This window comes from Mesorhizobium sp. SARCC-RB16n (assembly GCF_008520305.1).
Classification (GTDB): domain Bacteria; phylum Pseudomonadota; class Alphaproteobacteria; order Rhizobiales; family Rhizobiaceae; genus Mesorhizobium.
The window spans coordinates 1-57,008 of sequence record NZ_ML703301.1; the positions used below are offsets into that span (position 1 = coordinate 1).

The following is a 57,008-nucleotide window of genomic DNA, read 5'->3' on the forward strand; positions in this document are numbered from 1 at the left end:
CTCCGCCCGCTTCTAAAAGCTGACTAGACCTGCGCGGGTTCAAGATCTCTCGCGAAAATCCAGCAGCTTCGCATGACGTAGCTTTTCTTCGCCCTTCAGGAACTTCACACGCCCGACAAGCCCGGGCTTTAGCCATTCGGCCCTGTCGCTCTTAATCCCTTTCGGCACCGGCCCTCCTACCTTACCTTGAACCCGATCCCACAGGCGCTGGCGCTTGTCGGCCTTAAAAGTGACGAAGGCGCCGCCGGCGTATCGGCCCTTGTCGGCCATCAGCACCATGGCCGGCTTTCCGGCCTCGCGCTGGACGCCAATGATGTCCATCTCCTTTTCGGCGTAGCATTTGATTTTGCGCCAGTTCATTGTTGGCCCGCTGCGATAGGTGCTGGTGCGACGCTTGGCGATCATGCCTTCCAGCCCTGCCCGGTCGACAAGGTGAAAAACGGCATCCCCGGTGCCGGGTAGAGCCTCGCTGAACTGTATGCGCCCGCCGTCGGGAATCAGTTCGTGTAGGATCTCACGACGATCCTCCGCCGGCATGTCTCGCAAGTCGTGGTCGTTGAGGTGCAGAAGGTCAAAGGCGACCAGATACAGATCACCGGAGGGCGGTCGGCTGGTCACCGCCGACTGCAAAGCATGGAAGTCTAAAAGGCCCGCCTGGTCGATCGTGATGGTCTCGCCATCAATGACAAAGTTTGCTGCGTCGATCGCCGCCGCCTCGCCGGCAAGTTGGATATAGCGACCCGTCCAGTCGTGGCCGTTCTTGGTTAGCAGCCGGACGCCATCCTCATCCTTGATGACCTGGGTCCGGTAGCCATCAAACTTGATCTCGAAAATCCACTCGTCGCCTTGCGGTGGCGTATCCACCAGTGCGGGCTCCATAGGCCGGATGAATTTCAGACGCATGCATAGGACTCGCAGACTGCGAGTCAATTAGCTTTATCTAAAATTGTTCCGAACCTGCATGCGCCGAACAACAAAGCTGGGCGCACCACCTTGCCACCCGTCGGACGAAGCGACGATGACGAAGTACCAGGTGGAAGAGATCCAAGGCGACACGGTGGTGTCATCCGGCGTCGTCGTGGAGGACAATCCCATAAAGGCCGCCGAAGTGACGGCTGGTCAAAGTGTCTCGCCGAGCACACTACAGGATCATTGGTTCCGCGTGGTCGATGAAGAGCAAGCCGCTGTATACAAGTACAGCTTGGTCGGACCTGACGAGCGTCCAGACCTCTCGGAACTGACGAACTTGTCCAACTTCGGTCCGCCGATGCCTGGCAAGGTGCACGGACCTGAACCCGCAAAAGAGCAGGAGCATTTCTACAATTGTCCCGAATGCTTCAACCGGTGGACCAACGAGATTTTCGTCAAGTCTTCTGGCATGAAGTGCCTGGGCATAAGCCACTGGCGACAGCCCGCAGCGACCCGAATTCACTCGACAAAAATAGCGAAGCCCGCTGATCGGTCTGCCGATGACGTGTCCACGGCTGCGGGCCGAGCCGGACGAGCCAATCAGTTCCGTGCTACCCGCCGCAGAGACCCTCACACCAACACTGATTCGCGCGATCAACACGAAGCCTTCCTCAAACGGTGCATCATCATGAACGTCATCGCAGTCAGTCTCGTATCGCTCGTTCTGGCAATCGCCTGCGTTCTCGTCCACTACGAGGCTTTCAAAATGGTCGCGAGTTCTGCCCGCTCCGCCGAGGTCGGCGGGTTTCCGAGCCGCGGACGATTGCTGATCGTAATCTTCGGAGCGCTTGCCGCTCACACTGTCGAGATTACGTTTTACGGTTTCGTCTTCTGGTGCCTCCATAGCTACGGCCTGTTAGGCGAAATCGTCGGAAAAATCTCCGATGGCTGGATCGACTTCCTGTATTTCTCCATCACCAATTATACGACGCTCGGAGTCGGTGACATCAGGGCAGAGGGTCCAATGCGACTGATTGCCTCTTCTGAGGCGCTCACCGGCCTGGTGCTGTTAAGCTGGACGGCCTCGTTCACCTACCTTTCTATGGAAAATTTCTGGAAGAGGAGGTAGAGCAGGCTGCGCCCGCCTGACATAGCCAACTCTTTCGTTCCGTCGGCGAGGAGCGGCTTTGTGCCCTTTAGCGAACAACGGATCGATCTCGGCGATGGGCAGGCAAGATGGAAAGGCTCGAGGAGTTTTGCGGCCACTACCGAAGCGCCGTCGCTTGAGATAACCAGAGGCGTTGAATGCTGCCTCGCCATGCGTCATTCCTCCTGTTTAGGGTGCGGCTGAACCGCATTTGCCAAGCGACCCGATTGCCTCCCTAGGCAACAATTTCTTCTCCAAGCACCGCTTAGCCGCGCGGATTGAGTAGTTCTGTCGCGACCGCGCCGATCTCTTTCCCAATGTTCGCGCGCGCCTTGGCCCAAAGCCTTCTCAAAAGCGGCTTAGGGACCATACCGTCGAACCTCGCTGTCTCGAGGTTCTCGACGAACTCCGAAATGGACTCGATATCCGGTGGGCGTTCGGCTACCTGGCGAAGGACCGCCTCCGCTTCTTCAGGCGTAGTCTCCAAAACCGTCACGCCGACGTCGTGCACCGCGCATTCAAGGCCTGCCGAAACCAATGTGAAAGCGAGAACGGCATTGGCTTCGGTGCCTCTCCAGGTTAGGACGTGCGTATCCTTCCCCGCCGGCAGGAATCTGGTCTGCCGCAGTCCGAGCTCCAGATAGGCCTCCCTCCCCTGGCGCAGGAAGTCGGCGGCGGTCGCATCGAGATAAGCGGGAATGTCGTAGCCTTCCAAGACCGCTCGCATCTCGGCCGAAAGCCTGTCGTGGACAGGTTCGCTCATCACGTTGTCGAACTGAGGGATCTTTCCGGACCGATGCCGCTCGACCTCGAGCACCTTGCTGCGGTCGTCCACCGATGCGATACGCCAGCGCTGTCCGGCGAACGCGATCACCACTCCAACGGCGACCGGGTTCGAGATCGGGATGGCGCCAAGCGTCCGCCCGCCGCAGACGATCCGCCACTCCTCGTCCGTCGAAAACACGGCATAGAAGTCACGGCCAGCCGTAAGCCGCTCACCGATTTCACCGAGCATGACGGTACCATCAGGCGCCTGCTCCAGCAGCCCATTATCCGCCGAAGCCATGCCGCGCAGCAACTCGACATAGTCGCCCTTTCCCAAAACGGAAAGCGGACCAGCGGAGCAAATCGTCTCGAAAAGGCGATCGGCGCGCAGCCCGCCCTCCTGTGCGATCACGGAGAGCGTCTGGTGAAGCGCGACGGTCGCGACGGCATCGACGATGGAAGGCGGTTCGACGAACTTCGCGACGAGCAGGCGCACGGCGGCAACTGCACGCACCGTCTCCAGCCTCAGGTGAGCGAGTGGGTCGGAATCCTGTCCGAGATTTCGTTCTCTCACATACATGCGAAGGATTGCCGGAACGCCGCGCCGCCGGCCACTGCGTCCCAGACGTTGGCGAAGCGAGGCGAGCGACCGCGGCGCGCCGACCTGGGCCACCGACTTGATAGATCCGATATCGATGCCTAGCTCCAAAGTGGTCGTCGCGACCGCCGTCGTGGGCAGGTTGGCCTGTTTCAACCTTTCTTCGAGTTCCTCCCGCAATTCCTTGGAGAGGCTGCCATGATGGGGAAAGAACTCGTTCGGGACACCGCCATTCTCGGATCGCGTCCGCAGCCTGTCCGCCAGGGCTTCCACCCGCCGACGCGACCCGGAGAATACAAGGTTGTTCGCTCCGCGAAGCGTGGCGAACATATGGTCGGCGATGAAGTCCAGCGCTACTGGCTTCTCGTCCGCCTCCAGTCCGTCGATTTCTTCGGCGTCCTCGCCATCCGCGTACGCCCGCAGCTGGAGCCTTAGCTCGGGCGAGTCGGCCGAGGACTCCACGATCGAAACGGACGAAGGCGAAGCTGCATTCAGCCAGCCGGCGGCAACGGATAGGTCGCCTATCGTAGCGGAAAGCCCGATCCGCCTTGCCGGTTCCACGGACAAGGCATCCAGCCGCCGAAGCAAGGTAGCCAGATGGAGGCCGCGCGGCCCGCTCAGAAAGGCATGCAGTTCGTCGATGACGATGAACTCCAGCGCGCCGAGCATCCTCCTCGCATCACCCGGGCGACGGAGGAGCATCGCCTCGATGGATTCCGGAGTTATCAGGACGACGCCGCGCGGATCGCGTCTAGTCCGCTGCTTGGCGGCTTGAGGCGCATCCCCATGCCATCGGACGACGTCGATCTCCATCCGCTCGCAGAGGTCGTCCAGGCGGCGGAACTGGTCGTTGATTAGGGCCTTGAGCGGACCCACATAGAGGACCGACACGCCCGGCTCCGCCCGCGCCGCCACTTTCGTCAGGATTGGCAAGAAGGCGGCTTCCGTTTTTCCGGCCGCGGTGGCGGCCGCAATCAGGACGTCGTTCCGGCCGCCCAGGATCGCGGCGACCGCCTTGTCCTGGACATCGCGGAGTTCCTCCCACTTACGCTCCCAGATCCAGCGCCGGATCGTTTCATGAAGCCTGTCGAATCCGGGGGGCGCCTCAGAGCCTGCCCGTACCGCGCTCTCAACGACGATCTGGTGTCGAACTCAATCCGCCAGCTCTTCGCCCTGCCTGCGGGTATTCACCCGTTTGTCACTCCGGCCGTCACGCTCAAGCGCACGGATGTTCGGGACGACATTGGCAGGCGTCTGGCCGCTGGGGAGCATGTTTTCATTTACTTCGACAAGAAGACCAGCGGCGAGCTTTCAATCCCACCAACCGAACGCTCGCCGGAGTTCTCGTTCGATGTGACGGTCGTCGAAGTCACGAACAAGGATGGCGTTCCCCATATCGGGCGCCTTGGTATCCTTGAAATCCAGACGATGGATTTCCACGGTTCCTACCGCGATGCCGTACGCAACCTGCGCGAGGGCCTGCGAATGCATCCGACGCACTTCGGTCTGACCGTGCAGGATAATCAGTGGTGGCTGTCCGAGGGCGTGGAAGGCCCCAACATCGCCAACGTATTCAAGCGCACCTTCTACCAGATGATGTTCAAGTTCCAGCTAGGCCAACATGACCGCTGCGCCGGGTGCGTTCTCGCGATTCCGCAATCCGTCTGGGATAGTTGGCAGCGTCATCTCGGCGCTCCCGATTTGAAAGCGGAGACGGACGGAACGTTCAGCCTGCTCGCGCCCGGACGCGAGCGTCTTGACCCCTGCCCGGCCTGGATTTACGTATTCGACCCCGATGCGCGGACCGATGTCACGCCGTCTCCCATCGTGGTCAGAAAAATGATCGGCACGGATGCCCCTTCTATCTCGCACTGGGCGCTTGAGGTCGCTCCCGCTGCCGCCCTCTCGAACATCGATGCGGAAGTCGGATTACTTTCGGCCCTCTCGGGACGGCTCAAGCTGTTCTGGCCGGAACTCGCCAAGACCGTCGTCGCCGACGTGCCCGTCGAGGACATGAGGGCAGCCCCCGGCGCCAGACCACGCAAGCCGCGCCGCAAGGATGTTCCAATCGAGAGCCTGGAAAGCCGGTCCGACTATTCAGGTCCTGGACCGGAAGCCGTGCACGGCGAGGAGCCGGACGAAGGCTGATCGCGCAATTCCGGGACCAGCCGACCCAGCGCCGCCTGATCTTTTGTCTGGCATTCCCAGATCACAAACACACGCCACCCGAGGCCTTTCAGCTCCGCACGCACGCGGGTATCACGCGCCTTGTTGCGCTCCAGCTTCGGCGTCCAGTAGCCGGCGTTGGATTTCACCGTGCGGCGGCCCGTGCGGCAATGTGGACATCCGTGCCAGAAACAGCCGTGAACGAACACCACCGTATAACGCGATCGGAAAACCAGATCAGGCTTTCCGGGCAGCCCGCCTGCATGAAGGCGGTAACGGAGGCCCTGCGCATAGAGAAAACGGCGCACCCGCAGTTCCGGGACCGTGTCCTTGCCGCGGATTGCGGCCATGTTTCGGCTGCGCACACTATCAGTCATGGATACGTCGCCCTTCCGATGGCATACTTTGGCGGTCTTCGGTCGCATCGTTTGAGCGTGGGAAGTCGGGCGGGCAACCCCCTTCTTCCCACTAATGAAGACGCAGCATCAACATCTGCGGCATAATCAGGTCTACAGAGTCTCAATGAACCTCGCTGGTTCACCGGCGGTCTCGTGAAGCCATAGCTCGACGAGTTGCAAAACTAGCATGAGAATGCGATCTCCTGCACCTCAATGGGCAAGCCGCCGGAAAACAGATAGATGGCGCGATCGGACTCCACGCGTCTGCGGAATATGCTAAGATTAGTGAGGTCTTTCAGAATGTCGTCGGGATGCGCCCCGGCGTGTTTGATTTCAATGATGGCGTGATTGCCGTTCCAGTCTTCAGGATATGTACCAATAGGTCCGGAACGGTGCTCGAAGCCTGCAAATTGCGCAGCGCCTCGTGACCTCGCTTGTCGACATCGCCATTAAGGGTGAACGGCGATGTACCTGTCCATCGGGTGCGCAACTGGTGATATAGCTCGTAGCAATAAACTCTCTCCCGATAGATTGGTGTTCCACCATGATCGACAGCTTCATAAAACGCGATTCAATTGCGGCTGTCGCGCGCTCCAGGAACGTCGTCAATTCCTGGATGCGAACCTCCATGCAATGCTGATCAAGGTTTATTGGATGGGCGGCAGCATGCGAACGCATTCATCAATGACGTACTCGGGGATGCTCTCGAACTTATGCGGGTTGAGCTGCATCACGTACTCATTTTCGATGTGGTACGATTCATTGATAAATTTCCGGATCACGTCATCGTCGTGTTCGATGTTGAAAATCCGGAACAGCTGGATTTTCTCATAGCCGACGTCCGTGGCCGCGAATTTGGCGCGGATGGCGTTCACGTCGTTCACCTCAGCGACCAGCGCATCGTAGTTGAACCCTGGCAGGTGTTCTTTTCGAATGCTTTCCTCTGCTGCCTGCTTCTCCTCCGGGGTCATGTTCCGGTTTTCAGTCGCCGTCTGCAGCGTAGGAACGGCGCGGCCTTTGAACAGGCTTGCCAGCAGATTGTACTCCACGCCGACTTCATCTCGTAGCTCGTAGTCGCGCCGCAGATAAATGGCCTGCAGGATCGGGTCCTGCAGCGCGGTGATATTCGCCCTGCAGACTCTGGCAAAGGTCTGGATGTCTTCCCTCACGATCGGCACTTCTTTCACAATACCCCCGCGCGAAGAAAGGAAAGACGCCGATGGTTTTGCCCCCTGAAACACCTCCTTGGTACTTTTGATAACATCGATGGCGGGCTCGATGTCATGGGTCAGCAAAAGGGTGGTCCGCCCTCTCAGGCTGGCCTTGCCCTGGAACAGCTCGTGCAGAATGGCAAACTTCTTGTTCTTGTCGAACGACGAAATGGGGTCGTCCAGCACTACCAAGTCCGGGCTTTCGCTCAGCACCTGGTGCATGAAAAGAACCAGGGCAAAGGCGTTCTTTTCGCCGTAGCTCAGGTGCTTGGACGCAGCTTCCAAGTGACCGGCCAGATCCCGGTGCACCAGCTTCATTTTGTAGGATTGTTCCTCCGGAACGATCTCGACAACGTACTTGTAGCCGGCGGACCTTAGGAACGTGTTGATGCTGACCTGGTTGGCCTCTATCGCCTTTTTAATCTTGGCCTTGTGCTTGTTGACCCTTCCGGTCAGGTCGCCAACCTTTGTAAGCAGGTCTTCAAGCTGCGCGTTGACAGGATCTGTGATGCTCCGGGTCTCCGGGGAATCGAGCTTGTCCATGAGCGCCAGGTCGATCTTCAGCGGGGTGATCTTCTCACTGATCTGGTCCACATCGCGCAGGGAGAAAAAGGAGATAGCCCGGAGACCTTCCAACTGGGTGATCATGCCGTCGATCTCAGCCTTGAGGCTCGTAAGGAAACTTACCTCGGCGGCGGTTAGGTCAATCTTGGTTTTCGTTACCTTCCGCAGGTTCTCGCGGCACTTCTCGCTGAAATATTTGCCAAGCCTTTCGATCACCGCTTTGAGTGTGTTGAGGTGACCCACCGCCGTGGCGTCGAATTCCTTCTCGACGGCGAGGGCGGTGTCTTTCTGCCCCTCACCAACGAGCGGAGTGGCGCAATAGGGACAATTGTCGCCCAGCTTCAGATACTCGTTGCCTTTGATCTGCCAGCCGATCCACTTGGACGGTTCCTGGCTCTTAATGAAAGTCTCGAAGGGCTTCAGCGCCTCGGGAATATTCTCGGTCTTATTGCCGGTGCCGAAAGCCTTATGAATCTTGCTGTTCTTCGGAATGTTGCCGGGCTTCGATTTGCCGAACGCATCGCGCATTTCCTTGAAGTCGGAAATAGTCTGTTCGATTTCCGCACTGTTGGTGAGCGTCTGCTTCACACCAGATAGCAGGATGTCGATGGAGTCCATCGCTGCGACATAGTCCGGCGTTTTGATGAAGATGTCGAAGCTGTTCTTAAGGACTTCGTCTTTCTGGAAAACGAACTGCTGGACGTAGTCATCATCGAAGACAAGCGCGGACGCCATACCGTCTATCCCGTGCACAGACGGCAGCGGTGCATCCGCCTTGCCTCGGCTCTTGAATGGCATGAGGTCACCGAGAGTGCCATCTCCGCGAATTTGGCTGACAACAGCTTTTGCCAAAGTACTTTTGCCAAGGCCGTTGGGCCCATATTTGATATTCAGCGTGCCTTTCAGCACGCTGATTTCGGCACGATCCACACTGTTACAGTTGCTGATGACAACAGTTAGTTGGGGCACACCAACGTCCTCCGCTTCCAAGACGGAGAGACTATGAACCTAAAGCTCCGATTTGCGCGCGGTAGGTAAGCTCAATCCCCAAGAAAACTCAAAGTTATCAGCGGAGTTGGCGGGTCCGGGACGCTTTCGCGGCTTGGGCGGCTGCTCAGCAATTAATTGCTGGGTGTCCGCTTCGGGATGCAGCTAGGGCCAGGGGTCAAAATCGACCCATCGACCGTAAGCGATTCGAACGTTTCTTAACGCCAAACGCCGCCATTTCTACGCTTTTTCACCGATGGGCTATCTCCCGTTCTTCGCACGGCGTGGTTTCGGCGGCTAAAGCGTACTGTGGAGGGCAATCGGCGGTTTTGGCGCACCGAGCGTGACTCGAACTTCATTCCTTATATCCCCGATTTCAGTTCATGCCTCTATCTCGAAAGTGGCATCGTCGACCTCTCCGTCTGCCAGTCCCACCGGAATATCACCGGCCAGCAGCTTTTCCTTCGACAGCAGCCCGGCGTCCTCGAGAGCTTCGAAATCCGGCAGCTGGCGCAGCGTGTCGAGCCCGAACTGCGACAGGAAATTTTTTGTCGTCACATAGGTATAGGGCGCGCCCGGCTGCGGACTGCGCGGCCCCGAGGCGATGAGGTTCTGCCCCCGCAGCACACCGATCAGGTCGCGTGACACCTCCTTGCCGAAGAAGGAAGACAGCTCGCCACGCGTGATCGGCTGGAAATAGGCAATGCACATCAAGACGAGCGCCTCGGATTGCGACAGCTCTTTTGTCCCTTGCCCCGAGGGCATGCCGAAGGCCGCCTGGATGGCGTCGCCAAAGACTTTCTTCGTCCGGTGCTGCCAGCCGCCGGCGACCGACACGAGCTCGTAAGGGCGGCCGACGAGTTCGGCGCGGATGTCGTCGATGATCAGCTCGAGATTGCAATTCTTCCCCACCACCCGCGCGAGGACACTACGTGTCACCGGTTCGCTGGCGGCAAAGATCACCGCTTCGACGCGGCCCATCCATTCCCGCCAGCGCAGTTCTGGCGGCAGGTGCTCGAGCTCGGTGTCGACCAGCACAGGCTGTTCGTTCGGCTTGCGGCGGGCGGACGATTCGCTCATCGCTACAACCCAAACAGCCGAAAGGTGGTGCGGCCCGACAGCTCACGCACCGCATCGAGCTGTTGCAGCCGCTCGAATAGGCGCCGTGCCGCAAACCGCGACAGGTTCTTTGTCACGAGCGAGCCGGAAACGGCATCTTCATTCAGGAGCAAAAAAATCACGTCGCCGGCGCCTTTCGCGCGCAGTTTCGGCGCCACCGCTAGCAGTCTTTCGGCGCGGCGCGACAACTCGCCGCCCAGCCGGCAGGCTTCCGCCGCCGCTTGAACCAGCGCAACGCAGACCGCCCGCTCAAAATTCTTTTCGCCCGGCCGGATTCTTTTGCCTCCACTTTCGGAGCGGAAGGTCGGCGAAAAAACCTGGGTCACCAAGAACGGCAGCGGCCGCGGCCAGCGCAGGCTTTGCGCCAGCACCAGGTCGGCGAGCCACCAGGCCAAAAGCTCGGAGTCGGGCCGCGTCGCGACGATATGAGCGGCAATCGCCGCGGCGGCGAATGGTGCCGAGCGACGCGACGTAGCCAGATGTTCGATTTGCGTGCAGAGGTCGGCGAGCGCCGCGCCGTCCCAGTGGAGACCAAGCTGGTCGACGATCTTTTCGAGCCTGTCGGCGTGGGCGATGGGCGGATGGGCGGCCAACTGCCGCCAGGCGCCCAAAATGGCGCCGGCGGGGCCGGGATCGGCGCCGGCCGGGCGCAGCAGCCAGGCATCGCGCAGGGCGGCTTCGTCCTCTGAGCGGCCCACGAGACGCATGCTGGCGGCAGCACTCTTCAGCGCCTGGCGCTGGCGCCAGGCGCCGGCCCAGCTGGCTTGTGTGCGGGTAAGCGTGTCCAGCGTCGCCAGCGCGGCGCCGGCCTGGAAGGCGGCGTCAGCGTCGCTCGACGCGCCGCCGGCCGCAAGCGCCCAGGCCGGCACGGTGGGCGGCGCGGCGGGGTTGGCGGTCGCGGGATCGAGGCGAATCATGCTTTCGAGGGTAAATCGCGCGTGCGCTTTTCGCCATCATTTTCGCGTTAAAACGCACAGCCTGTCGCACGTCTAAAACGAATGATAATGTTGCATTATCGTTCGTTTTGTTCTCTATAGGAGAAATGGCCGTTTTTATCGAGCAAAAGCCTGAATTTCACCCCCAGCGACCGTCCGGACCATCCCACAGCACAGGATCGGAAGCCGCGGTGTCGGCCGATCGGGTGCGCTCGTCACAGGTGCCCGCTTGCCCTAAGGGTTGCGGCAAAGGTCGCCAGCGGAGAGACGAGGGTCAGCGGACGATCCTCCAGCGGCTCTGCTCCATAACCGCCATACCATCGGGCGGCCCGCTCGTTCTTGGCGTCGATGATGATCAGCACGCCGCCAACCGCGTCCGCGACCCGGATGCAGCGCAGCGCGGCCGCGAGCAGAAGCTGGCCACCAAGCCCCCTGCCCGCGACGGATTTGTCCACGGCCAGACGCGCCAGCAGAAAACTCGGCACATTGTGACGCGCCAGGCCCTTGATCATCGCGGCAGGAACGGCGGCGTGGTCGACCGAAGCCGGCGCCAGGCTGTAGAAGCCCAGGACCCTGTTCGGCGCATCGTCGGCAACCGCGCAGAACGTCTTGACGGCGTTCTGCTCATGCCCCTGGCGCGCATAGCGCTGTACGAAGGTATTCATCTGCGCATCGCCGCAGTCGAATGCCTTGCGATCATGAGCCTTGGCGATCGGCTCTTCGTGCCAGGACGGCAGCGTCACAGGTTCTTGGGCAGCCCTGCCGCAGCCCTGCGCAATTTCTCATTCGGCTTGGGCGGGTTGTCGAGGAGTGCGAGAATGCGGCTGAAATCACGCTCCGAAACCTTGATGGTGTCGGCTTCGGCGAGCACGGATTCCGCCTCGCGCAAGGCCGATTGGGTCACGAAGCTGGTGAGATCGGTATGGCGAAGGGCAGCTGCCCGCAGCAGGCGTGCTTTCACCTCCGGCTTAACCCGGATGTTCATCCGATCGGTATCGTCAAGGGCAGCGCGGGGCATGGGCTCGGTCTCGATTCTGTGTCCGAGCTCTAGATACAGCTGACGGTCCAGATTTTCAATACAATGCGCATTGAATGCGTACAGGAATGGCAACAGTATGGAAGCCGACGAAGACGATCTTCCCGACATCATCGATGTGGTGATGGAGATGGGCCGCGTGTCGCAGGAGCGGTCAACCGAAGCCCCCTCCCCTCTCCCGGCCGTGGCCAATCCGAGGCTGCCGGCGCATCTCGACGCGTTGGCCGGCCGTGCCCGCGACTATGTCGAGGCGGCAAGCTCGGCCAATACCCGTCGCGCCTACGCTTCCGACTGGAAGCAGTTTGCCAGCTGGTGCCGACGCCAGGGTTTTTCGCTCTTGCCGCCCGATCCACAAACCGTGGGGCTATACATCACGGCGCTCGCCTCCGGCAGTGCCTTAGGCACGGCCTCAGGGGACAAAAAATCCGTATCGACGATCGAGCGTCGGCTTTCCTCGCTGACCTGGAATTATGCGCAACGCGGCCAGCCGCTCGACAGGAAGGACCGCCACATCGCCACCGTCATGGCCGGCATCCGCAACAAGCACGCAGCCCCGCCCCGGCAGAAGGAGGCGGTGTTGCCCGAGGATCTGATCGCCATGCTGGAAACGCTCGACCGCGGCACCCTGCGCGGCCTGCGGGACCGGGCAATGCTGCTCATTGGTTTTGCCGGCGGCCTGCGCCGCTCGGAGGTCGTCGGCCTCGATGTTTCGCGCGACCAGACCGAGGATTCTTCCGGCTGGATCGAAATCCTCGACAAGGGCATGCTGGTGCGGCTGCGCGGCAAGACCGGCTGGCGCGAGGTCGAAGTTGGGCGCGGCTCGTCCGATGCGAGCTGCCCGGTCGTGGCGCTGCAGACCTGGCTCAAGCTTGCCCGTATCGCCCACGGTCCGCTTTTTCGTCGGGTGACAGGGCAAGGCAAAAAAGTCGGAGCCGACCGGCTCAACGACCAGGAGGTCGCCCGCCTGGTCAAACGCACCGCGCTGGCGGCCGGCGTGCGTGGAGATCTGCCGGAGGGCGAACGCGGCATGATGTTTGCCGGCCACTCGTTGCGCGCCGGCTTGGCGTCCTCGGCCGAGGTCGACGAACGCTATGTCCAGAAGCAGCTTGGTCATGCCTCGGCCGAAATGACCCGCAAATACCAGCGCCGCCGCGATCGCTTCCGTGTCAATCTCACCAAGGCGAGCGGACTGTAGGGACAATTGGCTCCCTCCCCTCCCCTGCCCGACCACAAGACCGTACGTCCGGACCGTTCGCTCAGCGGTTCGGGGTGATCAGTTTCAATGATGGAAAATAGGTGCGATAGCGGCCGATGTCGCGGGTCAACAGCGGCAGCCCGTCGACGGCGGCATGGGCGCCAATGAAGAAGTCGGGTAGCACGCCGGTGCGCGATCCGCCCGACTTGCGATATTGCGTGAATACCTTTCCAGCAAGAAACAGGGCAGCGCGCGGCATCGGAGCGAGTTCGAGACCCGCCTCATCGATAACCGCGTCGAGATCCTCAATGCGCTCATATCGAACGGCAAGCTCGGCATAGACTGCGTCGTTGATCAGTAGAGGCCCGTCGAGGCTCGCCGCCTCAAGCTGACCGATCGACCAATCCGCCCACTTCGGATCATCGGTGACAAGGTCGAGCAGAACGTTGGTGTCGACCAGCGTCACGCTTCGCCACGCGTCAATGCCATGATCGCGTTTGTGTCGAGCCCCTTGCCGGCATGACCCCGCAATTTCGCGAAGCGGCTCGCCGGCTGCTTTTTGTCAGAGCGCGCAAGCACCACACTGCCATCGGCCGCACGGCGGAAATCAACCTTGCTGCCGGGAATAATACCGAGAAGATCGCGGACGGGCTTCGGGATGGTCACCTGGCCCTTGGCTGTGACTGTCGTAGCCATGTTTCACCTTTGTAATACCGGACATACAGTAGGTATTACTCCAGGCGTTAAATTTCAATCCCAAGCTAATCGAAATCACCAAAGAGCGCAGCGGCCTATACGCGCGGGACTCGCCGCCGCTGGCGAACTGACGAAAGGCGAATGACGCGCGAAGACCAGGGCCGGCACGATCGTTCCGCGTCAGTTTCATCAAGGCGAACGGATTGTAGAAGAAAAGGCTCCTCCCCCTTATTCAGTCAGGCCGGCACCAAATTGGCATGGGCGCCGAAGTCCAACAGCTGTTCGCCACCGAGCCCTACCGCCAGGACAACTGGTCTTTCGGCAATCGTCCACTCGGGTCGAACACCGTCACCTTATGCGGCGGTGACGGACCCCAGTCCCAAAGCACGAGGTTGCGATCGTCTGTCTCGGCGCCTGGTGCAAAGCTCGGCACCAGAATGCCCGCAATACCCTGGGATCGCAGCCGGTCGTAGACGGACCAGGACGCCGGGCGCTCTCCGTCGCTGAGCGCCGTCGCCCAGGCGCAGGCCATGTCCTCGAGCGCGATAGAAAATTCTCCCCTCGCCTCGTCTGTTGTCAGATCCACGATGTCATCGCAGTCGATCTCATAGGAACACAGCACGCAAGGATCGATCCGGTGCGCGAACCCCTGGTTGGCTTCCTTGACCGCTGTCATGATGGTCAGCGCCAGATAGAGCGCCGGCACGCCTTTGGGATTAAATCGCGCACCTCTGATCGCCGCCCCTTCGCCGGAAGTCGGCTTGAATGCCCAACGTGGATCGTGTGCCCGGTAGCAGGTCCCAACGAACCTCAAGCGAAACCACCAACGGCCATGTGATCGAGATAGTCACGGACCGCAGCGGCCTTGCCGTCCTTCACCAGCGCTTCAGCAGTGCGTCCGCCAAATGCTGGAAGCGGCTGAGCTCGATACCAAGCCATCGCCTGCTCCTTGCCGCCCGCCCAATCCGTCACACGACTGATGATCTCAAGCATTTCCCGCAGACGCCCCTGTGTCTTCACCGTAGCGCTGCGCTCTGAGCGATAGAGGGTCTCGCGAGCAAGACCGGCGGTCTGGGCCAACTGGCCCTTGGACATGCCAAAACCGTCCGCAACCTGCTCGATCGCAATCTTCCCGTTCCGGTCCATATAGGACAAGATGAGAGGTCCATTCTGCTCGGGGACCTTGAGTGCATGGGCCACAGAATTCATCCTACCATACTGAGAGTCATATTTCTTGTGCAAAAGATATGGCAGTTCTCGACACCTTTCAAGTCCAGGACCGAGCTATTCAAGCTGCTGCCACCGCCCCAGCCCGCACGAGGATCAAGCCGACCGTGCGCGCGCTTATGTCGAAGCAGCGCGTTCCGCAAACACCCGTCGCGCCATGCCGCCAACTGCAAGCATTTTTTGAGCCCGTGCCGGCGTCAGCCGTTTGGTTCGCAGCCGCCAGACCCGCAGATCGTCGGCCTCTACATCAACGCATAGGCTTCGAGCAGTGGAAGGGACACAAAGGCGGTGGCGACGACAGAGCGCCGCCTGTCATCCCTAACCTGGAACTACACGCAGCGCGGCCCATCGCTTGACCGGAAGGACCGTCATATCGCCACCGTGCTCGCCCCGTCAGAAGGAAGCTGTGCTGCGCGACGATCTTGTTGCCATGCAGAAGACGCTCGACCGCAGCACGCTGCGCGGCCTGCGTGACCGCGCCATGCTGCTTTGGGCTTCGCAGGCGGCCTGTGCCGCTCCGAAATCGTCGGCCTCGATCTTGGCCGCGATCAAACTGAAAATGGCCGCGGGTGGGTCGAGATGCTTGACAAATTGTTCTTGTGACGCTGCGCGGCAAGGCCGGCTGGCGCGAGGTCGAGATCGGCCGCGGTTCGTCCGCGCCACCTGCCCAGTTGTCGCGCTCGAGATTGGCTGAGGTTTGCCCGCATCGTCGCATGGCCCCTCGTTCCGCCGTGTTACTGGCCAGGGTAAACGGTCGGCGTCGATCGGCTCAACGATCAGGAGGTGGCCCGGTTGGTCAAGCGCACGGCCTTGGCCGCCGGAGTGCGCGGCGATCACTTCGCGAGCGAGCGGGGCCAGAAGTTTTCGGCCATTCGCTGCGCAAGCCTCGCTTCCTCCGCGGAGGTTAATCAACCTATGTGCAGAAGCAGCTTGGCCACGTCTCGGCGGGGATGACACGCAAGTATCAGCGACGGCGCGACCGCTTCCGGGTCAATCTCACCAAGGCGTCCGGGCTCTGAAACCCCTCTCTTTTGCTTGGTTGGGGTGGCTGTGCGACGGGTAGCTTTGCGTATCGGAAGCAGGAAGTAGAAGCGACAGCGGCTTCGCTAGCTGCGAGCGAGCCTCTTCGTCGAGGTGGTCTCACCGAGACGCGGCTTGGCATCGGTTCGGGAACCATCTTCACGACTCTAGGCAACGAGTGCTGTTCACATTTTCGTCTGGTGAGCGAACTCGATACCATTACTCCATCCGCGCACTTGGCGTTTATCGCGAGGCAACTGGCTGATGAGCGCTGCCCCCTCTCCTCCGACGAGCTATCACCTCCTTCGCTTCGCGTCTTCAAGGGAGGTGAAAGACAACATGGCCGCTTTACAATGTCGGGCCAACACGCGGTCGAGTTTGATCTGCAGATACACGTCACAAGCTCAATGTCGTGATCCCTTGCCAGGCACCGGTGCGGAGCGCCTAAGGAAGTCGAAGAACTGGGCATGACGCTTGGGTAAGCAGGATTTGTGCTTGGATGGTAGGCTTGTCCGCTGACAAAATCGCCGAATTGTGCAGCATATTCAGATGCATGAAACATATTATTGAGCTATGTTCTGCGACCCTTAAGCTTTTGTTAACTTTAAATTTCTTGCCCGGGCGAACGAATCGGACATAATGACGGTTGCTTGGCGCTTTTACGTCAAAAATCGTTTTTAGAGAGTCCCGATCGAATGAACGTGAACTCGCCCGTTCCTACAAAAATCCCGCTGCTGTTCGAGAAAAGCATCCTCGATCAGGGCGACCAGATATCGAAGAAGTTGCACCTGCTTTCGATGCAGCGCTTCCCTCCCCACGCGAAGAAAAATCTTCGTTCGTTCTCTCTGGCGGAGGTTGCCACGTATCTGGGGGTTTCCCAGAGCCATTTGAAGAAACTGCATCTTGAAGGAAAGGGACCGGTGCCTGAAACCTCGACGTCGGGCAGACGCTCGTACACTGCTGAGCAGATGCTTGAGCTGCGGCAGTATCTGGACCAGTACGGTCGATCTGACGCCCGCATGTATGTTCCCCATCGGCGGCCGAGCGAGAAGCTTCAGATTTTAGCTGTGGTTAATTTCAAGGGGGGCAGCGGGAAGACCACTACCGCTGCCCACCTCGCCCAATACCTTGCGCTTACCGGGCACCGTGTCCTAGCGGTCGATCTCGATCCGCAGGCGTCGCTTTCTTCATTGCATGGGTTCCAGCCTGAACTCGACCAGACGAAATCGCTTTACGACGCGATTCGTTATGACGACGAGAGGGTGCCTCTCTCCGAGATCATCAAGCCGACGAATTTCCCGGGCTTAGAGATCGTCCCAGCGAACCTAGAGCTGCAGGAATTCGAATACGACACGCCTCTGGCAATGACAGACAAGTCTTCCAATGTGGGCAGGGCGTTTTTCACGCGCATCTCGAAGGCATTAATGGAGGTCGACGATCGCTACGATGTCATAGTTATCGATTGTCCGCCGCAGCTTGGCTACCTGACGATCACCGCACTGACCGCGGCGACTTCAGTGTTGATCACGATCCATCCGCAGATGCTCGATGTGATGAGCATGGGCCAGTTTCTGCTGATGCTCGGGAACATCCTGGAGCCGATCAGAGCGGCCGGTGCCGAGGTGAATCTGGAGTGGTATCGCTACCTAGTTACTCGATTCGAACCTACGGATCAGCCGCAAGCGCAGATGGTCGCATTCCTGCATACGCTTTTCGGCGAATTCATCCTCAAGAACCAGATGCTGAAATCAACGGCGATTTCCGATGCGGGGATTACCAAGCAGACACTCTACGAAGTCGAAAAGAATGCGATGACCCGGTCCACATACGAGCGGGCAATGGAAGCCTTGGACGTCGTTAATGGCGAAATCGTAGCTTTGATTCATGAAGCATGGGGGCGCTGACTTGTCTGCTGACAAAAGTGCACCTTTTCCAAATGTATTCAACGGCCTACGATCCCTGGAGGTAGGATATGGCACGTAAGAATCTTCTTGCAGGCCTCATAGAAGCGGAAACCGGCGAGCGGGAGTCATCTGCCGCAGCTGCGGCATATCCGATTCGCGGAGCGTCAAAATCCATGATCCGCTCGGTCAACGAGTTGGCAAAGCAAGCGGATGCTTATCTTGAGGGCGAGCATGTCGTGGAACTCGACCCAAGCGCAGTCGACGGCTCGTTCGTTTCCGACCGCATGGGCGACGACCAGGAGCAGTACCAAGAGCTGCTGGAAGCGATTCGGGATAGGGGGCAGGATTCTCCCATACTTGTCCGTCCGCATCCGAACTCCGACGGCCGCTACATGATTGTCTTCGGCCATCGCAGGGTTCGGGTTGCTCGTGAGCTGGGACGCAAGGTGAGGGCGGTCGTCAAGGAGATCGACGACAGGACCCATGTAATTGCCCAAGGTCAGGAGAATTCCGCTCGGGCAAACCTTAGCTTCATCGAGAAGGCGATGTTCGCAAAGCGCCTTGAGGATTTGGGATACGACAGAGATGTTATCTCGTCAGCATTGGCCTCGAACGCCGCAGCGGTCTCGAAGATGGTGTCAGTTGTCACAAGAATTCCGGCATTTGTGATTGGCAAGATTGGATCAGCTACGTCTGTAGGCCGCGAGCGGTGGGTTGAGCTGTCTCTGCTCGCCGGCAAGAAAGCCGATATGGTTAATGCGATCTTGTCCGAACCAGAATTTGGTGCGTTGGAGAGCAACGAGCGCTTCGCAAGGTTGCTGGCAGCCCTGAATGCGAAGGGGAAGCCGGTTCGCAAGGCGGCTGCGAAGTCCCAAGCACAATCTTGGATCCCTGAGGACAAAGCAGTTTGCGTCAGCGTCAAGAAGGCAGGCAAAGCCATTACGATCGCCGTAAAGGAGACGGACGGCAGTCGCTTTGGGACGTGGATTTCCGATAATCTGGGCAACCTTTATGAGGCGTTCAGAAAGTCAGAGAAGACAACAACAGGAGACTGAAACCGCAAAAGAAAAAGGCCCCCGAACGTCACCGTCGCGGAAGCCCTTCTCGTCTGTCGCAAGCTGAGAATCGCATTTCCCCGAATCACTGTCAAGAGTCGTGGCGCCGTTTTGGCGAGCAGATTTCTTTTGCCTAATCGAGGGTGAAAGAAAATGGAGACGGGTATTGCAACGACGCCCTTTGGGCGGCGGCCGATGTCGCTTGCCATGTTGGCAGCGCAAACCGAGTCACGTGAGATTCCCAAGGGCAGGGTCATCGACAAGTGGCAGATCTACCGCAACCTCTGCGAAGGCAAGAGCATCGTCGGCATCGGCGATCGTGCTCTGGCCGTCCTGAATGCGTTGCTATCGTTCTATCCTGATAGTGAGTTGTGTCAGGAAAACGACCTCGTCGTCTTTCCCTCGAACGCTCAGCTGTCCCTCAGGGCACACGGAATGCCTGATGCCACGCTCAGGCGGCACCTGGCGGCTCTTGTGGACTGCGGGCTGATCATTCGTCGGGATAGCCCGAACGGCAAGCGTTACGCCCGCAAAGGCAGAGGAGGGGAGATCGAGGAAGCATTTGGCTTCTCCCTGGCACCGCTGCTGGCCCGGACTTACGAGTTCGACGCGGCCGCCGAACGCGTGCGCGCCGACACCAGGGCGCTAAGGCTTATGCGCGAGCGGATCACGTTGCACCGCCGTGACATCCACAAGCTGATAGAGGCGGCCCTTGACGAAGATGTCCCAGGCGACTGGGGAGGCCTTTGGAAACGCTTCCGCGACATTGTGGAGGCAATTCCGCGCCGCGCCTGCATTGCCGAGCTTGAGCCAATCGTCGCGGATCTAGCGGGGCTCCACGACGAAGTGGATAAGCTGCTGGGGATGCATATGAAATCCACAAAACCGAGCGGCAATGACCTTCAAAACGAGCGGCAGCAATCTGAATCAAATACCGACTCTATTTTTGAATTTGAACCTGCTTTAGAGAAAAGCGGGGCGACGGCCGAGCCCAGGACGAGGACCGCAGAGGCGCCGAAAACATACCCGCTGGGGATGGTGCTGAAGGCCTGCCCCGAAATTGCGGATTATGCCGTCGACGGGATCGGCAATTGGCGCGATCTCATGATAACGGCCGCCCAGGTGCGGGGATATCTGGGCGTTTCGCCGTCAGCGTATGAGGAGGCTTGCCATGTGATGGGCCAGGAGATCGCGGCGATCGTGATTGCCTGCATCCTGCAAAGGGCGCAGCACATCAACTCGGCCGGCGGCTATTTGCGGGTACTGACCGAAAAGGCGACGGCAGGGCAGTTCTCTGTGGGGCCGATGCTCATGGCGGCGCTCAAGGCGAACGGGGCGACGGTGAGGATGACGGGATGACGATCGCCAATCCCGCAGCTTGTCGCTTTGCGACTAGCTCAAAGCCAATGCGGCCTTATGGATCTTTGGTTTCGCCGACCGGCAGGAGTCTCGGTGGCTATCCGTCTGACCGACGAGACACAAGGGTAGGGGGTTCCGTGAGTCCTGTTCCCGATCATGCGATGCTGGCACTGGTCAGTTATCGAGGTGGCGTCGGCGGTCAGCGCGCCGCCGCTTGGTGCCAACGGCCCTTAAACAGGCTAAAGACTTGCCATGAAGGCCATTGGCTGCATCTATCTGAAACAGCTGCGGTCAGCCAAGCGGACACGTAGACACCTATGAGGAAACACCTGTATGGCAACTGGAAGGTAAAGTGGTTCAACGCGACCAAGGGCTTTGGCTTCATTCAGCCTGACGGGGTTGGCCAAGACGTTTTTGTCCATATTTCCGCTGTGGAACGCGCCGGCCTATCGACGCTCGCGGACGGCCAGAAGATCAACTACGAACTAAAACAGGACCGGCGCACGGGTAAGTCGTCGGCTAGCAACCTTAACAAGGCTGGCTAAGGCCAAGTATTTTCAGCAAGTTGGGCAGGATAGCAAGGCTTCTGTACACCACGACAATCAAGTCTGGTGGCCTATTGGCTGTTGCTAAGTGTCATCTTTGTTGGCCTACATCAAGGCATGTAGGGAGAGTCTACTCCCATTTATCTGGGACGCGTTCCCGTACGAGGTTTTGACCTCTACGACTGGCCGGACACGAGTCCGGCCTTTATCGTAAGCTCGACGCTGTGAACGAGCCTCGGGGTCGGAAGATGCCCCCGCAGGTTGCCCACAATCAGTCGCTGTGCCGCAAGCGCTTACTTCCAGTGCCCTAAGAGATATGGCCTGACGTGCCCCTCCGGGCAAGGCTTGATGCCAGCTATCGGCTTCACCAGTCGAGGTGTCGCTGCGACGGCGTCAAGCTCAGTTCACGGTCACGTTGGAAGTCAGGTAGGATTCACGTGGAACTCAGTCGCTGCGCAAGATTTTCGCCTCTAAAGCCGCTGCTACGAAAGCCCGTCTGGCAACTGGTGGCCGAGCTTCACCACGCAGAACCTGAAGGCAGGCATCCATAGCCAGTTTTCGCTTCTTCGTCTGATCAGGGAAACTGCGCAGCAGGATCGTAGCCGCCTCGTTGACATCGAGTATGACGCGCTCACGGTCATGTCGGCCAACTTGCACCACCACAGGCCGGACGAACCTGCTTGACATACGATTACACTTTGAATCCCGCCTCGCTACGGTATTTGCGTATCATGACGTTGGGGTCAATTCATACATCGACTGAAAGCGGCCCGAACAGGCCTTGCACATTCGTCTCCCTTGGCCCCCACGCGAGAGGCCGAGCGTTCCCTCCTCGCTCCCGCCCTGATGGCGTTGCCGCAGCGCGTCTAGCGGGGCGCGGACACCAAGAGGTGAGGGCGGGCTTGCGTGGCGGGCGGAGGTCCGGGTCGCTAGGCGCGCTTCAGCTCTTCTGGCCGTTAGTGCAGGCCGAACTCGCGCAGCAGTCCCTCGCGATAGCGCACAAAGTGGCTCTCGCTGCGGTCGCGCGGACGCGGCAGGTCGATGCTGATCAGCCGCGCCGCGCCGCCTTTCTCTTTGGGCAGTATCAGGACCCTGTCGGCGAGATAGATCGCTTCCTCGAGGTCATGTGTGACCAAGACCATGGTGACGTTTTCCTCGCTCCAGATACGCGCCAGTTCCTCCTGCATGGAAATCTTGGTCATGGCGTCGAGAGCTCCGAGCGGCTCGTCGAGCAGCAGGATCCCGGGCTGCACGGTCAAGGCGCGAGCGATGCCGACGCGCTGCGCCATGCCGCCGGAAAGCTGGCGCGGCCAGGCATCGGCGAATTCGGCAAGGCCGACCAGGGCAATGTAGAAGCGCGCCCGCTCCTCGGCTTCCGGCTTGGGCACGCCACGGACTTCGAGGCCGAAGGCGACGTTGCCGAGCACGCTCAGCCAGGGCAACAGGCGCGGCTCCTGAAAAATCACCGCGCGCTCCGCGCCGACGCCCTCGACCTTTCTGCCGTCGATCGCCACGGTGCCGTTGTCGGCGGCCTCTAGCCCGGCCAGGATGCGCAGCAGCGTCGTTTTGCCGGAGCCGCTGGCCCCGACGATGACCAGGCATTCGCCGGAACGGATGTCGAGATCGAGCGAGCGCAGCACGGCAAGCTCACGCCCGGCAATCGGGAACGACTTCGACAGGTCGCGGATCGTGACCTCGCCGCCACGATTGATGCTTGTCACGCTCATCTCCGCCCTCAGCTCTTGGTTTGGCTAGGCCGGTATAGAATATCGGCGGCCCTGAGCCCGCCCTTTTTCAAACGGCCGTCGCGCTCCAAAATGCTCACCCAGAAGTCGACGTCGCGGTCAGTTACGGCAGCCCTTTCGCGCAGGCCGAAGCCCGTCCAGTAGCGCGCCAGATCGCCGTTCTCGCCACGCCTGTTGAGGATGCCGGCGAGCAGCTTGCGCGCCTCGTCGGGATTTTGCCTGGACCAGTCCGACGCGCGCGCCGATTGTTCGACGAAGTTGCGTGCGACATCTGGATTGGCGGCGATGAAGTCGCGCCGCAACACGACGAAGCCGCCGGCGATCTCGCCGAGCACCTCGGTGTCGTTGAACACGCCGCGCACGCCGCCATTGGCAACCAGCGCGCCGGCAAAGGTCGCCTGCCAGTAACCGAGCCCGGCGATGTCAACCTGGTTGGAGCGCAAGGTCTGCTCGAGCTGCGGTCCCGGCACCACGACCAGCTTTGCCGCATCCGGCGGCAGACCGACGCTGTGCAGCGCCTCGCGCACCGTATAGTCGAGATGGGCGCCCAGCGTGTTGACCGAGATCGTCTTGCTGGCGATGTCGGCGATCGATTTGATCGGGCTATCCTCAAGTACGTAGAAGACGCTTTTGACGTCCTTGTTGATACCATTGCTCGGATAGGCGGCGACGAAGTCGTTGCCACCGGTGATCGAGTTGATCACCGCGGGTGTCGCCGCCGAACCGAGGTCGACGCTGCCGGAGGCGAGCGCAAACAGCGACTCAGGCCCGCCGCCGACATAACCGACATTTTCGAGCTCGATGCCTAGGCCTTTGAAGTAACCAAGCTCATCGGCAAGCTCGTGCGGGGAGATGCCGCCACGGCTGGCGAGATAGCGGATTTTGATGGAAGCGGCTTGCGACCGCGCAATCGAAGGCAGTCCGGCAGCGATGATGCCGGCTGCGAGCGGGGCGCGAAGAAGAAGCGTACGGCGGGTGATGGTCATGATCCGGGCTTTCATTGTTGAGGAAATGAGGTAAACGGAAGGCTGTTTAGCTGACGGGATCATTCCAGCGGCAGAGCCGCCGCTGTAGGCTGACCAGCACCTGGTTGGCGATCAGGCCCAGCGCCGCCAGAATGACGATCGCCGCGAACATCAGCGGGATCTGGAAATTGTACTGCGCGTTCATCACCTGGAAGCCGATGCCCTTGTTGGCGCCGATCATCTCCGAAGCGATCAAGAGCAACAGCGCCGTGGTGGCCCCTAACCTTAGGCCGACGAAGATCGAAGGGACCGCGCCCGGCAGCACGACGCGGCGAAACACCGTCAGCCGGCGCGCGCCATAGACACGCGCCATCTCCAGCAGCTTCGGATCGACCTCCTTGACGCCGCTGATCGTGTTGAGCAGCAGCGGAAACAGCGTCGCCCAGAAGATGACGAATACTTTGGAGGCCTCGCCCAGCCCCAAAAGCAGGATGAACACCGGATAAAGCGCCAGCGCCGAGGTCTGGCGGAACAACTGCAGGATCGGGTCGAGCGCCGTTTCGACGGCGCGGACCTGACCCATCACTAGCCCCAGCGGAATGGCGATGATGACCGCCGCGGCGAAGGCGAGACCCGCGCGCTGCAGGCTTATGGCGATGTCGCCGAGCAAACTGCCGCCGGCGAGACCTTTCCAGAGTGCCGCGACGATCATGTCGACCGGCGGCAGCACGGCGGCATTCACCCAACCGCTGCTCGCCGCCGCCTGCCACAGCGCCAGGAAGCCAACAAGCACGCCATAGCGCGAGATGATGCGTACCGTGGTCCGGACAGTGAGCCGCTGGAAGTCCATGCCAAGCCCTCCCGCACCAATCCTCTCCGTGCCCTCATGCGTGCCGATGCCAACCGGCCGCTCCATGTGCTGCAAAGTCATGGCAATGCCTTTCGTTTCAAGGATCACTCGGCGGCGAGCACGGTCGCACGGGCGGCCCGGGCTGCGGTCCAGGGGTTCACCGGCCGCTTGAGCCCGAGGTTTTCGCGCAAGGTCCGGCCTTCGTAAACCGTGCGGAACAGGCCGCGCCGCTGCAGTTCGGGGATGACGAGATCGACGAAATCGTCGAGCCCGCCGGGCAGCCATGGCGGCAGGATGTTGAAGCCGTCTGCGGCCTCGTTGGCGAACCATTCCTCCAGCTTGTCGGCGACCTGAGTGGCGCTGCCGACGATTGTGTAGTGGCCGCGCGCCGTCGCCACCCATTGGTAGAGCTGGCGGATCGTAAAATTGTGCTCGTCCGCGATCTGCCGGATCAGCGCTTGGCGGCTTTTCATGCCTTCGGTTTCCTTGGCTACCGGCAGCGGGCCGTCGAGTGGATAGCGCCTGATGTCGAGCGTCTGGCCGGCGAGGCCGTTGAGCAGGGCGATACCGTCCTCGGGCAGGATGAGGTCGTTGAGCTGCTGGTATTTGGCGCGGGCTTCGTCCTCGGTGCGGCCGACGAAGGGCGCGACACCCGGCATGATTAGCACTTGCGCCGGGTCGCGGCCGACTTCCGCCACGCGCGCCTTGATGTCGCGGTAGAATTCCTGCGCCGTCTCGAGCTTCTGGTGGGCGGTGAAGATCACCTCGGCCGAGTGCGCGGCGAGCCCGCGCCCGTCCTCTGACTGGCCAGCCTGCACCACCACGGGGTGGCCCTGCACCGGGCGTGGCACATTCAGAGGACCTTTGACGCTGAAATGTTCGCCCTTGTGGTTGATGTCGTGCAATTTGTCCTTGTCGTAGAAGCGGCCCGACTGTTTGTCGCGAATGAAAGCGTCGTCTTCCCAGCTGTCCCACAGCGCCTTGACTGTCTCGACATGCTCATGCGCCCTTGCATAGCGGTCGGCGTGATCAGGCTGCGTGTCGCGGTTGAAATTCTGCGCGGTCTCGTCGCCGGCCGAAGTCACGACGTTCCAGCCGGCCCGGCCGTTGGACAAGAGGTCGAGCGAGGCGAACTTTCGGGCGAGGGTATAGGGCTCCTCATAGGTGGTGGACGCCGTGGCGATAAAGCCGAGATGCGTGGTCAATGGCGCCAGTGCCGCAAACAGCGTCACCGGCTCGAAGCCGGCGATCTTGGCGTTGCCGCCTTCGCGGGCACCGAGGCCGACGGTCAGATTGTCGGCAAGAAAATAGGCGTCGAACAGGCCGCGCTCGGCGGTCAACGCGAGTTGCTTGTGGAACTCGAAATTGGTCGCGCCGTCGGCCGGTGCGTTGGGATGGCGCCAGGCCGCTATATGCTGTCCTCCGCCAGGCAGGAATGCGCCAAGTCTGATCTTTCTGGACATCTCGTTCCTCTTATTGCTGACTCGAGGGATATGGCTGACCCGAGGGATCTGGCTGACTGGAGGGAAATGGGCTGGATTCAGGCGGCTTTCGCCGTCGCCGGTTTGGCTACCTTGGTGCGGGTGGCGCTACGACGCCCGTCAATGCCAACGGGCACGTCGCCATCCACGGTCGCGCGGCGGACGACCCGGTGGCCGTCGCCATAGTCATTGACAGCATAGTGCTGGGTGGCTCGGTTATCCCAGATCGCCACATCTCCGGCCCGCCAACGCCAGCGGACGGTGTTTTCCGGTGCGGTCACGTAGGATTGGAAAACCTCGTAAAGTTTTTGAGAATCGTTCGTCGAAAGGCCGACAAAGCGCTGCACGAAATTGCCGAGAAGCAGCGTGCGTTCGCCAGTTTCGGGATGAACCCGCACGACCGGGTGCTCGGTTTCGTAGATCGTCGAGGTGAACACCTCTTCGAAATACTTTTTCTCCACATCAGTCGCTCGCGGTCGGGCTGCGGCATAGTCGTATGCGTTGGAGTGCACCGCCCAAAGATTGTCGGCGAGAAGTTTTAACGCCGTCGGCAGGCTCTCATAGGCGGCAGTGGTGTTGGCCCAGATCGTGTCGCCACCCGCCGGCGGAATGACGACGCCGCGCAGAACCGAGAATTTTGGGTAGGCGTCAACGAACGTGACGTCTGTGTGCCACTGATCGGCTCGCCCGCCACCGCGGCTCGAATCGAGTTCGAGGATCGAGGCCGTCCCGGCGACCGGACCCTGAGTCGGATGTGGCACCAGGTCACCGAGCAGGCGCGCAAAGCGCTCCTGCTCGGCATCGTCGAGGTGGCCTTGGTCGCGGAAGAACACCACCTTGTGGCGCAGCAGTAGGTCGTTGATGCCGGCCACGACCGCGTGCGGCAGATCGCCGGAGAGGCGGACGTTGCGAATTTCCGCGCCAACACGCACGGTGAGCGGGGCGACGTCGGCTTGTGGGATGGAAGCGTCAACCAGAACTGGCTTGGTCATTATAGTCTCCGTCGTTAAGTGAACTGCTGGATGGGAGAGATTCGGGGTTCTCCAATGTCCGAAGGGGCGTCAACCATCCCTCACTCCAACCTGGCGAGAGGAACTCGGCGCAAGGAGCGCGCATGCGCTGGGCTCGCCGCACCGTTCGCTCGGAGCACTTTGGCTTGCGTGGACAACTCGCTTTGAAATTCGCGGTTCGAGATAGGGCGCGAACTGTCCAATGGCGCGGTCGAGTCGCTCTGCCAGGGCAGGGGAGATGGATATCGGATCGGCAAAATCCCGTTCCGAGGCATAGATTCCGGTCGCAAGCGTTCGCGCCTCGAAGAAGCCGAAGAGCGGCCGCAACTGATGCTCGATCACCAGCGCGTGGCGATCGCCGCCGCCCGTCGCGGCGAGAAGAACTGGCATGCCACTGAACGCAGTGGGCTCGAGCAGATCGATCAGGTGTTTGAAGAGCCCGGTGTAGCTGCCTTTGTAGACCGGACTGGCGATAACCAATGCCTCGGCTTCAAGGAGGCGGTCAACGAGCCTCCTTGCCGTCTGATTGAGATCGGAAAGACGGACTGCGGCACCCAGATGGGGAATGAACTGGCCAACATCGAGGATCTCGGAGGTCTTGTCATATCGGCGTGCCGCTCGCCCGACGATCTCTTCGATCAGAATGCGGGTGCGGGAGGGAGAGTTATAGCTGCCGGAAAATCCGACGATTGCGGGAGTGGTCATGGTCCGGCCCTTCTCCTTTGGAACGCAGACTGCATTCGCGAAGACAGGGAACAGGCTAGGTAATTATACAAATTCTATAGAGAAAGAAGATTGCTTGTTTGCAGCAGTTCGTAAATTCGTTTTCTCGGTTTCGACGCTGTGTGAGCCGGGGCTTTCGATGAGCCGTGACGGACGTCTTGCCAATCACCGCGCTAGGCTGCTTCGAGCGGCCTCGAGCTCAACGCTGATAGGAGCGCGAGCGACGGCCCCAATTCGCCCAATGGAAACGATCCGCGCGGCCCCACCTCGCCGTCAATCTATCGAGCCAATCTCGCCAGCCTATTGTGTCGTTTCAGGACGCCGCCCTGGCACCCATCTTGCAGGACCTCTTCATCTTGGGAGAAGATGGAATGGGTTTATTTAATCGCCTGCTCGACAAGGATCTGACCCTGCAGTGTCCGAGCTGCAGAGCCAAGCTGGTTAGGAAGGGCTCCTGGGTCAAGTCCGTCGCGATATTCACATGCGAACGGTGCGGTGAGAAGGTACGGCTTTCTTACAGCGAGAAGCTTGAGATTTTTAGGCGGGGCGCCTCCAACTGACTGGGCCTAATATGCGCCAGCGGCTTGGTAGACATGAGCACGCGCGGCGCCAATTTTCGAGACAGGTGGCTAACCAGCAACCTGTCTGGCCTTGCCAGTTCCGACGTAATTCTGCACCGGATTCCCAATCCCGCCGTGCAATCGCAGCTTCACGCGACCTTCTAAAGCGATTACGCCAGCGCAAGGCGGACGAGGCGCACAGGGAGGCTGAGAAGCACCGAGTGTCCGCGTTCTATGCAGACATCGTCCGGTCTGTATTTCGAAATTTGGCCTCGGAAACTGACGTGCCCGAGTTGTGAATTGCGAAACCTGGCCAGGAGCCTCATCTTCGAGCTTACCGGGTGCGAGCGCGTTCTGGATCATCAGGAGGTAACGGACGGAACAATCGCCACGCCGCCTTGTTCGGGGCGCATCATTTTTGTGGTATGATTCGTCCTATGGGCAAGAAGGCCAAGCACAAAGCAAAGAAGGTGATTGATATCCCGATCGAAGGCGAGCTTGAAACGGAAGCCTCCTACTATGCTCGCAAGTGCGGTATCACGACAGATGAAGCCGCCAAGATCATTCGGGAAGCCCGTGCGCCAAAGCTCACCATCGTCCCTAAAGGACGCCAGCTATAGGTCCACAAAGGAAAAGCCCCGGCGCTTTGGTCTGCACCGGGGCTTTTGACATGTACGAGCTACTCAGCATGTCGGCATGTACGTAGTAGAGCCAAGCGGTTGAGGGGGATCAACGCCGAGCCTGACTGGCGCGGCTAGAGGGGGATCATCGCCAGCTTACACCACCCTAGCATTGTCGTTGCCAGCGCGGCGTCATTTAAATGAACGAGCCGTCTTGGCCTGCTCAAGCACACCTACCCTGCCAGACAGTTGTAGTAGGCCCGCCTCACTGGTGGCGAAGCGGGCCCGGCCAGGTCTTGGGGACCTGACCGGCAGCAGGGGAGCTGCCGGCTTTCGAACCAGCCGAGACATACCAAGTTCCCACATAGCTCACAAAAAGCCTGCCGGCCGGAGCCAGGCGGGCAGCTCACAGAGTGCATGCCGCCCGGAGTAGGCGGCTGGCTCCCGAACCTTTGTCTCTGACATATGTTCCAGCACCGGGCCACTTAGGCCCGCGCCTCCCACAGGAGGGCGCGGGCCGGCCAGCAGCGCGAAAAGCCCCGGACACGCTGCCTTCGCCGGAACTTGCGAATAACGGGGCTGTTCCCGACCGAACACTAAAATACCCGCCGGCCGGAGCCAGAGGGGGCTGGCGCAACGGGCAGCGAAAGCCGTTCTGAATCGGGCCTCCGGGAAGAATTGGAAGCCTGCTTCGCGGGCCGCGAGATCACTTGGGAATGGGTGCACGGCCACAATGGTGGCCCCCTAAACGAGGAGGTCGATCGGCTGGCAAATGACGCCGCCCGAAAGGCGATATTTGCTTAGATTGCCCCGGCAACTTGCCAATAGCGGTTGCCCGCCCATCGCCGGACTCGGCGAACTCTTATATGCTTGACGAAAAAGCAAAGGAGAGTTGATGCCTAAGCTGACAAACGCTGCTGACATGGCTCGATCCGTCGGCATTGACCCAAAGGCCTTCCGGCAGGCATTACGGGACGCGAAACTCCCTTGGCACAAACGCAACGACGATTGGACCGTCGAGATTGATGGCGACGAACACTCGTCGATGCGGACTGTTTTGGTGACGCTACTGAAGCGGAAGAAGGCTTGATGCCCAGAGGCGCTTATCCCTAAACAGGCGCGGGCCATCGACAAAGTTGGGAACCGATCGTGTGCCTTGGGCCTTTCGTTCTTGAACGGACAGGAAGGAGCCTCATCATGTACCGTGCTCAAAATAGCGTGTTGGAAGCCGGTTGGCTTCTGGCGGTCCCACTCTCGCTCGCGATCGCTGTGCTATTTGCAGGCCTCCTGTTGAGTTGAACGATGGGACACAAAACTCGACCTAACACGCCAAATCTGACAATGCTCGCCGGCCGTCAAAGAAACCAAAGTCGGGCGTGTGCGGCGGCACAGGATCAAGGTGGACGTCATCGGCGTGCTTTCCGGCATTCCGCTGAAAGGGCGTCAGGTTCGCTCCAGAATCAGCGCTCGCCGCTGCCGGTGGAAATCGCTCTCCGGTCGTGAGGGTAGACTGCGCTGGTGTAGACAATCCGGCGCGGTGCCGGCGAAATGCCGCCGCTGGTCTGGACCTGAAGTCAAAGAGCTTTCTGGCGATTTTTTCCCCGGTTCGATTCATCAAACTTGTCCGGCCCGTGGAGCAGCACCCGATTGCGGCCGGCTTGCTTGGCAAGATAGAGGGCCGTATCCGCGTGACGCTGCAACTGTTCGGGTGAGATGGCCTCCTCAGCCGACTGAACCGAAACCCCAATGCTGAGGGTGACGCTGCGACACGCGGGATCCAGGGTTCGTAAAAGCGGCTGCCTCGACGCTCTTACGAATTCGCTCAGCTACAGAGACCGCCTCTTGCTCGCTCGTCTCGGGCAGGAGCACCAGGAACTCTTCGCCACCGTAGCGGGCAAGGTGATCGCGATCGCGCCTGACGTTTTCCTGAATGATCCTGGCGACCTCAACGAGACAGCGATCGCCCTGGGCATGGCCGAGGTGATCGTTCAGCTTCTTGAAGTGATCGATGTCGCACATCAGCATCGCGACAGGGTTCTGCAACTGAAAAACAAGATAGAGACCGAGCGCCAAGGCGGCAATGATCGCCGTCCAGGCGAGAGGGATGCCGAAGATGATGATGGCTGTTATGGCCACGAACAGCATGATGTTCAAATGCCGTTCGTAGAACTCGCCACCCGCGCTGACGCCGACCAACGCGACCGACAACAAGATGAAGAACATGCTCGCGATCAGCGAAGCCCCTTGAATCCAAGGCGGCCGCGGTCTTCGCCAGACAAAAACAGTGGTCGCGGCGATCGGCGGGATGATGGTACCAGGCAAAAGCATGGACAGCGCGATCGGCCTTGGCAGGATCAACATGTTCAGCGCCAGGGTCAGCACGTCCAGCAAAGCCACCCAGATCATCCGAGCGCGGATAATCTTCGCTGTTTGCGACCAGACACGTGCTCGAAACAGCCGTTTGATCTCGCCTTTGAGGCGAATGTCGCGCCTGCGGCGCGCCAGAAGCCGGTCAACCTCGGCGGTTAAGGCAGGGTCTTCCTGCCCGTCGATGTGCATGAGTTCGGGATCCTTAACCGCTTCTCCCGAACATTCGTCGAGCCATCCGGTCGTCGCAACGGAAAGCTTGCCAAGCTATCCTAAAGATTTGACTACCAACTGATTTGCGGATTTCAGGGCGCCGGCTGCCGGTGGGTCTCTGCTGCGTTGTGCTCGACTGCAAGCCATTGCTGCTCCAAGAGTCGACGACAAGGTTGCGGGTCGGTGAACTATGGGACACCGGCAAACTGGAGAGGACTATTATCGGCGTCGCCACCGTCCGCTGGCGTGCCGGCGCGGGACAAGGCCGTTCTTGAGGCGGCCTCGACCTGACTTCTGCGCCTGACAGTGGTCAGTTCGGCTTGCGCGTGAGGGAAAACAGCCTGTGAGCCGGGCTGCGACACCGAGGCAAATGAGAGCTTCGCTCGGAATAGCCGATGCGGGCAACTCCGGCTGCCCGCACAACATTTTGCGCCGCCTCGCCTCCGGAACTATTCGGCTACATCCCACTTTCCCAAGAGCCGGTGCTCCGGCCCGTCGCCTGGGCCCCTATCGCCAGCACCGACGCTTGGGCCGGCCCCTTTTACATTCCGCAAGTCATGATCTGGCAGCTTTGCTGCGCTCCGCCTGCTCCGAGGAAGTTTCAGACGTGTGAGGCACCCCAGGTCAGCCGGACACGCTGCCGATTGGAAGGCCAATTCCCCCTTCGTTCACGATATTTAGGGCGAATATCCGGTTGACAAACCCAATTGAAATAGGATGCCTGAAAGGGCGGCATGGGGATTTGACTCGCCAAACCTTCTTTGATTGATATCGTGGCTCGCACGAGGAATGACTTTCGCCCTTCGTGCTGCACGAGGGACCCATGGCGAAATTCGGATTATCAGCGCTCGATGCCGACATCCTGAGGACGACTTTCAAAAAAGCGGTCTTGGAGGAAAGCATCCCGGAGAGCGGGTGGCGAAAATACGCTGAGGAACTCATCCAGATATATACGGGCTCTCAGACCGTAGATCCCCGACTGGTGGACTGGATGGTAAGCAAATAGCGCAGGGGAAAAGCCCCGGCGCTTCGCAGCCCTGCTATCGATTTGACCTCAGTCGCTGCGGAGGATTTTCGCTTCTAACGCCGCTACTACGAAAGCTCGTCTGGCAACTGGTGGCCGAGCTTCACCACGCAGCACCTGAAGACATGCATCCATAGCCAGTTTTCGCTTCTTCGTCTGATCAGGAAAATTCCGCAGCAGGATCGTAGCCGCCTCGTTGACATCGAGTATGACGCGTTCCCGGTCATGGCGGCCAACTTGCACCACCACGGGCCGGACGAACCTGCTTGACATGCAATTACACTTTCAATCCGGGTCGCTACGGGACTTGCGTATCATGACGTTGGGTCAATTCATACATGGATTGGCAGCGGCCCAAAGAGGCCTTGCACATTCGTCTCCTTGGCCCCACGCGAGCTTTCATGAAGGCCGAGCGTTCCCTCCTCGGGTGCCGCCCTGATGGGGGCGTTGCCGCGGCGCTTCTAGAGGGGCGCGGACGCCAACAGAGGTAGAGGGCGGGCTTGCGGGGCGGGCGGAGGTCCGGGTCGCCGACGGTTCGTCCCTCTGAACGGTCCTTGGGTCCACCATCCAACATCTGCCCCGTCGGCTCAGGTCGGCGGGGCTTTTTTGTTTGTCTGGGAAACCCGGGAAACCGGAGGTCCGAGCAGTCTGTAGGGAATTAGACATGCCCTTGCGAGGCCCTAAGACAGGTTTGATCTACCTCTGTTGGGAGCCGTCTCAGCTCCCGCCTAGTTCGGAAGTTGTTAGATGGCTTAACGAATGGACGGCGAAATTTCCGCTTTCGAATTTTCGATAATAAAGGACTGTTTTCGACAGATGGTGCGCGAGGGCTTGCCTGCTTCGTGCAGGATTTCCGGGCAGAGAATTAGGCGCACGCTAATCTCTCAGCGCTGCGACTGCCTATTCCGCCGCGCCACCGCTGCAATGAAAGCCACGGCTGCTATGTCGCATGCCCGTCTCGATGGTCCGTTCGCGCGAATAATAACCCCAGACGCCTTTGCGGTTAGGCCGTGTTTCTGGGCGAAGAACTCAACCGGGTAAGGGGAGTTTTCCCCGGCGGGTTTGGAACTAATTCGGGCTTTTCCCATGCGGATAGAATGTAGCGTGGGCTGGGGAAAACAACGTCACTTCGACGATTGGTTGCAAACGTACAATCGAGCGCATTTCGATGGCCGGCCGATTTGACTCGCTTAATCCAGTCAAAAGCGTACAAAGCGGTGTCGTCAGTTTAAGCTTCACGCACTGACGCGTGGGAGCGACCATCCCAAGGCGCCCCGCCTTCGGCCCGAAATCTCGAGCGCTCTTGCGCGTCACTCCGGGGCCACCGATCGCCATTTAAAGGAACAATATCGCGGGTCGACTTTGGTCGTTCCTCGATACCGCGGGAACGCGCCTGCTTCACAAGCACCTTTTCCCGCTCGGAAAGGCGGCGACTATTGTCAGTTTCGTACCAAGCCGGACTTCCAGGGTCCCACGGACTAATTTGCGCTGCGTCGTCTGCAGAAGGCCCCGGGGCGCAGACAGCCGAGGGATCGCGTGCTCTTGCCCTTTTTGATGGAAGAGCCATGGACCGGCAAATCGAGCCAAATAAGAATGAATTGTTGCGGCGCCTCCCACCTGCTGATTTGAACCTCCTCGTGCCGCATCTTCGCGATACGTTCCTTGAGTTGCGTAGCCCTCTCGAAACGGCCGGCAAGCCAATCGATTATGTCTATTTTCCTCAAAGTGGCCTCGCCTCGGTGGTGGCAAAGAAGCGAGCAAACGTTGATGCTGAGGTCGGCATTATTGGTTTTGAAGGCATGACGGGCTCAGCCCTCGTCATGGGGGATGACCGTGCCACGCACGACTGCTTCATTCAGATGACCAGCGAAGCGATGATGATAGAGGCGGCGAAATTCAAAAACGCCTTAGACACAAGCAACACGCTTCGGCCATTTCTGCTTCGATACGTTCATGCCTTTCACATCCAGGCCACATACACCGCGCTGATCAACGCGCGATCCAAGATCGAAGAGCGTCTCGCACGGTGGCTGCTCATGTGTGACGACCGTATTCTTGGCAATCGGCTTGGCATCACCCACGAGTTTTTGTCGGTGATGCTTGGTGTGAGACGGCCAGGCGTGACGATTGCCCTTCAAGGCCTAGAAGGGCGGGGCTTTATACAGTCTAGGCGTGGTGAAGTCGTTATCCGCAACCGCAAAGGCCTGATCGACCTCGCTGATGGTGGTTACGGGGAATCAGAGGCTGAATACAAGCGGCTTATGGGAGACATCGAGATCCAGCCGCAGATTGTCGCCTAATGGGAACCAACACGATAGGCGCGAGTTTGGGCAAATGGCCCTCTATTATTTCGATGTCGACGATAACGGCACGTTCTATCCTGATGATGAAGGCACCGAGTGTGATACCTTCGATCAGGTAAAAGAAGAGGCCACGCGCGCCCTTGTTGAAATCATAAAGGATAGCCTGCCGTACGGGGATCGTCATAAGCTGGTGATCAAGGTACGTGAAGACGGCGGCGCCATTGTCTTACGGGCCTCAATAATTTGAGGTCGAAGCAGAGCACCGTTCCCAGGGCGGCAGCTCGCCGGACTCACACGTCTAGTAGGTTCAGCGCGACGCAACCTGTTCATTCGAACGCGTACTCTGATACCGCGCGATTTTTCTCGTCGGTGACGCACCCATTGCGGCTCGTCACGGGAGCGTTGACCGCCTTTTGGCGCAGAAAGGGCACCGTGCGGTTCACCTGCGTTTCGACGCTGCTGAGGCGACGTTTGTCGATATTTTCGGGGTCAGGGTCTTGCGATTTGTCGCGTTTGCTGCGTCTATCGCCAAAGAACTGGTCGGGCTTTACAGCCGGGCCACGCTGCGATTGCTAAGGGAGTACGCATATGGCCACGGGAACCGTGAAGTGGTTCAACGCCACCAAGGGATTTGGATTTATCCAGCCCGACAATGGCGGTCAGGATGTTTTCGTCCACATTTCCGCTGTCGAACGTGCGGGCCTCTCGACCCTCGCTGATGGCCAGAAGGTCAACTATGAGATCGAGCAGGACCGCCGTACTGGCAAGTCCTCTGCTGGCAATCTCAGCAAAGCTGGCTGATTCTTGCCCTCTCGCCCCGGAACAGCCGACAGGACGTCGCTCAAGCTTTCGGGGCAAGCCATGTGAAAACCAAGCTGTTTCACGGGAAAGGCGGGCCGCTCTCGCCTTTCCCATCTTCGCAACGCGCCGGAACCGACCCTAGGGTATGATCAGGCCGCGGCTTTCTTCCGGGGGCGCTTCGCGGGCGTCGGCTTTTCGGGCTCCTTTGGCTTGCGGCCGAGGCCCATGGTTTTAGCAAGGGCAGAACGCGTTGCGGTATAGATAGGCGCGACCATCGGATAGTCCGCTGGCAGGCCCCATTTGGCGCGATATTCATCCGGGCTCAGGCCATATTGGGTCGACAGGTGCCGCTTCAGCGACTTGAACTTCTTCCCGTCCTCCAGGCTGATGATGTAGTCGGGCGTCACCGACTTCCTGATCGGCACGGCAGGCTTGAGAACTTCAGGCCTTTCCGACACCACAGCCCTGGCCGTGCCCTTCAGGGCGGCATGGACCTGTCCGATGAGGGCGGGCAGTTCACCGACCGGCACCGGATTGTTTGAAACATAAGCTGAGACTACATCGACCGTCAGTTCGACGAGGTTATCGGTATTGCTCTCGGTTTCTTCTGTCACGAAACACTCCTTGCGGATCAAAAGATTGGCGTCGAACAGACATTTCATAGTGACGACGGCTTCCGATAGCAACGAACCTATTGCAGTTCTATTTCGGCAGTCGCTGAGGCTGGTCGAGCGTGGCTGATCCGCTCCGGCGACAATCTTGCAGCCATTGCCGCGTGCAGTTACGCAAAAACAGGGACCTCGCTTCGGCACCCCGACAGACGCTCTCTTTGAAGCACGGAATCAATCGAGCCTCGAGGCGCGGCCGCGGCGTTGCGCCTTGGCGGGACGGCAGAGGGAGAGGATGGACGGGCCGTCGCGACGGGTGGAGTGCTGGAGGAAAGGCTTCCGGCGCCCGTCGCGGAGAAAGTTCCATGACCCAGTTGCAAGCTCTCGCCCCCGCGGTGAATCCACGGGGCGGCTATATGGTGGACGTCAACCGCGGCCAGCGCATCGGCCGGGTATCGTCGGAGTGGGCCAACCGCCCGGCGGACGAGCGATACCTGTCTCTCACCGATCTCCACAATTCGGTGAAGCGGCGATCTGAACGCAGCAAGACGCGCATCGTCGAAAGTGAGCTAATCCGCGTCGAGGCCAGCCGCGACGACCCGGAGCGCCTGAGGCTAATGCTGCCTGATGCCGAGGCACCCGTTGCCCCCACACATTGGAGTTTTGGCCAACTCGCCGGTCTGGTCGGCGCGCCGGCCACCTACCTGCGTCAGCTTCCGGCTCCGCTCGCGGCGATCAACCTCCAGCACGGTCTCCTCAACCACCGCACAGAACAGGTGAAGACGCTGGAAATCCAAAACGGTCGCCTAGAGTTGCGAGCGGTGACCGGTCCCGACTACGGCAGGATTTTCGACCATGAGCTGGTCGAGGCCGTGCAGAAGATTGCCGGCAATGGCACCGGGGATACGCGCTGGAAGGTGCCAGGTGTGCTCGACTGGTCGACGGGGATCTACAATCCGAACGTTGACATCTCCAGCGACACCACCACGCTCTACGCGTCTGATCGCGATGTCTTTTTGTTCCTCGTCGATGACTTGAACCCGATCGAGGCCGGGCGGCTGCCAAATGGGGAACCGGATCTCTATTTTCGCGGTTTCTACTGCTGGAATTCCGAAGTCGGAGCCCGCACCCTCGGGATCGCCAGCTTCTATCTGCGCGCAGTGTGTCAGAACCGAAATCTGTGGGGCGTTGAAGATTTCGAGGAAATCATCATCCGCCATTCAAAGTATGCCGCCTCGCGTTTCGCCATGGAAGCCGAGCCGGCGCTGATCCAGTTCGCCGATTCCTCGCCCATGCCGTTCGTCAACGGCATCAAAGCGGCCCGGCAACGGATCGTCGCTCGGGACGATGAAGATCGCCAGAGCTTCCTGCGCAAGCGCGGCTTTTCAAAGTCCGAGACCACGAAGATCATCGATACCGTGCTGCTTGAGGAAGGCCGGCCGCCAGAATCGATTTTCGACTTCGTACAGGGCATCACGCGGATCGCGCGCGACAAATCGCATCAGGATGTTCGCCTGGACATGGAAGGCAAGGCCAAGAAGCTTCTCGACTTCGCCGCCTGATCCTTCCGATGCCGGCGTGGAGGAGATCTCCGTCAAGCCAGCGTCGTCCTCAAAAGCACGAGGACGGCGCTTTGTTCTTTTTCGGTAAAGCCTGCTCGGTGACAGCCTGGCTTTATGATGGTCTTCGCGCCGAAGGATTGCCGGCGATTTGCATCGAGACGCGCCAGGTGAACGCGAAAGATGATGCCGAACAAGACGCATCAGAATGTGCCCGCGCCTTGGCGCAGATTATGCGCACGGGCCTGGTATCGGCAGGTGCATGTGAAGAGCCAGCAGTGTCGACTCTGGCGGTCCTCCTCGTCGCGCGGCGGACGGTCCTTAATGAACTGCGGATGATCGAGAACGTGGTCAGGTCGATTCTGCGGGAGGCCGGCATCAAGCTTGGCACGCGGTCGCGAACTGCCTTCGGCGGTCGCGTGCGCGAGCTGATTGGCACAGATACGGTCGTCATGACGCTGGTCGAGCCGCTCCTGGCGATCGTGGCCACGATGCTGCGCGAGTTCGGGCGACTGACAAAGCAGGTCCTCAATATCGCCCGCCAGGAGCGAGTCTGCCGGCGACTCATGAGCGTTCCAGGTGTGGGACCCATCACCGCGCTCGCTCTCCGCCCTACGATTGATCGGTCGGACCGGTTCAGGCGATCGAGGGACGTGGGGGCACATCTCGGTTTGACGCCGGCACGCTATCAGTCCGGCGAGACCGACATTCAGGGCAAGATCAACCATGTGGCGCCGAGCGCGCCCGCACCGCGCTCTATGAAGCGGCCCATTCGCTGCTCGTGCGCAGCAAGAAATGGTCGAGCCTCAGAGCGTGGGGCATGAACGTGGCCAAGCGGCGCGGTATGGCCCGGGCCCGAGTTGCTGTTGCCCGCAAGCTCGCCGTCATCCTGCATCGCATGTGGAGCGATGCAACAGAATTCCGCTTCGGCAAGGCGCCGGGCCACGTATCGACATGACACAAGGATAGCGGACCAAAGGAGTTACAGCCCGAAAGGGCGTGATCCGGATCGTTCCCGTGGGGACGAGTAAGGTCATCTCGTTAGCAGGCACGATCCTGGGACGGACTCTCCCAAGGTCGTTCAACAGATTGAGACACCTCGCTCTACTGACCCCATCATGCGGCGGCCTAAGTCGACCGCGAAGAGAAGCGAGTGACCCGCGGGGCGACATAGTCCGGAAAAATATCGGAGGAGCTTGACCTCAACGACCCCAATCAGAGAAGCCTGCTAGTTCTTCTTTCAGACGGTCGAAATGCCTTCCGGAGAAGGGTTGACCATGGTTGTCTGAGCGGCGCAACAGGATTTGGACCAGATACATAATAATCGCCGCTGTGCTGCGGATCTCTGTAGGATCTATTTCTGAGAAGAGTGATCTGCGGACCGGGTCGATTGGCAAAAGGAAACGGGCGACGTTCGCCCGTTGTCACAGTCAGTGATGTTGAGGTCCAAACACGTCGTCGTTTACGTGCTTGGACCTTTTGGGTCACTGGTATGTAGGCGTCCGGGAGGCGTCTTTTACTCCCTCGCATGAGTTAAAATGCGGAACACCGGCCAATGGGCAATTGCATCGCGCAATTTGCTGAAAAGTTTGCCTTCTTTCTTGATGGCAGATCGAACTTGAACGGCAGCCCATCCGGCTTTCATCATCCCGCCTACATGGCAATGGCAGACAATAGCGTGCAACTGCCAATCCGAAAGCTCGAAAAAGCGCTGCGCTTCGCCATACGTATCGTTTTTCAGCCCTTCAGCGCACAAAGTCGGATCGGCGAAAGCGATGCTGAGCGCGGAGCCTAGGGACTGGGCTTTGTGGCGCACATCCAAGGTCATATATTCCGTCCCGGGGAATGCGGCGAGGCACCGCTCGGGATTTCGCTCGAGCAGCATGGCCCAATGTTCCAAACGCTGACGCCGCGTCATAGCCGGAAAGGATACTTCGACTTCCGCGACCTCATGCAGTTCTTCAAGTGTCTGATGTTTCATGGCCGGCCATCTCCTGTTGGCGAGGCGCTCCGCCTGCACCAGGCCGAAGCAGCCTCAGTCGTCCCTATGCAGGCGAACCTGCAGTCCGTCGGGAAGTTCCACTGCAGAGAAAATTTGACAGTGTGCCTGCCCGATTCCCGCGTCTCGGTGCGTTAACGTCCCATGCGACAAGTTACTTCGATGCTTGGACCAAACGTTGAAGCAATGGGTAATCCTTCAGATCCTTGTAAGGCGTGAGATCTAAATCCATCGGCACGCAGCGAAGCTGTTCGTCATCGATCGCTTTCTCATGGCTCTTAATGACGCTTTGGTAATGCCGCCAGGTCAGGCCAGCCCCTCTGACGGCGTCCCTTTCGATGCGCGAAGCGATTTGATGGGCGTGCAGATAATGGAGGCGCAACTCGTCCAAGAGAGCTTTTTCAACAATTTCGTGGCACACCAGAAACGGTTCGAGGCGCACGTCCTTGCCTCTCCATCTGATGGTGCGCGGCAGATGTCGGTCGATGTAAATCGTCGTGGCATCCCTGCTGTATCCAGCGATGTAGGGTATATCGAAGTCGTGACTTACCTTAACTCGTCGATGAAGCGCAGAAACGACATCAGACAGGACGAGGTCGCTGATATCTTCAGAGCTATGACGGACCTCGTCGGCTAATTTCAAGTCCGCTCCTGCGTTTGCCAGTCGAAGCGCCCGCCACACGGGCGAGCGCTTGGCGACGATCTTTACTTGTTGACGATGATGCGCTGCTTGTCCCGGTTTTGGGCGTAAGTTGCCTTGTCGTAGGCAGTCTGCGCCTCCAACTGGTCCTTGGTGAAGTTAGTATAGAGGTAACGGTTGCCGTTCTTGTCGGTCATGAACTTGAGGTTCTCCATACCGACGGCGACCTTCTTTTGGCCAATGCCCAGGAAGCCGCCTACATCAACAACTATCGAATCGACCTTCTTGTCACCCGTCAGGATAACGTCGCCGATCTCGCCGACCTTCGCATCGTCTGCCCCATAGACCTTGGTTCCGATCAGATTTGCTGCACTGATTTTGTCTGACGGCATTTCGGTCAAGGTCGTCTTATCGATCGAGGCCGTCGAAGTCGTATCGGTTTTGCCAGCAGCCGCTTGGGTGGTCGCCGTGTTGTTAGTCGGCTGGGTGGGTGCTGCCGCGGTATCGTAAGCCTTCGTATCGAAACTAGGCTGGGCTTTAAGTTCATCCTTGGTCGTCTTGGCGACTAACCAGCGATCGCCCTTCTTGTTCACCCATTCAAGCTTGTTGAAATCATAGGCGACATTTTTTTCGCCCACGCCGAGGAAACCGCCGACGCCAATGACAACGAGTTTGGCGTTCCCGTCCTTGTCCAGGACGATATCGTTAACATTGCCGATCTTCGTCGCGTCATCGGCGTTGCTGTCATAGACTGCGGCTCCCATGATCTTGGAGACGAGCTTGCCATCACTGACCGGGGCGACAACTTCCGTCTGCGCAGCGGGCTTGCTGGAATTTGCGGCGAGTGCACCTGCAGTGCAGAGCGCCGTCGACATGAGAGCGGCCGTCGCCGCCGCAGCTAGCATCTTCCGGATCATCGTAAATTCCTCCTGTTGCCTGGTTGACTGAGCGTCGCGATCTGCCAACGTCATGTCGACCAACGGAACGAGCTGCCTTTCGTTCCGAGAGTGGGTCTATGGTCGCTACTGGCGCAAGACTGAAGCTCATGCGGAGCCTGGTGCTAGATTGGCGACACGGGCCGTGCGGCTACTCCGGCACTGGCCATCCCCGGCCCGGCCGCCGGCATAGCCGGTCTAAACGCGCAAGCTCTCGGTAAGGGCATGTCGACCGCTACAAAGATGGGTGCATCGTAAGGTCCCTTGTTCGCGTTGCGGCGCCGGTAGGGAAACCACGCCGGGCAGCGACTCGCCCGAGCACCGTTACCTGTTTACGGGCCCCAGGATCTCGACCCTCATGCGACAGCTTCCCGGGCAGGCGAGCGGCGCTTTCCGCCGTTTCTGGAATCGGACTTGCGCTCAGAAAGTTTCGCAAGCAGAGCCGCCAATCCCATCGCATTGAGAACCCGTGTCCTTGGAACACCTCCCTTGCGGGCCATCTCGACCCCCCAATGCATGTGGTCGAGTTCGCGGATTGAATGAGCGTCCGGATTAATGCTGAAGATGCAGCCGTAGTCGAGTGCCTTCTGATGCCACCGCCAGTCGAGATCGAGCCGCCACGGATGCGCATTGATTTCGACAGCGACGCCATATTTCGCGCACGCTCTGATGACCTTGTCGACGTCGACCTCATAGCCGGGACGACGCAACAACTGGCGGCCGGTCATGTGCCCGATGATTGTCGTGAGGGGATTGGCGATTGCCTCAATGATACGGTCCGTCTGCTCTTTCTTGGGCAAGTTGAAGCGGCTGTGCACGCTCGCGACAACGAAATCGAACTGCTTCAAGACGTGGTCCGGATAATCAAGCGAGCCATCGACCAGGATGTCTGCCTCGATGCCCTTCAGGATATGGAATTCTCCACCATACTTCTTGTTTAGCCGATCGGCTTCGCGGTGCTGTTCAGCAATCTCTCGCAACGTGAGCCCGCCCGCGTAGTGGGCCGACTGCGAATGGTCGGTGACACCATAGTACTCGAACCCACGCTTGCGGGTCGCTTCAGCCATTGCCTCGAGCGTGTCGGTGCCATCGGATGCAGTCGTGTGAGAATGCAGGATGCCACGCAGATCATCGTCCCGGACGAGAGGAGGTAACTGCTGGCTCGCTGCCCGCTCAATCTCGTCCCTGCCTTCGCGCAGTTCGGGTTCGATGAACTGTAGGTCCAACGCTTCGTAGATTTCCTTCTCTGTCGCTGCCGCGATCAGCTTTCTCCCGTGGTAGAGCCCGTCGGGTTTGAGGGCGAACCCTCTCTCGGTCGCATACATCGTCAACTGCTCAAGATGGGCCGCCGATCCGGTTGCTTCGAGTAGGCTGGCGCCAAAGTGCTTCTTATCCGTGACGACAAGCTGGAGGGTGGACTGCTCGATTTCGGTCGGCTTCTTCCCCAGCGCTACCAGCGCGAGGTCGGCAACAAGTTCGCAACCGCGCCGGAAATCACCGGCAATTTCCACGCGCGAAAACTCTGGATGCTCTTGCTTCACGGAAATGACCGCATGCTCAAGGAGAGCCGCGGCCTTGTGCAGGTGTAGCTGTGTTTCGCCGCTTCGAGCGATAGCCAGGTTTTGCAGGATTTTTGTCTGAAGCGAAGCACCGAGGCCTTTGACTGGCCGGATGCGATCTGCCTTTGCCGAGGCTTCGAGCTCAGCCAACGAGTTCACGCCGAGCGCCTGATAAAGCTTCAGTATCTTGTCGGGCCGAAGCCCTGGTATGGCAAAAAGCTCCATCACACCCGCCGGGACCTCCTCGCGCAGTTCCTCAAGGCGTGGGTGCGTGCCCGTTTCATAGAGCTTGCGCACAATGTCTGCGATCGCGTCGCCGATCCCCGGGATTCTGGTGAGGGCGCCGGCGGCGATGATCCGGTCGAGCGGCTGCGACAACGCAGCCAGACTGTCGGCGGCGCGCAGATATGGGTCGGCTCGACCCCATCGCACCAGAAATTTGCTGGTTGCGCGTCTCTTCAACTTAGGAGCATCGCCGACGTGGAAATGCGATGGCGCATCAAGCGTCTCCATCTCCGCCCAAGTGATCGGCGCCGCGACCGGAGCGCCGCGCGACCATCTCATGGCGTCCAACGCGGGAGACCGCCGCATCATCGACCTCGCCGAAAGAGGTAGTCGTGCGTGGTTTACGGCTAGCTCCGCCGCCAAAAGCCATTCGAAATCCAAGGCCAATGATGGATAGGCTTGCGATCCGCTGCTGCCAGAGCCGTACGCGAGGCCGCTTCATTATCCACGCGCCAAGTGTGCCGGACGCCAAGGCGTAAGTTCCTAAGACCAAAACGCCCGTCATCTTCTGGGTCGCCCCTAGGAGCAAAAGCTGCAACGTTACTAAGTCCCCATGCGGATCGACAAACTGAGGCAGGAACGCGACCATAACGCCGATCGGCCAGGGGTTTACCAGATTGGCAATCATGCCCTCCCGCGCGGCGGCGAGCGGTGTCACATCTTCCACCTGCCAGGCCGTCGTAGCGGATGAGGCGAACGCCAGCCGTAGTCCGAGCCAAACGAGATAGGCGGCTCCCGCCCATTGCAGGATTTTGAATGCGAGGTGGGATGCGCTCACGAGCGAGGAAACCCCCAACGCGATTAGCGGCAGTTGCACCATCCCCGCGCCAACTGTCATGCCAAGAACCGTGAACAGCGCGGTCGCGCGCCCCTGTCCAATGACTCGCGCAAGCACCAAGATACTATCTGGCCCCGGTGGCATCTGCATTACGATGACCGTTCCAAAAAATGCTATCCAGAGGGCGGGATCGATGAGCTTTTCCTCTTACAATGCCTGGAGTAATCTCACGCTAGGCATGTACGCTCCCTGCCGGGGTCCAAGCATCCTCGGCGGCTCGGTCGCCTTGAAATCCGCGAGCCGAAGTAGAGCAGCGCTCCTTATCCCGACCCATCAATCGTTGCGGCAGGTGGATGGCGCTGGCGCGAGGCCTGGAGGCAGAGGGGGGAGGGGAGGGTTGCTGACGGGCTTGGAGGTTCGGGGAGAGGCCCCGGGCCGCCCGTCACGGAGAACCTGACCATGGCAAAGAACGCCATTCAGAAGATCGCGATGAACGCCGCGGAGAACATTCCCTATGACAAGCTGGTGCTGTCGCAGAAGAATGTCCGGCGCATCAAGGACGGCTTGTCGATTGAGCAGCTTGCCGAAGACATCGGCCGGCGAAAGCTGATCCAGAGCCTGAACGTCCGCCCCGTACTCGACGGGGAGGGCGAGGAGACCGGCACGTTCGAAGTGCCCGCCGGCGGTCGGCGTTATCTCGCCCTTGGCATCCTCATCAAGCAGAAGCGACTGGCGAAGAACGAGCCGATTCCCTGTGTCGTCAACCGCAGACAGGAGACCTCGGCCGAAGAAGACTCGCTTGCCGAAAACCTGCGCCGCGCCGACCTGCACCCGCTTGACCAGTTCCGGGCCTTCAATACGCTCAGCGATCAGGGCCTCGATCCAGACGAGATCGGCGCCCGCTTCTTCGTATCGCCGGCGACGGTGAGGCAGCGCCTGCGGCTGGCATCGGTCTCCCCAAAACTGCTCGAGCTCTACGAGAAGGATGAAATCCGGCTCGAACAGATCATGGCGTTCTCGATCTCGGACGATCACGCGCGCCAGGAGCAGGTCTGGGAGCGGATCTCCGGCTCGCACTCGCAGGAAGCCTACTACATCAGGCGCCTGCTGACCGAGACCACGGTCCGGGCTGATGATCGCCGGGCCGTCTATGTCGGCGCGGAAGCTTATGAGGCGGCTGGCGGCGTCATCCTTCGCGACCTGTTCGAGCAGGATTCCGGCGGCTGGTTCCAGGATGCAGCACTTCTCGAGCAGCTGGTCTTCGACAGGCTGAAGGTTGATGCCGAGGCGATCCGCGCCGAAGGCTGGAAATGGGTCGAGGCGGCGATCAGCTTTCCCTATGGCCACACCTCCGGCATGCGGCGCATTTATGCCGAGGCCCAGGAGCTCAGTGCCGAGGAGATCGAACGCTACGACGCGCTGAAGGCCGAATATGACAAGCTCGATGCGGACTATGCCGCGGCCGAGGACGCCGACGAGGCAATCGAGGCGAAGCTCGACCAGCTGGGGGCCGAGCTCGATGCGATCGACGATCGTCCTCAAAGCTACGACCCCGCTCAGAAGGCGATTGCCGGTGCGTTCGTGACGCTCGCTGCCAACGGCGAGCTCCAGGTCGAGGCCGGTTTCGTGCGGTCCGAAGACGAGCCTCGCTCCGAGACGGACGACGTCGGTGAGGGCGAGGATGCCGAGGGCCAAGCCCGATCCAATGGTGACGACGATGGCGATACTGTTGTCGTCAACGGCAAGCCGGTGAATGACAGTTCCGGCGATGACGGCGAGGAGGATGGCATCAAGCCGCTGCCAGATCGGCTCGTCTTCGACCTGACCGCACAGCGCACGCTTGCACTGCGCAACGCGCTCGCCGGTGACGTCGACATAGCCTTCCTCGCGGCACTCCACGCCGTTGTGCTGCAGGTATTCTATCGCTTCGCGCCGGACACCTGCCTCGAAATCAGCCTGAAGAGCGGCAGCTTCTCCCAGGTCGACGGTCTTGCCGAGACGTCCTGGGCCAAGGAGATCGCCGAGCGCCACGAAACTTGGGACCGCGATTTGCCCGATGAGGCGGATGGCCTGTGGGACTTCCTTCTCGGCCTCGACGAGGCAAGCCGCAAGGCGCTGTTCGCGCATTGCGTCTCGTTGACTCTCAACGCGGTGGTCGAACCCTGGAACAGAAGGGCGAAGGCGCTCGCGCATGCCGACGTGCTCGGCCGCTCGCTCCAGTTCGATATGGTAGACGCCGGCTGGACCCCCACGGTCGAGTTCCTCGGGCGCCTCACCAAGGCTCGGATCCTGCAGGCTGTCCGGGAAGCCCGTGGCGCGGACTCCGCGCAGCTGATCGATAACATGAAGAAGGACATCATGGCCCGTGAAGCCGCCCGACTTCTCGAAGGATCGAACTGGCTGCCGGAGCCGCTTCGCCTCGACGTCGACGAAGTGGCTAGCGATGCTGGCGACGCCGTCGCCGGCGAGATGCCGGACGAGGCGGCGCTCGATGGCGATGCCGCTGAACTGCCGGCCTTTCTCGCCGACGCTGCGGATCCGTCCTCCGGCGAGCCGGTGACCGACGGCGACGAGACGGACCACCTCCAGGCCGCCCAATAATCGGCCCTCCCGTTCCGCTCCGGGCCCGGCACATCAGCCGGGCTCATTCTGTTTTCCAAGATGGAGAGATTCGCATGTCCGCACATATCCTCTATCGAATCCGCCCCTTTGGGGAGCGTCATTCGCTACTCGGACGGCGCGGCGAAACCCCCGTCGCGCTTCACCAAAAAGCTCGCCGCCTGGGAGAGCCGCAACGGCGTCGGCCGTCTGGTCAAGAAGGAACCGCCGCGAACGCGCACGACCTACTCCTCGCCCGCGTACTTCGCCCTGCATGAGGGTGATTTCGGGCAGGGCGGCATCATCGTCGTCTCGGTCAGACGCACCTGGTCCGCCGGGAGCGACTTGCGGTTCGAAATCGTCGAGCGCCCCAAAATCGGGTGGTCCGCGTGCTGCAGGCCCTCGGCGACAGCCCGGAGCTTCTGCATCTGTCCGAAAGCTCCGAGGCGGCCGAGCACTGGCTTGCCGCTCCTACGGCCGCGCCTATCTCAAGGAGGTCTCCGCCGACGAGGTCGGCGCCGACGTCATCGAGGGGCGCGCGGCCACCTGATCGTTTTACCGCATACACCAACCGAGGACGGGCCAGGGGTCGCGAGCGATCGCCGGGCCTGTTTCGTTTCATGAGATCGACATGTTCGACTGGAACAGAAGTTGCTCCTATGACGAGCAGCAGAAGAGACGTTTTCACACGACAGGTCGTTCAAAGCTGAAGAAACTTGCCGCCGAACTTGCGCTTCCACCGGGCAGCTATGATCTGCGCTCAAACAAGGCGGGCATAGCCGTCTCCGGTGAAATTACGCTGCATATCACGGCTTTTGCGACCTCACGGATCGGCAATTTCCAGAGCCCGTGGAGCATCACGGCAAGCGCACAGTGCTGGTCGATCGCGGTCGCCCCGGGACGATCCTGAAGCAGCTCGAGGACCTGTCGGACGACGAGATCGACAGCGGCTTGCCGACAATACGCGCACGCGCCAAGAGGAGAAGGGGGAACGATAGGGACCCCTCGTAACAGCGCACCTGTGAAGAGCGCTCACCTTTGCCGCCGGCCTGATGAAGATTGACGGCGTAGGTTTTGATTACTTCAGGTGACCGGAATTGCGAAGCTTTGCTAGCAGGATCAGTGCAGTCCCGTGATACTTCGCTCGCACATGCTCGCTCAACGGAGACGATTCCCAAGTAGCTAAGGTCGCCACAAAAGTTGATGCGTCGCCGTTCACCGAGGCGCATCTTAGGTGGCCGCTCTTCTCGAGCACGACTATCGCCACATCCGCTTCACCATACCCTATTGCGGCCATTCGCTGAATGTAGGTGTCACCGTCTACGCGGACATCGAACAAGACATATCCCGCAGTTTTCTCCGCGGCTGAAGTTCGTCGGTCAGGGGATTGTAACGATGCAGCTAAGTGCAAAGGCCGTCGTGCAGACCGATCTGGAAGTGCCTCGCGGCTAGAGGAGTGATCCCGCTGCTTCTTCCAGGCCTTGATATTTTTCAGAAGTCCAGCCGGCCTCGCGAAGTTGATGTCCGTCGAGAGGGTAACGAGATCAATCGGTGGGTCTCACCACCTGGACCTAGCGCGCGGAGTGTCAGATCGCTGCAGTAAATTGAATTTCGACGCGGATTTCAGGCAGCGCGAACGTCGCTCCCACCGTGGCACGCGCCGGTGGCTCCGCGCCGTCGAGCCATTTCACCCAAGCCTTGTTCATCGCGTCAAAGTCCTCGACGTCCCGCAACCAGATCTGCGCGAGCAGCAGCTTCGATCTGTCCGCACCGACGCTGCGCAGAAGAGCATCCGCTTTTTCCAGGATCTGCTGCGTCTGGTCGGCCGTGTCGGTGTTCTTATCGTCGGCCGTTAGGCCCGAGAGATAAACCGTTCCGTTGTGAACGACGATCCGGCTAAGCCGCTCGTTTTTCTCGAATCGTTCAATCTTTGCCATGGAGCAGGATCCTAAATGTCATGGATGGAAACGCAGACCGCACGATCGCGCTGACTTGCGTATAGTGAGGTCAGGCGTGCGCAACGCCGGAGCGTTGTGCGTTCGCCTGGAAGAACCGCTGCGGGCGGAACGTCTCCATCTCCTCGTGGATCTTCCCGCGCACGACCTCGTCCGCCACCACCCTGCCCAGCTGCGGGCCGATCGTCACGCCACTGTGCGTCACCGCCATATAGTGGCCAGGGATGTCAGGCATTGGGCCGGCGCAGGTGTAACCATCCCCCGGGAACGGTCGGACAGTTGTGCGGATGGCTTCCACGCCTGCGGAATGGAGCGAAGGCAGGACCTTGCTCGCCGCTTCCAATAATGTTGCCGCTTCATCGCCGGTAAGGCTAAGCGTTTCCGGCTTCTTGAGCGTCAGGTCCACCGAGACCTTGTGGATCATGATACGACCCGCGCCGTCGGGACGAATATCCAGATCGTCCGCATGCAGCTGGCTTCGTAGCGTCAACGCCACTGGAGGAGTAAAGGCGAGCACGCCGATCGTCGAGGAAAGCGGGATGCCTTGGGCATCACCGAGCTTCTGGCTGGACCAACCGCCCGTGCAGTTCACTACCGCATCGGCAGCATATCGCTCGCCGTTTGCCGTGCGAACTGCCTTGGCGCGGCCACCCTCGGTTTCGATCTCCGTCACGCGTGAACTGACGTTTACCTGTGTACCCCAGCGCTCCTTCGCCGCTCGCAAAAGCCAGGCCGAATAAAGGACCGGATCAACCCAGCCTTCTTCCGGGTAATACGAGATAGGTCCGTCACCCACGGCAGATACGTCAATATCGGGCTCCATCTCGGCGACGAGCTTCTTGTCGATCCACTCCACGCCGTAGCCCCATTCCTTCATCTGTCGGTAGTTTTCGAAATAGTCGTCCATGGCCTCCGGAGCCGTCCGCCAATCGAAACTGCCGGTCTGGGTGAACCAGGGAGCGGCGCCGAAGTCGCGCTTGAGCTCTAGGTGGGCGCGCATACCCGCGACGTTCAGATCGAAATACGGCCGCGGCCGTTTGGTCGTCGCATTTGTCCAGGCAAAGCTTACCGCCGAAGTGCCACCCGCAATCCTTCCGGCCTCCAGCACGACGACATTCGCGCCTGCCTTGGCGCATTCATAAGCGGCAGAGCTGCCGACGATGCCGGAACCGATGACGACGACGCGCATATAAAAACCTCCAATGAATTCGTATTGCTCACGCCAATCGCTGTGTTGATATTGGCGAGCTAAAATCCTCCATGCCGCCGTTTGCAGAGCGACAACCGGGATGGATATGCGTTCTGACACTGCCAGATGCGGCGATAATACTTTTGCGTTGGCGGATACATTACGGCTTTGAACAAGCGCGGCATCCGATGTTGCGTGAAAACATTGCAACGAGGGGGCAATCGCGGTCAATTGAACTCGCCGCTGCCGTTGATGGCCAAAAGTTATGAACCGCACTCGCTTCGATGCGGTGCATGATCGGACGTGGGCAACTTCTCGTCCGAAGTTATGAAATCCGTGGTCATCGGCGTGCTGAGGCAATGCTAGGCTTTTCAACGTCTGGTGCACACGGGGTCGTCGAATGGAAGAGACTGCAAGGTGAATGCCGAGACGAAGTTCCTCCTGATCGACAAGAACGTGATCCGGCAGGCCTTGGCGCTGCCCCAGGCGCTTGAGGCGACCGAAGCGGCGCTGATCAAGACTTCCAGCGGCGTAGCCCGCCAGCAGATCAGGCGCACGCTCGAGCTTCCGGGGGCGGCGGGAAGCTGCCTGTCTTTGATGTACGCGGCCTTGGACGACCGGCCGCTGTTCGGGGCGAAGGTGCTGTCGGTATTTCCTGACAATTTTGCACACGGGTTCGCTTCGCACCGCGGCGGTGTGTTCCTGTTCAACAAGGATCACGGGCGCCCTGTTGCCCTGATCGACGGAGGAGAACTCACGGCATGGCGGACAGCCGCGGCCAGTGCTGTCGCCACTAGGACGCTTTCGCGCCCCGACAGCTCCACACTGACCGTGTTCGGCTATGGTGAGCAGGCGCGCCGGCACGTCGAAGCGATCGCTCATGTGCGTCCAGTCCGCGTGATCCACGTCTGGGGTCGTGATTTTGCAAAGGCACAGCGCTTCGCCGAGGATATTTCGACATCCGGCTTCGAGGCGCAGGCGCATCACGACGCTGCCGAAGCCGTTCGCGAAGCTGACATCATCTGCACAACGACATCTTCCCAAGAGCCGGTGCTGTTTGGCGAATGGTTGCCGCAAGGCGTCCACATCAATGCCGTCGGGGCAAGCGTGGCTGCATGCCGCGAGATCGACTTTGAATGCGTGCGCAGATCGCGGATCTGGGTGGACTACCTGCCCATGGCGCTCTCCGCCGCGGGAGAGTTGATCGAGGCGATCGAGAGCGGCAAGATCGGCCGCGACCATATTCGCGGCGAAATCGGCGAGGTCCTCGCCGGCACACAGCCTGGCCGTACAAGCGAGGCAGACATCACCCTTTATCGATCTCTTGGCGTTCCCGCCCAGGACATCGAACTCGCCAATCTTGTCTATGCCTTGGCCCGAGATTCGGGGCTCGGAACGTCAATCGATTTCAGGTTGTGATGCCATGCTGAGCTGCCAGCGCGATCTCTTCTCGCTTAATCGCGAGACGGCTTATCTCGACGCCGCCTACATGTCGCCGATCCCTATAGCCGCCATTGCGGCTGGAGAGGCTGGGGTCAGGGTGAAGGCCGAGCCCTGGAAAATGACCATCGCATCCTACTATGACGAGGTGGAGCAGGCGCGGCAGCTTGCCGCCTCGATGGTGGGGGCCAATACAGACGACATCGCCATTGTCGCTGCCACCAGCTACGGCATGGCTGTCGCGGCAGCCAATGTCCCGGTTCCTGCCGGTTCGGCAATCCTTCTCATGGAGAACGAACACACTTCCCATCGATACGTCTGGTACGATCTTGCTAATCGCAACGGCGCTCACGTAGACATCGTTCCGCAACCTGCCGACGGCGACTGGACCGGCGCGATCGTATCGGCAATCCGGAACTCGGGCCGTCCCATTGCGGTTGTCGCTGGCACTCTAGTCCACTGGTTCGAGGGGATGGCGGTTGACCTCGAAGCAGTTGCGGGCGCCGCACGCAAAGCAGGAGCTGCCCTTGTCGTCGACGGCACCCAGTGGGTTGGTGCCGTGCCCTTCGATGTCAGTCAGGTGCGACCGGATTTTCTGGTCTTTGCCACCTACAAGTTTCTGCTTGGCCCCTATCGCCTCGCGTTCCTCTACGCCGACCCACGCTGGCACGAGAAAGGACGCACTCTCGAGCATCATTCATGGAACCGCATGGGCGGCGACAGGTCTGATTTTTACAAGGTGCCGGTGGCGAAGTTTCTTCCCGGAGCCCGCCGGTTCGACATGGGGGAGCGTTCCGATTTCGCTGTCCTGCCTATCGCAATCACCGCCATGAAACTCATTCAGCGATGGTCAGTCGAGCGCGTGTTTGAGCGCCTGCGCTATCTCAATGACTTCGTCTGGGCTGAGGCGAGAAACAGAGGCCTGGAGGTGGTGCGCCCACGAAAGCCCACGCCTCATATCTCAATCCTCGATATTGGCGACCGGCTGGCACCGAACGCCGCGCAGGAATTGAAAGAGGCAAATGTTCACGTCACGCTGCGTGGTACGAAGATGCGCGTGTCGCCACATGTCTACAACGACGAAGAGGATGTTGGTCGCCTGTTTCAGAACCTGCCTCTTCGCTAGCGAAGACATGCGTTCGAAAGTGGCGCAGGCCAACTCAGCGGCGTTGCACAGGACCATCGCCTCCAGCTATGCGTGGATCGAATCTACATTGATCCCAAGGCGGTTATTCCAGCGTCGACGCCGTTCATGAAGCTTCGCGTGGTCTGAATGAGATGCTCTGTAAAAGCGTCCGCCGCTGTCGATGCGATGACACCCCAGGGCCGATAGACGCTCAGGTTCAGATCGAGATGCGGCCGAAAGTCCCTGATCTCGATCGGTAGGCCGCGCGCCATCCAGGCGGAGAGCCGGTCAACGACCGTCACGCCGGCGCCGGAGGCAGCAAGCGCGATGCAGGCGCCGGACAGGCTGGCCTCCACTTTAAGCAGGCGGCTGATCCCCCGTTTGTCGCAAAGCGCATCGAGTTGCCGCCGCATCGGATCGGCAGAGCCCATCGATATGAAGTCGAGACCGTCGAGGTCGTCCGCCTGGATCACTTCAAGCTGAGACAGCGGATGCCCCGCCGGCATGACGCATACTGGCGGCGTCGCGGTCAGCGCGCGCCTGACGATCGAGGGGTTTTCTTCCGACGCCGTGACGCCGATGCCGATATCGAGCTGATTTCGGCTAGCTCTTTGCACTACGGTCGCGGAGCTGCGGATATCGAGCGAAATGGACACGGATGGATGCTGTTTTGAGAAGCTCGTTATGATCGACGGCAGGATCGTTGAACCGAAGGCGGGGAGCGCGCAGATGTTCAGTCGGCCGCTACGCAGTTCGCGGATCTCCCTTGCAGCCCGCGAGATGCCTCGAGCGGACTCGAATACGCGCTGCACCTCGGCATAGAGCATGTGGGCTTCAGGCGTAGGGATCAATCGCTGCCGGCTTTTTCGGAATAGCTGGAAATCCGCCTTTTCGGTGAGGTGCTGGAGCATTTTACTGACGGCGGGCTGCGTGATGTCGAGAGCGTCTGCCGCCTTGGTCGTCGTGCCATGCAGCATCACGGAAGCGAAAACTTCTATCTCGCGAGGCGTAAACTCCGCCTCCTTCCCAACTACGTCCCGTTCACCGACCTTCATGGGCGCTTGCCTCGCCTCCTCGATTCACCGTGCCGTCAAAACTGGCTACGACGCCGACAATGTTAGCGCCCCGCACCCGAGGTTCCAATAAGGTAGGTGAATGAAGTTTATTCCACAGGGTTATTAACTTTGGCAACCTGAGGAGGATGTGTCAGCGGCCCGTCAGCATATCGGCGACGTCGAGCAAGGCGGCATCCTGGCCGGGGAGAGCGGCAAGCTGTACGGACACCGGGAGGTCGTTGGGAACCTGCAGCGGGATTGCCAAAGCAGGCACGCCGAGCATATTCGCCCAGCGACGAAATCGACCGCCGGCCATTCCCCATGGCATCATCTCTCCGTTCACCTGCGTGAGTTCGTCGGAAAGCCGGGGCGCCGATCCGGGAGCCGTCGGGATGGCCAAGGCATCCAGGCCTGCCATTTTCTCCAGAAATTGCCTTCGAAGATTGTCCCGGATCTCGACAGCATCATTGTAGGCGTCCGCGCTGATGCGAATGCTGTCCTGCAGAAAGGCGCGAACCGCATCGCCGACCAGATCCGGATTCTGCTCGATAGGATCACGGTACGTTTTTGCAAACTCGCATTGCAGAATCGTCATGCCGGCGGCAACGAATGCCTCCCCTTCTTTAAAGGCGACTTCTACGGTGCCTACCGTCGGATGACTAAGCATTGCGGCCAATGCGGTCTCAACGGTGCTGTCGACCGGAGCGCCAATGAGATCAGGGCAGACCCCGATCGTGATGCTGTCCCGCGACTCCCTGTTCTCTGGCGGACTTAGCTGCTTTCCGGCCAGCGCCCCGGTGACCAGGCGAACGTCGCCCACCGAGCGCGCGAGAACGCCTACGCAGTCCAGCGACGGTGCGGTGCTCATGACGCCCGTTGTGGCTATCAGACCGTTCGTTGCCTTATAGCCAAACAATCCCGTGGCAGCTGCCGGAGATCGGTTTGAACCACCAGTGTCAGTGCCAATCGCGGCCGCGCAAAAGCCGGCTGCGACCGCGGCAGCCGATCCGCTGCTCGTGCCGCCAGTCCCCCGGCTTTCGTCAAGCGGATTGACGACCTTGCCGAACCAGGGGTTGTCATGCCCGCCGACGCAAAGTTCATGAAGGTTGGTCTTGCCGATGATGATCGCACCTGCCGCCTGAAGGTTGGCCACGCAGGCGGCGGTATTCTGGGCAAGGCGATTGCCAAACAGACGCGATCCGGCTGTCGTCGGCCAATTCTCGACATCGACGACATCCTTGATGGCGATGGGCACGCCATGCAGCGGTCCGCGCCTGTGACCTGATCGGATTTCGTCTCTGGCGCGCAGTGCCGCATCGAGTGCCCCAGCCTCGTCAACGTAGATCATCGCCCTGATCTGCCCGTTCAGTTCGTTGATGCGTTCAAGGCACCCTTCGACGACCTCGACCGGCGACAGGCCGGCAGCGATCTTGTTGCTTGTCTCCTGGACGGACCCGCAAGCACTGCTTTTCATAAGGCAACCCCAAGGGACAGTGGACGGTCAAGGATGACACAGCCAGGATTTAGCCGACAGGCCAGAGCCTATTTCTTCGCGGATGGGACTGGCGTGTAAAACTCATAGTTTCGATCGATCGGTTTGCGACGGATGTCGATGCATTTAGGCGCTCTTGATGCAAGCCTAGTGCGTTTCGCGGGGTTCGGGCTCTCATAACTATTGGTGATGAACCCCATTGGAGAGAGCATTAGATCGGCTCGACTTGAACTGTTAGCGTTTCTGCACCCTGCCCTGGAAGCGTCTCCTGATTGGGACGGACTATCGGCTCAAAAAGGTGAGCAACCGAGCGGTCAAGCCATCAATGCGCAACTAAAAGTGCACACGAACAAAAAAGGGGAATAACGATGAAAAAACTTGCAGTCGTCGTCTCATTGATCGCGGCGGTCTTTGGCGCCGCCGGCCCCGCCTCGGCGGCCAATGACGTCATCCGCTTCGGGGTTGCCGCCGAGCCGTACGCCCCCTTCTCGGTCAAGGATGCCAGCGGCAAGTGGCGGGGCTGGGAGATCGACATGATGAACGCGGTCTGCACCGAGATGAAGGCGAAGTGCGAGATCGTCGACATCGCCTGGGACGGGATCATTCCAGCGCTGTTGGCGAAAAAGTTCGACGTCATCTGGAGTTCCATGTCGATTACTGACAAGCGCAAGGAGGTGATCGACTTCACCGACAAGTATTATTACTCGCGCAACGTCCTTGTCGGCGCCAAGGCAGACACGCGGCAATTCGATGTGACCAAGCCGGACACGTTCAAGGGCGTCACCGTGGCGGCACAGAGTGCGAGCCTGCAGGCGACGTACATGCAGGAGAAGTTCAACGGCATCGCCGAGGTGAAAGTGTATCCGACACTCGACGACGAGATCGCCGACATGCAGGCAGGGCGGGTGGACCTCATGGCGGCAGCAGGGATCCAGATCCAGGACTTCCTCAAGAAGCCCGAAGGCCAGGCCTATGAAATCAAGGTAACGCTGCCGCATGAGAAGATGTTCGGCTATGGCGACGGCGGCGGCGTGCGCAAGGAAGACACTGCTCTCCGGGACCGCCTCAATGCCGCGCTCAAGGCTGTAAAGGCCAGTGGCGAGTACGACACGATCACCAAGCGGTATTTCGACTTCGATATCTACGGCGATTGATCGTCTGGTTCACGCCTGGTGCCGGCCCTCAATCGCGGCCGGCACCATCGACATTGAACTGGAGCTCGCCTTATGAACCCGACGGTGTCTTGGCTGACCCTGCTCAGCTTCGGAGACAAGGGCTGGGGCGACGAATTGCTCTTCGGCGCCTGCCTGAGCCTTGGCATTGCGATAAGCGCCTATCTCGTCGGCCTGGCGCTCGGCCTCATCGGTGCCGTGGCCAAGATCTCGAAGAGCCGCGTGGGTCGCGCAACCGCTGGTGCATATACGACGATCATCCGGTCCGTCCCTGACATCCTCATCATTTTTCTCATCTACTATAGCGCGACCGACGCGCTGCGCTGGGTCGTGGGCTTTACGGGACTGACTTCGGAATTTCAGCTTAACGGATTTGTCGCCGCGACGCTGTCGCTCGGCGTCGTGCAGGGCGGCTACAGCACCGAGGTCCTGCGTGGTGCGATCGTCGCAATCCCAAAAGGACAGATCGAGGCAGCCCATGCACTCGGCCTGACACGTCGCCAGACATTCTTCCTGGTGACCTTGCCGCAGATGATCCCCCTGGCGCTTCCAGGCCTCGGCAATCTGTGGTTGGTCGTCCTGAAGGAAAGCTCGCTGGTCAGCCTCATCGGTTTTACAGAGCTTGTTCTGGCGGGCAAAATGGCCGCCGGCGCAACGCACGATTATTTCGTGTTCTATTGCGCGATCGCATTCGTGTTCCTCGTGATGTCAGGCATGTCGGCGATGCTTTTTCAGGGCTTGGAAGCAGCCACTGCCAATCCAGGGAGGCGAAAATAGCGTGACAGAGTTCGAGGACTATCTCGCGAACCAACTTCTGGCAGGCATTCAGACAACCATTGTCCTGTTTGTCGGCTGCGCGGTGGTCGGCAATCTGCTTGCGATCCCGATCGCCCTGGCCCGTTTGTCCAGCAGGCGATGGGTGCGCTATCCAGCGGACGCCTTCGCCCTGGCATTTCGGGGCACTCCGCTCCTCGTCCAGCTTTACCTCTGCTACTACGGCGTAGGCCAGATCCTCGCCGGCATCCCTACCATACGATACAGCATGATGTGGCCCCTGTTGCGAGGCGCCTCCTGTTACGCGTTTTTCGTCCTGTCCTTGAACACGGCGGCTTACTGCAGC

At 60.0% G+C, this 57,008-nt stretch carries 51 protein-coding genes and 5 pseudogenes (1 of these 56 running past the window's edge); 23 read left to right on the forward strand and 33 right to left on the reverse strand.

What is annotated here, in order from left to right; genetic code table 11:
* Positions 1-39 precede the first annotated feature (39 nt).
* On the reverse strand, positions 40-903 hold the full coding sequence (locus C7I87_RS32225) for an ATP-dependent DNA ligase (RefSeq protein WP_149908002.1): 864 nt from the start codon (positions 901-903) through the stop codon (positions 40-42).
* Between the two features lie 115 nt (positions 904-1,018).
* On the opposite strand from C7I87_RS32225, the gene C7I87_RS36225 reads away from it, so the two are divergent.
* Positions 1,019-2,038: a potassium channel family protein gene (locus C7I87_RS36225; protein WP_246696492.1), complete on the forward strand. Its 1,020-nt coding sequence runs from the start codon at positions 1,019-1,021 to the stop codon at positions 2,036-2,038.
* Positions 2,039-2,321: 283 nt separating this feature from the next.
* On the opposite strand, the gene C7I87_RS32240 is transcribed toward C7I87_RS36225, so the two are convergent.
* Positions 2,322-4,559, reverse strand: a complete 2,238-nt coding sequence (locus C7I87_RS32240; RefSeq protein WP_149908004.1) for a DEAD/DEAH box helicase — start codon at positions 4,557-4,559, stop codon at positions 2,322-2,324.
* Here C7I87_RS32240 and C7I87_RS32245 point away from each other — a divergent pair.
* On the forward strand, positions 4,497-5,567 hold the full coding sequence (locus tag C7I87_RS32245; RefSeq protein WP_149908005.1) for a PDDEXK family nuclease: 1,071 nt from the start codon (positions 4,497-4,499) through the stop codon (positions 5,565-5,567). The two genes, C7I87_RS32240 and C7I87_RS32245, sit on opposite strands and share 63 nt — an antisense overlap.
* On the opposite strand, the gene C7I87_RS32250 is transcribed toward C7I87_RS32245, so the two are convergent.
* From C7I87_RS32250 to C7I87_RS32275, 6 genes are all read right to left on the reverse strand, one after another.
* Positions 5,513-6,010: a very short patch repair endonuclease gene (locus tag C7I87_RS32250; RefSeq protein ID WP_306440526.1), complete on the reverse strand. Its 498-nt coding sequence runs from the start codon at positions 6,008-6,010 to the stop codon at positions 5,513-5,515. The genes C7I87_RS32245 and C7I87_RS32250 overlap by 55 nt on opposite strands.
* A gap of 620 nt (positions 6,011-6,630) precedes the next feature.
* Positions 6,631-8,688, reverse strand: a complete 2,058-nt coding sequence (locus tag C7I87_RS32255; RefSeq protein WP_246696494.1) for an AAA family ATPase — start codon at positions 8,686-8,688, stop codon at positions 6,631-6,633.
* 438 nt (positions 8,689-9,126) lie between these two features.
* Positions 9,127-9,825 carry an SMC-Scp complex subunit ScpB gene (locus C7I87_RS32260; RefSeq protein ID WP_149908007.1) on the reverse strand — a complete coding sequence of 233 codons (699 nt, stop codon included), beginning with the start codon at positions 9,823-9,825 and terminating at the stop codon, positions 9,127-9,129.
* A gap of 2 nt (positions 9,826-9,827) precedes the next feature.
* On the reverse strand, positions 9,828-10,781 hold the full coding sequence (locus C7I87_RS32265; RefSeq protein WP_149908008.1) for a DUF1403 family protein: 954 nt from the start codon (positions 10,779-10,781) through the stop codon (positions 9,828-9,830).
* Between the two features lie 233 nt (positions 10,782-11,014).
* Positions 11,015-11,542, reverse strand: a complete 528-nt coding sequence (locus C7I87_RS32270; protein ID WP_149908009.1) for a GNAT family N-acetyltransferase — start codon at positions 11,540-11,542, stop codon at positions 11,015-11,017.
* Complete coding sequence (locus tag C7I87_RS32275; protein ID WP_306440527.1) at positions 11,539-11,910, reverse strand: type II toxin-antitoxin system TacA family antitoxin; 372 nt, start codon at positions 11,908-11,910, stop codon at positions 11,539-11,541. The genes C7I87_RS32270 and C7I87_RS32275 overlap by 4 nt, the downstream gene beginning before the upstream one ends.
* A 4-nt stretch (positions 11,911-11,914) precedes the next feature.
* Between C7I87_RS32275 and C7I87_RS32280 the strand changes: the two genes are divergently transcribed.
* Entirely contained in the window at positions 11,915-13,030 is a 1,116-nt protein-coding gene (locus C7I87_RS32280) for a site-specific integrase (RefSeq protein ID WP_149908010.1), read from the forward strand.
* A 61-nt stretch (positions 13,031-13,091) separates the two neighbouring features.
* Here C7I87_RS32280 and C7I87_RS32285 read toward each other — a convergent pair whose 3' ends face one another.
* The 4 genes from C7I87_RS32285 to C7I87_RS32300 form a co-directional block, all read right to left on the reverse strand.
* A complete protein-coding gene (locus tag C7I87_RS32285) occupies positions 13,092-13,496 on the reverse strand; it encodes a type II toxin-antitoxin system VapC family toxin (RefSeq protein ID WP_149908011.1) in 405 nt (134 codons plus the stop codon).
* Complete coding sequence (locus C7I87_RS32290; protein WP_149908012.1) at positions 13,493-13,726, reverse strand: AbrB/MazE/SpoVT family DNA-binding domain-containing protein; 234 nt, start codon at positions 13,724-13,726, stop codon at positions 13,493-13,495. The genes C7I87_RS32285 and C7I87_RS32290 overlap by 4 nt, the downstream gene beginning before the upstream one ends.
* A 295-nt stretch (positions 13,727-14,021) precedes the next feature.
* On the reverse strand, positions 14,022-14,540 hold the full coding sequence (locus tag C7I87_RS32295) for an RES family NAD+ phosphorylase (RefSeq protein WP_149908013.1): 519 nt from the start codon (positions 14,538-14,540) through the stop codon (positions 14,022-14,024).
* Complete coding sequence (locus C7I87_RS32300) at positions 14,537-14,872, reverse strand: MbcA/ParS/Xre antitoxin family protein (RefSeq protein WP_179296568.1); 336 nt, start codon at positions 14,870-14,872, stop codon at positions 14,537-14,539. The genes C7I87_RS32295 and C7I87_RS32300 overlap by 4 nt, the downstream gene beginning before the upstream one ends.
* 88 nt (positions 14,873-14,960) lie before the next feature.
* On the opposite strand from C7I87_RS32300, the pseudogene C7I87_RS32305 reads away from it, so the two are divergent.
* The 5 genes and pseudogenes from C7I87_RS32305 to C7I87_RS32325 all read left to right on the forward strand — a co-directional run bounded on the left by C7I87_RS32305 (position 14,961) and on the right by C7I87_RS32325 (position 20,836).
* Positions 14,961-15,972: pseudogene (locus tag C7I87_RS32305) on the forward strand (tyrosine-type recombinase/integrase).
* Positions 15,973-16,668: 696 nt separating this feature from the next.
* Complete coding sequence (gene repA / locus C7I87_RS32310) at positions 16,669-17,877, forward strand: plasmid partitioning protein RepA (RefSeq protein WP_149908015.1); 1,209 nt, start codon at positions 16,669-16,671, stop codon at positions 17,875-17,877.
* 68 nt (positions 17,878-17,945) lie between these two features.
* Positions 17,946-18,932: a plasmid partitioning protein RepB gene (gene repB, locus C7I87_RS32315; protein ID WP_149908016.1), complete on the forward strand. Its 987-nt coding sequence runs from the start codon at positions 17,946-17,948 to the stop codon at positions 18,930-18,932.
* A gap of 153 nt (positions 18,933-19,085) precedes the next feature.
* Entirely contained in the window at positions 19,086-20,291 is a 1,206-nt protein-coding gene (gene repC, locus C7I87_RS32320; RefSeq protein WP_149908017.1) for a plasmid replication protein RepC, read from the forward strand.
* A 317-nt stretch (positions 20,292-20,608) separates the two neighbouring features.
* The gene (locus C7I87_RS32325) at positions 20,609-20,836 is read left to right on the forward strand and encodes a cold-shock protein (RefSeq protein WP_149908018.1); all 228 of its coding nucleotides are present in this window, start codon (positions 20,609-20,611) and stop codon (positions 20,834-20,836) included.
* Positions 20,837-21,280: 444 nt separating this feature from the next.
* Here C7I87_RS32325 and C7I87_RS32330 read toward each other — a convergent pair whose 3' ends face one another.
* The 7 genes from C7I87_RS32330 to C7I87_RS32360 form a co-directional block, all read right to left on the reverse strand.
* Complete coding sequence (locus tag C7I87_RS32330; protein ID WP_149908019.1) at positions 21,281-21,523, reverse strand: DUF982 domain-containing protein; 243 nt, start codon at positions 21,521-21,523, stop codon at positions 21,281-21,283.
* 269 nt (positions 21,524-21,792) lie between these two features.
* The gene (locus C7I87_RS32335) at positions 21,793-22,563 is read right to left on the reverse strand and encodes an ABC transporter ATP-binding protein (RefSeq protein WP_149908020.1); all 771 of its coding nucleotides are present in this window, start codon (positions 22,561-22,563) and stop codon (positions 21,793-21,795) included.
* An 8-nt stretch (positions 22,564-22,571) separates the two neighbouring features.
* Positions 22,572-23,567, reverse strand: coding sequence for an ABC transporter substrate-binding protein (locus C7I87_RS32340; RefSeq protein WP_149908021.1), 996 nt, complete (start codon positions 23,565-23,567; stop codon positions 22,572-22,574).
* A gap of 46 nt (positions 23,568-23,613) precedes the next feature.
* Positions 23,614-24,477, reverse strand: a complete 864-nt coding sequence (locus C7I87_RS32345; RefSeq protein WP_188394082.1) for an ABC transporter permease — start codon at positions 24,475-24,477, stop codon at positions 23,614-23,616.
* 23 nt (positions 24,478-24,500) lie between these two features.
* Positions 24,501-25,859, reverse strand: coding sequence for an LLM class flavin-dependent oxidoreductase (locus C7I87_RS32350; protein WP_149908022.1), 1,359 nt, complete (start codon positions 25,857-25,859; stop codon positions 24,501-24,503).
* A gap of 77 nt (positions 25,860-25,936) precedes the next feature.
* Positions 25,937-26,869, reverse strand: coding sequence for a TauD/TfdA dioxygenase family protein (locus C7I87_RS32355; protein WP_149908023.1), 933 nt, complete (start codon positions 26,867-26,869; stop codon positions 25,937-25,939).
* A 69-nt stretch (positions 26,870-26,938) separates the two neighbouring features.
* Positions 26,939-27,592, reverse strand: a complete 654-nt coding sequence (locus tag C7I87_RS32360; RefSeq protein ID WP_149908024.1) for an NAD(P)H-dependent oxidoreductase — start codon at positions 27,590-27,592, stop codon at positions 26,939-26,941.
* 1,015 nt (positions 27,593-28,607) lie between these two features.
* Between C7I87_RS32360 and C7I87_RS32370 the strand changes: the two genes are divergently transcribed.
* The 3 genes and pseudogenes from C7I87_RS32370 to C7I87_RS32380 all read left to right on the forward strand — a co-directional run bounded on the left by C7I87_RS32370 (position 28,608) and on the right by C7I87_RS32380 (position 29,880).
* A complete protein-coding gene (locus C7I87_RS32370) occupies positions 28,608-28,790 on the forward strand; it encodes a hypothetical protein (RefSeq protein ID WP_246696495.1) in 183 nt (60 codons plus the stop codon).
* A gap of 675 nt (positions 28,791-29,465) precedes the next feature.
* A pseudogene (locus C7I87_RS36905) lies at positions 29,466-29,594 on the forward strand (RNase H family protein); the annotation flags it as partial.
* A 91-nt stretch (positions 29,595-29,685) separates the two neighbouring features.
* A complete protein-coding gene (locus C7I87_RS32380) occupies positions 29,686-29,880 on the forward strand; it encodes a hypothetical protein (protein WP_149908027.1) in 195 nt (64 codons plus the stop codon).
* 484 nt (positions 29,881-30,364) lie between these two features.
* On the opposite strand, the pseudogene C7I87_RS32385 reads toward C7I87_RS32380, so the two are convergent.
* Positions 30,365-31,349, reverse strand: a pseudogene (locus tag C7I87_RS32385) (GGDEF domain-containing protein).
* Between the two features lie 1,075 nt (positions 31,350-32,424).
* Positions 32,425-32,667, reverse strand: coding sequence for a DUF982 domain-containing protein (locus tag C7I87_RS32390; RefSeq protein WP_149908028.1), 243 nt, complete (start codon positions 32,665-32,667; stop codon positions 32,425-32,427).
* A gap of 1,292 nt (positions 32,668-33,959) precedes the next feature.
* Here C7I87_RS32390 and C7I87_RS32400 point away from each other — a divergent pair.
* The 3 genes from C7I87_RS32400 to C7I87_RS32410 all read left to right on the forward strand — a co-directional run bounded on the left by C7I87_RS32400 (position 33,960) and on the right by C7I87_RS32410 (position 35,498).
* Positions 33,960-34,694, forward strand: a complete 735-nt coding sequence (locus tag C7I87_RS32400; RefSeq protein ID WP_149908030.1) for a Crp/Fnr family transcriptional regulator — start codon at positions 33,960-33,962, stop codon at positions 34,692-34,694.
* Positions 34,695-34,728: 34 nt separating this feature from the next.
* The gene (locus C7I87_RS32405) at positions 34,729-34,944 is read left to right on the forward strand and encodes a DUF6894 family protein (protein ID WP_149908031.1); all 216 of its coding nucleotides are present in this window, start codon (positions 34,729-34,731) and stop codon (positions 34,942-34,944) included.
* A 341-nt stretch (positions 34,945-35,285) separates the two neighbouring features.
* Complete coding sequence (locus C7I87_RS32410) at positions 35,286-35,498, forward strand: cold-shock protein (protein ID WP_149908032.1); 213 nt, start codon at positions 35,286-35,288, stop codon at positions 35,496-35,498.
* A gap of 149 nt (positions 35,499-35,647) precedes the next feature.
* Here C7I87_RS32410 and C7I87_RS32415 read toward each other — a convergent pair whose 3' ends face one another.
* Positions 35,648-36,160, reverse strand: a complete 513-nt coding sequence (locus C7I87_RS32415) for a Ros/MucR family transcriptional regulator (RefSeq protein WP_149908033.1) — start codon at positions 36,158-36,160, stop codon at positions 35,648-35,650.
* A gap of 311 nt (positions 36,161-36,471) precedes the next feature.
* On the opposite strand from C7I87_RS32415, the gene C7I87_RS32420 reads away from it, so the two are divergent.
* Together C7I87_RS32420 and C7I87_RS32425 are read left to right on the forward strand one after the other, a co-directional pair.
* Entirely contained in the window at positions 36,472-37,668 is a 1,197-nt protein-coding gene (locus C7I87_RS32420) for a DUF932 domain-containing protein (protein WP_149908066.1), read from the forward strand.
* 86 nt (positions 37,669-37,754) lie between these two features.
* Positions 37,755-38,623: pseudogene (locus tag C7I87_RS32425) on the forward strand (IS110 family transposase); the annotation flags it as partial.
* A 558-nt stretch (positions 38,624-39,181) separates the two neighbouring features.
* On the opposite strand, the gene C7I87_RS32430 reads toward C7I87_RS32425, so the two are convergent.
* From C7I87_RS32430 to C7I87_RS32450, 5 genes are all read right to left on the reverse strand, one after another.
* Positions 39,182-39,646, reverse strand: a complete 465-nt coding sequence (locus C7I87_RS32430; protein ID WP_149908034.1) for a hypothetical protein — start codon at positions 39,644-39,646, stop codon at positions 39,182-39,184.
* 172 nt (positions 39,647-39,818) lie between these two features.
* Complete coding sequence (locus C7I87_RS32435) at positions 39,819-40,307, reverse strand: hypothetical protein (RefSeq protein ID WP_188394083.1); 489 nt, start codon at positions 40,305-40,307, stop codon at positions 39,819-39,821.
* Between the two features lie 62 nt (positions 40,308-40,369).
* On the reverse strand, positions 40,370-41,221 hold the full coding sequence (locus tag C7I87_RS32440) for a PRC-barrel domain-containing protein (protein ID WP_149908035.1): 852 nt from the start codon (positions 41,219-41,221) through the stop codon (positions 40,370-40,372).
* A 374-nt stretch (positions 41,222-41,595) separates the two neighbouring features.
* Positions 41,596-43,311 carry a DNA polymerase/3'-5' exonuclease PolX gene (locus C7I87_RS32445; RefSeq protein ID WP_149908036.1) on the reverse strand — a complete coding sequence of 572 codons (1,716 nt, stop codon included), beginning with the start codon at positions 43,309-43,311 and terminating at the stop codon, positions 41,596-41,598.
* Positions 43,298-44,011 carry a LysE family translocator gene (locus C7I87_RS32450; protein WP_149908037.1) on the reverse strand — a complete coding sequence of 238 codons (714 nt, stop codon included), beginning with the start codon at positions 44,009-44,011 and terminating at the stop codon, positions 43,298-43,300. The genes C7I87_RS32445 and C7I87_RS32450 overlap by 14 nt, the downstream gene beginning before the upstream one ends.
* Positions 44,012-44,320: 309 nt before the next feature.
* On the opposite strand from C7I87_RS32450, the gene C7I87_RS32455 reads away from it, so the two are divergent.
* Entirely contained in the window at positions 44,321-46,462 is a 2,142-nt protein-coding gene (locus tag C7I87_RS32455) for a ParB/RepB/Spo0J family partition protein (RefSeq protein ID WP_149908038.1), read from the forward strand.
* Between the two features lie 242 nt (positions 46,463-46,704).
* Here the strand turns inward: C7I87_RS32455 and C7I87_RS35465 are convergent, their stop codons facing one another.
* Entirely contained in the window at positions 46,705-46,887 is a 183-nt protein-coding gene (locus tag C7I87_RS35465; protein ID WP_188394084.1) for a hypothetical protein, read from the reverse strand.
* 203 nt (positions 46,888-47,090) lie between these two features.
* Here C7I87_RS35465 and C7I87_RS36650 point away from each other — a divergent pair, with 203 nt between their 5' ends.
* Positions 47,091-47,369, forward strand: coding sequence for a hypothetical protein (locus C7I87_RS36650; RefSeq protein ID WP_149908039.1), 279 nt, complete (start codon positions 47,091-47,093; stop codon positions 47,367-47,369).
* A 168-nt stretch (positions 47,370-47,537) separates the two neighbouring features.
* On the opposite strand, the pseudogene C7I87_RS36910 reads toward C7I87_RS36650, so the two are convergent.
* The 3 genes and pseudogenes from C7I87_RS36910 to C7I87_RS32480 form a co-directional block, all read right to left on the reverse strand.
* Positions 47,538-47,840 (reverse strand): annotated as a pseudogene (locus C7I87_RS36910) (hypothetical protein); the annotation flags it as partial.
* A 205-nt stretch (positions 47,841-48,045) separates the two neighbouring features.
* Positions 48,046-48,396 (reverse strand): RidA family protein, encoded by a 351-nt coding sequence (locus C7I87_RS32475; RefSeq protein WP_149908040.1) that lies wholly within the window; start codon positions 48,394-48,396, stop codon positions 48,046-48,048.
* 70 nt (positions 48,397-48,466) lie between these two features.
* Positions 48,467-49,834 carry an NAD(P)/FAD-dependent oxidoreductase gene (locus tag C7I87_RS32480; protein WP_246696496.1) on the reverse strand — a complete coding sequence of 456 codons (1,368 nt, stop codon included), beginning with the start codon at positions 49,832-49,834 and terminating at the stop codon, positions 48,467-48,469.
* A 186-nt stretch (positions 49,835-50,020) separates the two neighbouring features.
* On the opposite strand from C7I87_RS32480, the gene C7I87_RS32485 reads away from it, so the two are divergent.
* Both C7I87_RS32485 and C7I87_RS32490 read left to right on the forward strand, forming a co-directional pair.
* Complete coding sequence (locus tag C7I87_RS32485) at positions 50,021-51,022, forward strand: ornithine cyclodeaminase family protein (protein WP_188394085.1); 1,002 nt, start codon at positions 50,021-50,023, stop codon at positions 51,020-51,022.
* Between the two features lie 4 nt (positions 51,023-51,026).
* Positions 51,027-52,169, forward strand: coding sequence for an aminotransferase class V-fold PLP-dependent enzyme (locus C7I87_RS32490; protein ID WP_149908042.1), 1,143 nt, complete (start codon positions 51,027-51,029; stop codon positions 52,167-52,169).
* An 83-nt stretch (positions 52,170-52,252) separates the two neighbouring features.
* Here C7I87_RS32490 and C7I87_RS32495 read toward each other — a convergent pair whose 3' ends face one another.
* Together C7I87_RS32495 and C7I87_RS32500 are read right to left on the reverse strand one after the other, a co-directional pair.
* The gene (locus tag C7I87_RS32495; RefSeq protein ID WP_149908043.1) at positions 52,253-53,224 is read right to left on the reverse strand and encodes a LysR substrate-binding domain-containing protein; all 972 of its coding nucleotides are present in this window, start codon (positions 53,222-53,224) and stop codon (positions 52,253-52,255) included.
* Positions 53,225-53,375: 151 nt separating this feature from the next.
* Positions 53,376-54,698, reverse strand: a complete 1,323-nt coding sequence (locus C7I87_RS32500) for an amidase (protein ID WP_149908044.1) — start codon at positions 54,696-54,698, stop codon at positions 53,376-53,378.
* 386 nt (positions 54,699-55,084) lie between these two features.
* Between C7I87_RS32500 and C7I87_RS32505 the strand changes: the two genes are divergently transcribed.
* The 3 genes from C7I87_RS32505 to C7I87_RS32515 all read left to right on the forward strand — a co-directional run.
* Positions 55,085-55,870 carry a transporter substrate-binding domain-containing protein gene (locus tag C7I87_RS32505; protein WP_149908045.1) on the forward strand — a complete coding sequence of 262 codons (786 nt, stop codon included), beginning with the start codon at positions 55,085-55,087 and terminating at the stop codon, positions 55,868-55,870.
* A gap of 135 nt (positions 55,871-56,005) precedes the next feature.
* Positions 56,006-56,665: an ABC transporter permease gene (locus C7I87_RS32510; protein ID WP_246696497.1), complete on the forward strand. Its 660-nt coding sequence runs from the start codon at positions 56,006-56,008 to the stop codon at positions 56,663-56,665.
* A gap of 1 nt (position 56,666) precedes the next feature.
* Positions 56,667-57,008: the 5' portion of an ABC transporter permease gene (locus C7I87_RS32515; protein WP_149908047.1), read on the forward strand. Its footprint extends 345 nt past the window's final position; the window shows 342 of its 687 coding nt (coding positions 1-342); its start codon is at positions 56,667-56,669; the stop codon falls past the right edge of the window.

Bases quoted from the DNA above. Each gene is read 5' to 3' on its own strand.
- C7I87_RS32265 (WP_149908008.1), bottom strand. From the start codon at position 10,781: ATGATTCGCCTCGATCCCGCGACCGCCAACCCCGCCGCGCCGCCCACC.
- C7I87_RS32410 (WP_149908032.1), top strand. From the start codon at position 35,286: ATGGCCACGGGAACCGTGAAGTGGTTCAACGCCACCAAGGGATTTGGA.
- repA (WP_149908015.1), top strand. From the start codon at position 16,669: ATGAACGTGAACTCGCCCGTTCCTACAAAAATCCCGCTGCTGTTCGAG.
- C7I87_RS32300 (WP_179296568.1), bottom strand. From the start codon at position 14,872: ATGGACCGGAACGGGAAGATTGCGATCGAGCAGGTTGCGGACGGTTTT.
- C7I87_RS32455 (WP_149908038.1), top strand. From the start codon at position 44,321: ATGGCAAAGAACGCCATTCAGAAGATCGCGATGAACGCCGCGGAGAAC.
- C7I87_RS32250 (WP_306440526.1), bottom strand. From the start codon at position 6,010: ATGCGACCGAAGACCGCCAAAGTATGCCATCGGAAGGGCGACGTATCC.
- C7I87_RS32390 (WP_149908028.1), bottom strand. From the start codon at position 32,667: ATGTCAAGCAGGTTCGTCCGGCCCGTGGTGGTGCAAGTTGGCCGCCAT.
- C7I87_RS32505 (WP_149908045.1), top strand. From the start codon at position 55,085: ATGAAAAAACTTGCAGTCGTCGTCTCATTGATCGCGGCGGTCTTTGGC.
- C7I87_RS36225 (WP_246696492.1), top strand. From the start codon at position 1,019: ATGACGAAGTACCAGGTGGAAGAGATCCAAGGCGACACGGTGGTGTCA.
- C7I87_RS32345 (WP_188394082.1), bottom strand. From the start codon at position 24,477: ATGACTTTGCAGCACATGGAGCGGCCGGTTGGCATCGGCACGCATGAG.
- C7I87_RS32290 (WP_149908012.1), bottom strand. From the start codon at position 13,726: ATGGCTACGACAGTCACAGCCAAGGGCCAGGTGACCATCCCGAAGCCC.
- C7I87_RS32420 (WP_149908066.1), top strand. From the start codon at position 36,472: ATGACCCAGTTGCAAGCTCTCGCCCCCGCGGTGAATCCACGGGGCGGC.
- C7I87_RS32450 (WP_149908037.1), bottom strand. From the start codon at position 44,011: ATGCAGATGCCACCGGGGCCAGATAGTATCTTGGTGCTTGCGCGAGTC.
- repB (WP_149908016.1), top strand. From the start codon at position 17,946: ATGGCACGTAAGAATCTTCTTGCAGGCCTCATAGAAGCGGAAACCGGC.
- C7I87_RS32280 (WP_149908010.1), top strand. From the start codon at position 11,915: ATGGAAGCCGACGAAGACGATCTTCCCGACATCATCGATGTGGTGATG.
- C7I87_RS32260 (WP_149908007.1), bottom strand. From the start codon at position 9,825: ATGAGCGAATCGTCCGCCCGCCGCAAGCCGAACGAACAGCCTGTGCTG.
- repC (WP_149908017.1), top strand. From the start codon at position 19,086: ATGGAGACGGGTATTGCAACGACGCCCTTTGGGCGGCGGCCGATGTCG.
- C7I87_RS32500 (WP_149908044.1), bottom strand. From the start codon at position 54,698: ATGAAAAGCAGTGCTTGCGGGTCCGTCCAGGAGACAAGCAACAAGATC.
- C7I87_RS32340 (WP_149908021.1), bottom strand. From the start codon at position 23,567: ATGACCATCACCCGCCGTACGCTTCTTCTTCGCGCCCCGCTCGCAGCC.
- C7I87_RS32405 (WP_149908031.1), top strand. From the start codon at position 34,729: ATGGCCCTCTATTATTTCGATGTCGACGATAACGGCACGTTCTATCCT.
- C7I87_RS32360 (WP_149908024.1), bottom strand. From the start codon at position 27,592: ATGACCACTCCCGCAATCGTCGGATTTTCCGGCAGCTATAACTCTCCC.
- C7I87_RS32495 (WP_149908043.1), bottom strand. From the start codon at position 53,224: ATGAAGGTCGGTGAACGGGACGTAGTTGGGAAGGAGGCGGAGTTTACG.
- C7I87_RS32440 (WP_149908035.1), bottom strand. From the start codon at position 41,221: ATGATCCGGAAGATGCTAGCTGCGGCGGCGACGGCCGCTCTCATGTCG.
- C7I87_RS32430 (WP_149908034.1), bottom strand. From the start codon at position 39,646: ATGAAACATCAGACACTTGAAGAACTGCATGAGGTCGCGGAAGTCGAA.
- C7I87_RS32415 (WP_149908033.1), bottom strand. From the start codon at position 36,160: ATGAAATGTCTGTTCGACGCCAATCTTTTGATCCGCAAGGAGTGTTTC.
- C7I87_RS32335 (WP_149908020.1), bottom strand. From the start codon at position 22,563: ATGAGCGTGACAAGCATCAATCGTGGCGGCGAGGTCACGATCCGCGAC.
- C7I87_RS32350 (WP_149908022.1), bottom strand. From the start codon at position 25,859: ATGTCCAGAAAGATCAGACTTGGCGCATTCCTGCCTGGCGGAGGACAG.
- C7I87_RS32330 (WP_149908019.1), bottom strand. From the start codon at position 21,523: ATGTCAAGCAGGTTCGTCCGGCCTGTGGTGGTGCAAGTTGGCCGACAT.
- C7I87_RS32355 (WP_149908023.1), bottom strand. From the start codon at position 26,869: ATGACCAAGCCAGTTCTGGTTGACGCTTCCATCCCACAAGCCGACGTC.
- C7I87_RS32225 (WP_149908002.1), bottom strand. From the start codon at position 903: ATGCGTCTGAAATTCATCCGGCCTATGGAGCCCGCACTGGTGGATACG.
- C7I87_RS32400 (WP_149908030.1), top strand. From the start codon at position 33,960: ATGGACCGGCAAATCGAGCCAAATAAGAATGAATTGTTGCGGCGCCTC.
- C7I87_RS32380 (WP_149908027.1), top strand. From the start codon at position 29,686: ATGCCTAAGCTGACAAACGCTGCTGACATGGCTCGATCCGTCGGCATT.
- C7I87_RS32490 (WP_149908042.1), top strand. From the start codon at position 51,027: ATGCTGAGCTGCCAGCGCGATCTCTTCTCGCTTAATCGCGAGACGGCT.
- C7I87_RS32325 (WP_149908018.1), top strand. From the start codon at position 20,609: ATGAGGAAACACCTGTATGGCAACTGGAAGGTAAAGTGGTTCAACGCG.
- C7I87_RS35465 (WP_188394084.1), bottom strand. From the start codon at position 46,887: ATGCAGAAGCTCCGGGCTGTCGCCGAGGGCCTGCAGCACGCGGACCAC.
- C7I87_RS36650 (WP_149908039.1), top strand. From the start codon at position 47,091: ATGTTCGACTGGAACAGAAGTTGCTCCTATGACGAGCAGCAGAAGAGA.
- C7I87_RS32475 (WP_149908040.1), bottom strand. From the start codon at position 48,396: ATGGCAAAGATTGAACGATTCGAGAAAAACGAGCGGCTTAGCCGGATC.
- C7I87_RS32370 (WP_246696495.1), top strand. From the start codon at position 28,608: ATGGGCAAGAAGGCCAAGCACAAAGCAAAGAAGGTGATTGATATCCCG.
- C7I87_RS32245 (WP_149908005.1), top strand. From the start codon at position 4,497: ATGAAGCCTGTCGAATCCGGGGGGCGCCTCAGAGCCTGCCCGTACCGC.
- C7I87_RS32445 (WP_149908036.1), bottom strand. From the start codon at position 43,311: ATGGAGACGCTTGATGCGCCATCGCATTTCCACGTCGGCGATGCTCCT.